Consider the following 56,271-nt stretch of genomic DNA (forward strand, 5'->3'; position numbering starts at 1 on the left):
TCAGGCAGCCAGCGCGGCGGCGCACGGCGCACGGCCGCCGCCGTCCGATCGCAGCCGCTACCGTCGCGGATTGGAGAGGCGGAGGCCGCCGCTCACCGTTCGTTCGTCGAGAAGATGAAAACGACGGCGCTCTGGCTGCGCTTCTGGGATGAAACGCCAGCCTCGTAGTCAGAAAGCCCGAGATTGATCTCAGGCTCAGATCGCATTCGGGTTTAGGCGTTGGCCCGGCCGGTTCCCTGGCTTCGCTGCTGCTGGCGGCGTCTATAAAGGTCACCGAAATCGATCGGATCGAGAAGCAGCGGCGGGAATCCGCCTTCGCGCGTTACGTCGGCGACCAGACGGCGGAGGAATGGGAAGATCATCGCGGGGGCGGAGATCAGAAGAAACGGCTCCAGCGCGCCCTCCGGCATGCTTTCGATCTTCAACAGGCCCGCGTAGACCGTCTCAATCACATAGATCGTACCGATGTTGTTCGTGGCGGTGGCTTTGAACTCGATCGACGTTTCGAAGAGGTCATCTTCCATTTTCTGAGCGCCGACGTTGACCTCAACCTTGAGGGTCGGCTGGTCGCCCGCAGACACAATCAGTTTGGCGACGTTCGGATTTTCGAACGACAGATCCTTGATGTATTGGTTGACGATCTTGGCCTGGATGGCCACTTGGCCTTCGGGCTTTTGCGTGCTGGCAGCGCCGTTGCCATTGTTTCCCTGTTCGGCCATCGTCCCCTCTTCAATCTATCTATGGATCGAGAAATTCGGAGCGCGGTCGCTAGCACGCCGCGCCGGGTCGTGCAACGGAGAGCGCATCCGTCGCCTCACACGTCTTCGCGAACGTCTCAGTTTCGCGAACGCCGGGGCTGAACGGCTTTGCCCTGATGCAGCGGGCGTTCGCTCACGCGCTCGTATTCGCCCTCGATGACGACACCCTCATCTCCGGCCGGATTTTCTCCGGTGCCGGCGCGGAAGGTTTCACGGCTGACTTCGGCCTGATAGTGGAACAGCGTGACAAGCTTCAAAAGTCCGGTCCGGATGACGAGGTGGCGGACTTGAGGGATGAGCAGGCACAGGCCGAGCAGATCCGAGATCACGCCGGGAAAGATTAGGAGCAGGCCGGCGAGGACCTGCAAGAATCCATCGAAGAGCGGCGGGAAGCCTTCCCGTTCCGTGCCCAGTCGCGATAACGCCCGCTCGAATACGGAGAGGCCGACCCGGCGAATGACGTACGTTCCGAGGATGGCGGTGCCGAGGACGATTACAGCAAGCCACCAGATGCCGATTGTCTGCCCAAGGCGGATCAGCAACCCGATTTCCAGCAGCGGCAGGGCTGCGAACGCCAGGATCAGGGCAATTTTGAACGGTTGAGACATAAGCGCTCGCAAAACTATTGCGGCACCTTAGCGCGGATGGGCGTCAGCGGCCATCGACCATCAGGAAGCAGGCCCCATGTTCAACGATATTCACATTATCGGGCAAGTCTTTGATCTCCGCATTCCGGTCGGGAAGGCCAGCGGCGACAGGCGGCAGACGCCGAATGCTTAAGGTGTTATAGAAGTTCTATCTTCAAATCGTCCGTCCGGGCCCTTAGATAGGGGTACTAGGGTGGCGGGCCATCCAACAGAAGCCTTTTTGGCACCACGTCACCCGGAGGCGCTGACCTTTAGTATGAACGGTCAATTCGATCTTATTACAATCATTGCTCTCATCATCGCGGTTGCAGCGATCATCAAGCTTCGGAACGTGCTTGGCCACCGTACGGACGATGACGAGAAGCGCGTCGAGCGGCTGAAAACGCGTGAGCGGGAAGCGGGCCAGCGCCCTGCGACGGAAGGGGCTTCGGCAGACGTCATCACGATGCCGCGGCGTGACCGCGAGCCATTGGCTCCCGTATCTGCGGCTGAAGGCGCCGCAACAAATGCGGAAGCGCGCATCAGGGCGTATCCTGTTTCGGATCCGGCTGTAACCACCGGATTCCTCGATATTGCGAAGGTTGATCCGACGTTCGATCCCGACGCCTTTTTGGCCGGTGCTGGCCGGGCATATGAGATGATCGTGTCTGCGTTCGCGGAAGGAAACCGCAAGGCGCTGAAGGACCTTTTGAGCAAAGAAGTCTACGACGGTTTCACTGCCGCCATCGCAGAGCGGGAAGCTCGCGGCGAGACCGTCGAGCAGCAGTTCGTCGGCATCCGGAAGGCCGATGTCGTCGAGGCGGAACTCAAGAATGGCGTGGCCTCCGTGACGGTGCGCTTCGTCAGCGAGCTAATCTCGGCAACGCACGACAAGGCCGGTGAGGTCATCGCGGGCGACGCCCAGAAGATCACGGACGTGACCGATGTCTGGACGTTCAGCCGCGATGTCTCGAACGCCAAGGCTCGGAGCAACCTGAATTGGCGGTTGGTTGCAACTCAGGCTCCAAATTAAGATTGGGCCCCAAATTAAGAAAACGTTAACTGGCGCGATGTGACCGTGTGGGCGGGGTATGCCGCTTCACACGGAAAAGCGTCATGCGTTCGTCTGGCACCTCATGGGCGTTCAGCCCGCAATTTTTCAACCCCGTTCGTCTCGTCGCGCTGTTATTCTCTCTCGTAGCGATGCACGTTGCGCACGTTCCCGCGTTCGCAAAATCATCGTCCGAAAAATCATCGCCCGATAAGCCTCAGAACAAAGCTCAGCCTCGAATGGCTTCGAACCCAATCTCCTTCGAGCCCATTTCGTTCGACGATCTTCCCGCCTGGAAAGAGGACGATCATCTCGCCGCCTGGAAGGCGTTCCTGGCGTCATGCGGACCGTTGCTGAAAGCGGGCCCGCGCGAGCCGACGCCCGGAAGCGCAGGTTTGCCGCAAGAGCTTCTCGACGTTTGCTCGCGGGCGGTTGCGTTGTCGAAGTCGAAGACCCCGCAAACGCGGCAGGGCGCGCGGCAATTCTTCGAGGCTCATTTCCAGCCCAATCGGGTCGTGGGGAACGATCACGACGGATTGCTCACCGGGTACTTCGAGCCGGACATCAAAGGTTCGCGGACGCCGGACAAGACTTTCAAGGTGCCGGTCTACCGACGGCCGCACGACCTCGTGAATATGGTTCCGGAAAGCGAGCGCGGCGCCAAGTCGGGGGCGCTCACGCATCAGCGCAAGACTGACCGCGGCCTGGAGCCGTATCTGACGCGCACCGAGATCGAGGAGGGCGGACTCGCCGGTTTGGGTCTCGAGCTCTTTTACCTCAAGGATGCGGTCGACGTTTTCTTCATGCAGGTCCAGGGGTCCGGCCGTATCGAATTGCCGAACGGCGACAAAGTTCGGATTACCTATGACGGCAAGAACGGTTATCCCTATAACTCGATCGGACGGTTGCTGATTGATGAAGGTCATCTGACGGCGGACGAGATGTCGTTGAAGTCTTTGAAGAAATGGCTGAAGGCCGATAAAGACCGGGCGAAACCCGTGATGCGGAAAAATCATTCCTACGTTTTCTTCAAAGAGCTGTCGGGCGAGGAAGCGAAGGCGCCGATGGGCGTCCACTGCATTCCACTGCAGCCTTTGCGAAGTCTCGCTGTCGATACGACGTACTACCCGATCGGGATTCCGATCTATGTCGACGCTCCGCAAATCACGCATGCAACGCCATCGCGCGAATTTCACAGGCTGATGATCGCCCATGACGTCGGCTCGGCAATCAAGGGATCGGAGCGCGGCGATATTTTCTTCGGTTCGGGCGATGCGGCGGGCAGGCTTGCAGGCGTAACGAAGCAACCGGGCCACCTCTACGCGCTGCTTCCCCTCGACCGATCGCACGCACATAAGACTGCGAGCGATGGCCCGTGAAAAAGCAAAGTGGCGGTGGCGGTGGCAAAGGGCGGGGTTCGGCCGACGACAACGATGATCACGAAATCTGGCGCCACACCGCTGCAACGATCGAGCCTTTGAAGCGCGCCAAGGCTCGCTTTCATCCGGCGAGCGATGCCGTTAAAGCGGCCGGCGTATCGAGGCCGAAGATTTCCGCCGAGCCCGAGAGGCCGCCGGTCAAGCCGCGCTCGGCGCACGCTCATCCCGAAATTGCGCGTCCGAAGCCGTCTCCGGCGAAAGCTCCCGATCTTGCGCTCTTCGATCGCAACAGCGTGCGAAAATTGCGTGGTGGCCGGACAGAGATCGAAGCGCGCGTCGACCTTCACGGCATGCGCCAGGACGAAGCCCACATGGCGCTCCGAAGCTTTCTCTTCAGCTGCCAACGGCGCGGCTTGCGGTTCGTTCTCGTGATCACCGGCAAGGGCAAGACGAACGGCAAAGCTCTTTCGGAAGAGGGATACGGGGAGCGAGAGCGTGGCGTTCTCAAACGCAACGTTCCGCGCTGGCTCGATGAGCCAGAGTTAAGGGCAATCGTCGTCAGTTTTACGGTTGCCGCCATCCAGCACGGCGGCGAAGGCGCGATGTACGTTCATCTGCGTTCGAAGAACCGGGTGTAATTTAGAAGCAGGTTTCCTGAAGCTTCTGTAGCGCCTGTCCGATGCCGTTCAGGGAGTAGGTGTCGGTCACGCTCGCGCCGCGATCGGAAGAGATCGCGACCGTCATCGTGTTGCCCTTCCGCATGGCCTCGACGAGCTTCAGTTCCTGAGTGGAATCGGTGACGTAGGCACGATCGCTCGCGCCGAAAAGCCTGAAGCCTGCAGGGCTGACGGTCGCCGTGCCCTGCGCGCTCTTCTTGATCCGGAATCCCATGAGGAAGCTGACTTCGGCGCGAATGCCATCCTTGGGCCAGGCTGAAATATAGGCCCGGGGCGCTTCGCGGGGCGTGTCGTGCGGATCACTCGTTTTCGGTTCGCTCGTTACGAAGCAGAAGAGGTGCGGGTCATTGGCGTCGGCCATCACGTCCCAGTCGCCGAAGGTCGTAACGCGGGTCATCTGCTGTGCGCCAAGTGCCGGTTCCGGCGCTGGGCTCAACGCGACGAGACCAAGAAAAAGAATAAACAAAATGTTCCGCACATTCTGCTTCTCCATCAAGGTCCCCCCTCACCGATCGGGCGATCGGCGAACCGCGCCAAGCTCCTTATGCGATCGTACATCACAATCGCGCCGGCCATCGCGACATTGACGCAAAAGGACGTCGGGATCTTGACGACATAGTCGCAGCGCTCGATCAGCGGCTCGGAGAGAGAACCTAGCTCCGGTCCGAGCACATATGCCGCTCTGAGGGGATGGCGGAAACTCGGCAGGTCGATTGCATCGTCGAGGAGCTCGATGCCGACGAGCTTGCAGCCGCCTGGGAGCGCCATTTCGTCGAGGGTCGCCCAATTGTAGTGAGGCAGGTGCAGTTGGCTTTTCGACGTGTCCGCGTGGGCTTCCTGGGCCTTATAGGTCGCGCCGACCGTGAAAGTGAAGCTCGCGCCGAAGGCGTGCGCCGAGCGCATCAGATTGCCGAGGTTCAGCGACTTCGACATCCGCTCGGCTCCGATTGCGAAATAGCCCTTCGGGTGCGGCGGCCATGTGGTCGCTTTTCTTGACATTGTGTTCTGCTCGTGTGTGTCAGAGGGATATGCAGCGAGTGGGACGTCACACATGAAGGCAGCTCTTTGCAAGAGCCTTGACGGGGCAAAAAGCCTCGCCGTCGAAACACTGCCGGAACCGGTTGCCGGCCCGGGACAGGCCATCGTTCGGGTGGCGGCCGCAGGTCTCAACTTTGCCGATACGCTGATCACGCGCGGCAAATACCAGTTCAAGCCGGAGTTGCCGTTTTCGCCGGGGGCGGAGATTGCGGGCACCGTCGAGAGCATCGGCGCGAACGACGTCGGCGTTTCGGTTGGCCAAGCGGTCATGGCGTACGTCAATTGGGGCGGGGCGTCCGAGAAGATCGCCGTCGACGCCGATAAGCTCATCCCTATTCCCGACGGCGTGGCGATGACGGTCGCTGCGGGGCTTTCGGTGACCTATGGCACGGCAATGCACGGGCTTGCCGATCGCGGCCGCTTGCAGCCTGGAGAGACGGTCATCGTGACGGGCGCTGCCGGAGGCGCCGGCCAGGCTGCCGTCGAGATCGCCAAGCTCATGGGTGCTCGCGTGATTGCCGTCGTCTCGTCGGAAGAGAAGGGTGCGATTGCTAAAGCCGCAGGCGCGGATGACGTGATCCTGTTTCCGGAATCTGATCTCAAGACGAAAGTTCGTGCGCTGACGAACGGCGACGGCGCCGACGTCGTCTATGACTGCATCGGCGGAGATGCTTCGGAACCGCTGGTCCGGGCGCTCAACTGGCAAGGCCGGTTTCTGGTCGTCGGCTTTGCGGCAGGGGACATTCCGAAGATTCCACTCAATCTGCTGTTGCTCAGGGGCGCGGAGATGTCCGGCGTTTTTTGGGGCGAGTCCGTGAAGCGCGATCCCGCCGGACACCGCCGCAACATGGAGCAGATCTTGAGCTGGGTGCGCGACGGTCGCCTGCAGCCGCGCATCCACGGTATTTACCCGCTCGAGCAGATCCGCGAAGCGCTCGAGATTCTGGAGCGGCGCGAGGCGACCGGCAAGGTCGTATTGACGATGCAGTGACAGGCGACGCGCGCTACCAGCTTGCTTCGCTGTCGTCGGCGAGAAAGCCTAAGCCGCGCATGGGAAAGCGATCCTCTATCCCATAGGGACCCCCACCGACGCCGGGCCGCGACGACATCAACACGGTTCGGCCGACGAAGAAGGGTTCGGAACGATAGCCGCCGTGGCGCGATAGAAAGCGGGCGACGGCATCGGCGTTCGAGTGCTTCAATCTTGCGAGCGTGACATGGGGTTTGAACGCGCGCGTATCAGGCGGCAAGCCCGCGTTGCGGGCGGCCTTCTCGTGCGCCCGCGCCAATTCCTCAAGTTCGGGGCGGGTTTCAACCGCGGCGAAGATTGATCGAGGATCATCGCCTCCGAATGCGCCGAGACCCGAGAGGCGGATTTCGAATCCGTCGGGTTCGATCATGGCGAGGTTTGCGGTGAACTCGCGTGCTTGCTCGTTGTCGATATCGCCGCCGAATCTCAGCGTGATGTGATAGCTCTCGGGTAATAGCCAACGCGCGCCGGGCAGCGGCACACGCAAACTATGCAGCTCTTCGCGGATATCATCCGGCAACTCGATGGCGGTGAACAAGCGGGGCATCGGAATGTCCTTGCTCGCAACAGGGGCGAAGGCGCCGTTATTTTTTCTGCGCTTCCTTTTGCTCGACGCTTGCGACGAGCGCTTCGACGTCGGGCATGATGCGCTTGACGATCTCGGAGACCCCGGCTGCAGTCGGGTGCAAGCCATCAGGCTGCGTGAACGATCGATCCAAGGCTACGCCATCGAGGAAAAACGGGTAGAGCGGAACACCGTATTTCGAAGAGAGGTCCGGATAGATCGCGTCGAACGACTTTGCGTACTCGTCGCCCCAATTGTTCGGCGCCTTCATGCCGGCGAGGAGCACGGGGACACCCTTGTCCTTCAACGCGGTGAGCATCTTGTCGAGATTGGCGCGCGGCACTTTCGGGTCGATGCCTCTGAGTGCATCGTTGGCGCCAAGCTCAAGGATCACAGCATCGGGTTTGGGGTCGAGCGCCCAGTCGAGCCGCGCCACGCCGTCGGACGTCGTGTCGCCAGAAACGCCGGCATTGACGACGGTGACCTTGTGCCCCTTCGCTTCAAGCGCCATCTGAAGCTGCGCGGGGAACGAATCACTGGTTTTGACGCCATAGCCAGCGGTAAGACTATCCCCGAAGGCAACAATCGTCGCCGGTCGCCCTTGAGCGGCCGCCGGGGACATCATGATGGGAGCGGCCGTGCAGGCAAAGATCGTCATGAGGCAGAGTGCCGCTTTCGCAATCCATGGCCTTGGCCGGGCCTGCAGATACATGCGGGGACCAAGGGAAAATCCATCGTTCATTTTTCGGCCCCACACATTACGCAATTCATGAGCTGACGTAGAGGCTCGATACGCACCGTGCAAGGCCGCCTCGACAACGGCCATGACAATACAGGGCATCTTAGCTTGAGCGAACCCATCATCAAACTCGACAATGTGCATCTCTCTCTGACGAGCCGCGCAGGCCCAGTCCATATTCTGCGCGGTGTGTCGCTTGCGATTCCTCACGGGCAGTCCGCGGCGATCGTCGGGCCATCTGGCTCCGGCAAGACGTCGCTGCTCATGACGATGGCGGGGCTCGAGCGGGCGACAAGTGGTGAGATCAACGTATCAGGGCGGAGCATCGGGCCTTTGTCCGAGGATGAGCTTGCCATGCTGCGCGGTGCGCATATGGGCATCGTGTTTCAATCATTTCACCTTGTCCCGACGATGACGGCGCTCGAGAACGTCGCTTTGCCGATGGAACTCGCAGGCGACAGCAAGGCTTTTGAGACGGCTCGCGGACTTTTGGACGAGGTTGGGCTCGGGGCGCGCGTCGAGCATTTTCCAGCGGAACTCTCGGGCGGCGAGCAACAGCGCGTCGCCATCGCACGGGCGCTCAGCCGTTCGCCCGAGATCATTTTCGCCGATGAGCCGACGGGCAATCTCGACGGTCGGACCGGGCGGCAGATCATCGATTTGCTTTTCGGTCTTCGCGAGCGCCGAAACGCGACACTCGTGATGGTCACTCACGACAACAAACTCGCCGCGATGGCTGATCGCATCATCCGCATGGCGGACGGCGCGATCGTATCGGATGAGCGTACGGACGTCTCCGATGCGGGTCCCGGTTCCGCGATGCATGCGGTGTCGTCGTGACGGTGTCGGCGTTGGAAAGCGCCCTACCGCAGCAGCGCGCCGGATTGCGCACCATCCTGCGTCTCGGTTTGCGCGAGCTTCGCAATGGGTTTGACGGCTTCCGGATCTTCATCGCGTGCCTCGCGCTGGGCGTGATGGTGATCGCCGCGGTCGGTGCGCTTGCGGATGCGTTGCGCGCGGGGCTCGCGACACAAGGCGAGGTTATTCTCGGCGGCGACGTGATGTTTGCGCGCGCACACACGCGGTCGGCTCCTGCCGAGCGGGACGTATTCAAAAGTCTCGGACAGGTCAGCGAAACCGCCACCATGCGGACGATGGCGCGCCGTCTCGACGGATCGGATCAGGCGCTGGCGGAACTCAAGGGTGTCGACGGTCTCTATCCGCTCGCGGGCGAGGTCACGCTCAAGAGCCCCGGTTCGTTCGCGCATGCGATCACAGGCGATGGCGTCGTTGCCGACGCAATGCTTCTCGATCGCCTGGGGCTCAAGGTCGGCGACAAGATGCGTCTCGGCGAAGCCGAGGTCGTGGTCGGTGGCATTCTCGATAACGAGCCCGATGCCGTGGCGGACCGGATGACCTACGGGCCACGGATTTTCGTCTCGCTTGAAACGCTCGAAAAGACCGGCCTCGTCAAGCCGGGTACGCTGATACGCTGGCGTTATGCGATCAAGCTTCCAGCGAACGCCGTAAGCGACCGGCAGGCGCTCAGCGAGTTGCGGAAAGACATCGCGCAAAAGCTTCCGAATGGCGGGTTCACGAGCGGCGACCGTTTCGATCCTTCGCCACAGATCACCAGAGTGCTCGAGCGGCTGCGGCAGTTCCTCATCCTCATCGGACTTGCGTCGCTGCTCGTCGGCGGCGTCGGCATTGCCAATGCGGTTTCGACGTTCATCGACAAGCGGATGAAAGTGATCGCGACGCTCAGAAGCGTCGGCGCATCAGGCGCGCAGATCATGGGAATTTTTCTCGTTCAGCTCGGGCTGATGACTGCGATCGGTATCGCGATCGGCTTGGCGTTGGGCGTTGCCGTTCCGCAGGTCATCGATGCGTTCTACGGGGATCTCCTGCCGGTCCGCATCGATGTTCAAGTCTCGCCGCAGAGTTTGGCGATCGCCGCGCTTTACGGTGCGATCATTGCGTTGCTGTTTGCACTCTGGCCGCTTGGACGGGCTGAAAATGTGCGTGCAAGCGTGCTCTTTCGCGATTCCGTCAACTCGCCCGGCGGCAGACCCCGCCCAGCGCTCATCGCGATCATGGGTGTGCTGGCCGCTCTTCTCGTCGGCGTTGCTGTCCTGACATCGGAGCCGCGCTCGATTGCCCTCTACGTCGTTGCGGGCCTCGTCGTCATGCTGGCGGTGTTCGGATGGCTAGGCGGCTATCTCTCGCGTCTCGCCGGCCGGCTGCCGCGACCGAGGCGGCCTGAACTTGCTCTTGCCCTGCGCAACATCGCGTCGCCCGATGGACTGACGCGGTCCGTCCTCTTGTCGCTCGGCACGGGGCTTTCATTGTTGGTCGCGGTGGGTCTCGCCAATGCTGCTCTCGTCGCCGATCTCCAGGAGCGGCTGCCGGCCGAGGCGCCGGATTACTTCCTTCTCGACATTCCACCTGCCGACTTCGAGGGGCTCACGACCCGCGTTTCGCAACATGTGCCCGGTGCGAAGCTCGTCGAAGCGCCGATGCTGCGGGGCCGGATCGTCGCGATAAAGGGAAAGCCTGTCGAAGAGCTGACGTTCCCGGCAGACACGCAATGGGTTTTGAATAGTGACCGCGGGCTCAGCTACGCCGACACTGTTCCGGAGGGGTCGACGGTTTCGAGCGGCGCCTGGTGGGATAAGGGGTACGACGGGCCGCCGCTTGTCTCGTTCGAGGGCGAGATCGCCAAAAAGCTCGGCCTCGGCTTGGGCGACACCGTGACGGTCAACGTGCTCGGGCGCAATATCGACGCCAAAGTCGCAAGCCTGCGTGACGTCAAATGGGAAAGCATTGCCCTGAACTTCATCATGGTTTTCTCGCCCAATACGCTACGGGCGGCGCCGCACAATCTGCTGGCCACCGTTCGTTTGCCGCCTGGCGGCAAGCCAGGACCCGAGTCCGACATGGTGCGTGACCTTGGGAAGGCCTATCCAAGCGTCAGCGCGATCCGGGTTCGCGACGCGATCGACCAGTTCAGCAAGATTTTTGCGAAGGTGATGGTCGCCGTGCAGGTGGCGGGAAGCGTCACGTTGACCGCAGGCGCGCTCGTTCTCGCGGGCGCTTTGGTAATTGCCCAGCGCCGCCGCATTCTGGAAGCCGTCATCCTGAAAACGATTGGCGCCCGGCGGCGGCAGATCCTCGAGGTTCACGCCTGGGAATATGCGGTTCTTGCCGCCATTGCCGCGCTCGTCGCCATTGCGCTCGGAAGCGCCGTCGCTTGGGTCGCGGTCACGCGTGTCATGGAACTGGACTACGTCTTCTCTCTCAGCTCCATCGGGATCAGCCTTGGGCTGGCGGGGGCGATGATTGCCCTTTTCGGGGGGTTCGGCACTTGGGCTATCCTGCGGGCGCCCCCGGCGCCGTACCTGCGCTCGGAATAAAAGACTAACCCCTTTTGTTTACGGGGCTTGAAAGCAATCAAATGAAATAACATATGATTGCGCGGGACCCGGCGACTGGCCGGCAATTACGAGGATACAGACCATGGCTGAAGTTTTTACGCGACCAAATAGCCCGTACGGCGGCGCACGGACATCGGGCGCGATTGACCAGGGGCTGCGCTCGTTCATGCTCGGCACCTACAACTATATGGCGCTCGGCGTCGCCGGCACTGCCGTCGTCGTCATGCTCCTGATGGCTAATCCGCAAGTTATGGCGGCCATTGCCCTCGGCCCGATGAAGTGGGTCGTGTTTGCGGCCGTTCTCGGCCTCGGCTTTTTCGCGCCGCGTCTTTTCTTCGGCGGCAGTGACGTTCTCGCGCACGGCGCCTACTGGCTCTACTGCGCTCTCTGGGGCGCTTTGATCGCTCCGATGGTGTCGCTGTACGTCGGCATGGGCTTGGCTGGCATTGTCGGTCAGGCGTTCTTCATCGCTGCTGCCATGTTCGCCGTGACGAGTCTCATCGGCTACACGACGAAGAAGGACATGACCGGCTGGAGCGGCTTCCTGTCGATGGCGTCGATCGGCCTGATCATCGTCATGGTGGGCAGCTATTTCTTCATCAACGATGCCGGCACCAGCAAGATGGTGAGCATGGGTATCTCGGCTGTTGTCGTGTTGCTCTTCTCGGTCATTACGGCTTTCGAAACGCAGGCGATCAAGTCGATGTACATCGAGCAGGCGGCTTACGGTAACGAAGCCCAGCTGAAGCGTTCGTCGATCTTCGGCGCCTTCATGCTCTACGGCTCGTTCGTGACGCTGTTCATCCACATCCTGAACCTGTTGGGCTTGGCAAGCCGCGAATAACGGTCGAAACGTCGATTGAATTGAGAAAGGCCCCGGTTTCCGGGGCCTTTTTTCATTGGGTGCTTTTGTTGATTGGCACTTCCGACACCTGTACCGGGAGCCGGCCGGAAGTGCCAATGATCAGCGGAACTCACGCGCCGACAATGCCCGGGCGGTCTTCCAGGACGCTCAGTACGCGTTTCAGGTCCTGACCGCGCTTCATGATCAGTCCGCCAGCGGCGATGACGCTATACGCCCCCTGCTTGCGCGCTAGGCGCAAGTCTTTCTCGATGCGGTAGAGCGGATATTCGCTGGCTTTGCGGTAGACGGAGAACACTGCCTTATCGCGGAGGAGGTCGATGGCGTAATCGCGCCAAGCTCCGGATGCTACCTTTCGGCCGTAAAGATCCAGAATGGCGGTCAGCTCGTACCGATCAAAAGTGGTACGGCGACCGGGTTCCGAGGCGGTATCGGGGGCCCCAAGCTTGCCCGCAGGCCGCGGGCGAAAAGCTATCGGTTCGGTTGTCTCGCTCAAACGGTCTTGTCCATCGTTAGCCTCTTAAAGATCGCGCCAACGCTCGAGGAATGCAAGAGAGCAAGGTTGATAATCTTATGATCGAGAATTGCATGGTTGGTGCACGGAAAGACCCTCAGGCGGACAAATTCGCGACTCCGCGGAGGCCACAAACAGCCGTAATAAAACGCAATAAAGATAACCGTTGCCTTTGGATCAAGCTTCAAAGGACCGGCTCTGGACTCATAGCCCCCCAGCCCCCCGGGGCCACAGTTTCGAGGTTGGGTTCACAGGCAACGCTTCCCCTCCTGCGTTTTGGCCCCCCGTCCAAGACGAACTTCTTCCCCTGAACGTCCTGACTTCCGGAGAATCGGCCCAAAAGGTCGATCCTCCGGCTTTATTCATTCCCATTCATTGCCACTGTTTCATTAGTCGTCCGGCGGTTTTGTGCGTATATAAAGTTACATAGCGGGGAAGAATAGAGATTGATCTCAGGATGATAGCAAAGCGCAAGGCGGCTCCGAAGCCGCGTTCCAAGCCCAGTATCAATCCACTTTTGGCGAAGTGGAACGGCCCGTTTGCGATGCCGCCGTTCGCTAAAATCGAAGCGCGCCATTTCAAACCGGCCCTCGATGCCGCCTTCCGCGAGCACAAGGCCGAGATAGAGAAGATCGCGAAAAACCCGGCTAAGCCGACTTTCGCCAATACCATCGTGGCTTTCGAGAAGAGCGGCTGGCAGCTGTCACGGGTCGCGTCGGTTTTCTGGAATCTCGAGGGTTCCGATTCGACGCCTGAGTTTCAGGAAATTGCGCGCGAAATGGCGCCGCGATTTGCGGCCCATGAAACGCAGATCCTTCTCGACAAGCGCCTCTTCAAACGCATCGACGATCTTTATGAGCGGCGTGACGCGTTGAAGCTCGGCGAGGAAGATATGCGCGTTCTCGAACGCCATCATCTCGAATTCGTCCGTTCGGGCGCGCGGCTTTCGGCGGCGGACAAATCCCGCGTCAAAGAAATCAATGCGCGGCTCGCGACGCTCGTTACGCAATTCATGCAGAACGTGCTCAAGGATGAGCAGTCGTGGCGGCTCGTTCTCGACGGAGAGAACGACCTCGCGGGTTTGCCAGATACTCTGAAAGAAAGTGCCGAACGCGCTGCTACTGACGCGGGCTTTCAGGGCAAGGCGATGATTACGCTCGCGCGCTCAAGCGTCGAAGGATTTCTCACGTATTCAAGCCGGCGCGATTTGCGTGAGCAGGCTTTCAACGCGTGGACGCGCCGAGGTGCGCACGCCGGCGAGACCGATAATCGTCAGATTGTTGCGGAAGCGGTGGCGCTGCGCGGAGAATATGCGCGGCTGATGGGCTTTCCTTCGTTTGCCGAATTCAGCTTGCAAGACACCATGGCGAAAACGCCCGGCAGGGTCGACGAGCTTCTTCGCGCAGTATGGGAGAAAGCTGTCGTTCGCGCGGGCGAGGAGCGCGATGCGCTTACAGCCGAAGCCATCAGCAGCGGCGATAATTCAGAGATCATGCCGTGGGACTGGCGGTATTATTCCGAGCGCGTGCGCAAGGCGAAATACGATTTCGATGAATCGAAATTACAGCCCTATCTCGAACTTGATCAGATGATCCGCGCGGCGTTCGACACGGCGTCGCGCTTGTTCGGTCTGAAGTTCCAGGAGCGCAAGGATCTGCAGCGCTATCACCCGGAAGTCAGGGTGTGGGAGGTGCTCGACAAAAAGGGCGCGCACGTCGGCATTTTCATGGGCGACTATTTCGCACGTCCGACGAAGCGCTCCGGCGCCTGGATGTCGGCATTCCGCTCGCAGCACAAGCTCGGGAAAGGCCAGAGCCCGATCATCGTCAACGTGCTGAACTTCGCGAAGGGCGGCGAGGGCGAGCCGGCGCTGCTGTCGTTCGACGACGCGCGCACGCTGTTTCACGAATTCGGGCATGGGCTGCACGGATTGCTTTCCAACGTGACCTATCCCTCGATTTCCGGAACGTCGGTGTCGCGGGATTTCGTCGAGCTGCCGTCGCAGCTTTACGAGCATTGGCTTTCGACGGCGGAAGTTCTCGAAAAGCATGCGCTGCACTACAAGACGGGAAAACCGATGCCGAAGGTCTTGCGGCAACGGCTCGCAGCGGCGCGTAATTTCAATCAAGGCTTTGCGACGGTCGAATATACGTCGTCGGCGCTCGTCGACATGGCGCTCTATTCGGCGGACACCGCATCCATCGCCGATGTCGAAGGCTTCGAGCGGGTGACGCTTTCACAGATCGATATGCCGAAAGAGATCGTGATGCGGCACCGCCTTCCGCATTTCATGCACATCATGTCGGGTTATGCGGCCGGATATTACAGCTATCTGTGGTCGGAAGTGATGGACGCCGACGCCTTTGCCGCGTTCGAGGAAACCGGAAACGTCTTTCATCCGGCCACGGCGAAGAAGCTTCATGAGTTCATCTACTCGGCTGGGAACCGGCGCGATCCGCACGCGGCTTACGTGGCGTTTCGCGGACGGCCGCCGAAGATCGATGGCCTGTTGAAGAAGCGCGGGCTCGCCGCTTAGCAACGGGGTGGGGCAGCTCTGGAATTACCAAAGCCCCGCCATCGTCGCTCCGATGATCGGGCCGCTTCGCCCTTCCTGCACGAGAACGACGAGCTTTTGCACGTCGGCCTGCATCATGGCGGCTCGGGGGAGCTGCACTTTCATCGGCATCCCCTTCCAGATGCCGATGGGCGTCAACTCGCGAACGATGTTGGTGTAGGTGAGCGTCTTGCCGGCGTTCTCGCCCTCCTTGATCTGCACGGCTCCCGTCATTTGGACGACGCCAAGCCAGATCGTCGCTTCGCGCGGGCTGTGTCCCGGCGTCTCGCCGCCCAACGCGAAGTTCAGAGTATTGCGTTCCTGCCAAAACCGGACGGGCACCTGCATCGGTCCACCCATTTTCATAGTGTCGTCGATCGCCTGCTGGATTGCCGCTTTGGACCCGCCGTTGACGTGCGCCACGCCATTGACGATGGCTTGCGGCGTGAAGATCTCGCCGTCGCCGCGGTTGCGGGCGTAATTTCGTTGACGCTCGCTGTTGCGCGGTGAACCGAACGTGTCCTTCCAGCCGAGATAATTCCAGTAATCGACCGGCAGCGAGAGCGCGATGATGGAGGGATCGTCCGACAGCGTTTTGAGGAGCGCGTCGGCCGGGGGACAGGACGAGCATCCCTGGCTCGTGAAGAGTTCTATGACGCCTTTGATGGGTTTCGCGGTCTGGACATCGAGGGAAACTTCCTGTGCCCGCAACGGCGAAGTCAAAGCCCACGCTGCGGCGAGGGCCGTCAGAACCAACGGGGTGAGGACGCGGAAACGCATCGGGGGGTAAGCCTTCGAGCCTCAAGTGGCAGGTGCCACGACAATTCTTTTAGCTCGTAGCCCGCGAATGAAAAAGTGAAAGGCTCGAAAGCCTTGTCACGAACGGGTGAGCATCAAGACGTTCGTTCCGGCGAGAAGGATCGTTACCGGGAAAAATTCTTAATTCGTCCCGGCCTTGGCTTTGGCCTCGGCCGGGACGCTGGCGTGCTCTAGGCCGCCAGGTTTCTCAGCACGTAGTGCAGGATGCCGCCGTTCCGGAAGTACTCGAGCTCGTCGAGGGTATCGATCCGGCAGAGGACGGGAACGGGGATCGACGTGCCGTCGGTGCGCGTGACGGTGAGCGTCACGACTTCACGGGGCTTGATGGTGGCAAGACCCGGGATGGTGACGCGCTCGTCGCCCTTGAGGCCGAGGGACTGCCAGGAAGCGCCTTCGGTAAAGACAAACGGAGCAATGCCCATGCCGACGAGGTTCGAGCGATGAATGCGCTCGAACGATTGGGCGATGACGGCGCGGACACCGAGAAGGTTCGTGCCTTTCGCCGCCCAGTCGCGGGATGAGCCGTTGCCGTACTCGATGCCGGCGAACACCACGAGCGGCACGCCCTCCGCTTCGTATTGCATCGCGGCGTCGTAGATCGCCATTTCCTTGCCCGACGGATAATGGATCGTCAGGCCGCCTTCCTTCACGTTGCCGTTCGCATCCTTCACCATATGGTTTTTGATGCGGATGTTGGCGAACGTGCCGCGCATCATCACCTCGTGATTGCCGCGCCGCGTGCCGTACTGGTTGAAGTCAGCCGGCGCAACGTCATGGTCGAGGAGGTACTTTCCTGCGGGGCTCGCGGTTTTGATCGATCCCGCAGGCGAGATGTGGTCGGTCGTGATCTTATCGCCGAAGAGGCCGAGAATGCGCGCATTGACGATATCGTTGATCGGCTTCGCGTCGCGAGAGATCGACTGGAAATAGGGTGGGTTCTGAACGTACGTCGAGGAACCGTTCCAGCCGTAGGTCAGGCCGCCGCTCGTCGCGATGCCTTGCCAGTTGCCGTCGCCCTTGAAGACGTCGGCGTAGCGAGACTTGAAGAGTTCGCGCGTGACGTTTTCGATGATGAACTGCTGGATTTCCTGCGACGTCGGCCAGATGTCCTTGAGGAAGACCGGCTTGCCGTCGCTGCCTTCGCCCAACGGTTCCTTGGTCAAGTCTTTCTGCACGGAACCGGCGAGCGCGTAGGCGACGACTAGCGGGGGCGATGCGAGATAATTCGCCTGCACGTCCGGGCTGACGCGTCCTTCGAAGTTGCGGTTGCCGGAGAGCACGGCGGCGGCGACGATGCCGTTGCTGTTGATCGCCTTTGAAATTTCCGGCGCGAGCGGGCCGGAGTTTCCGATGCAGGTGGTGCAGCCGAAGCCGACGAGGTTGAATCCGATCTGATCGAGGTACGGCTGGAGGCCGGACTTCGCGAGATAGGCGGCAACGACCTGCGATCCGGGCGCCAGCGAGGTCTTGACCCAAGGTTTGCTCTTCAGGCCGCGCTTCGCCGCGTTGCGGGCGAGGAGGCCTGCAGCAATCAGAACGCTCGGATTGGATGTGTTCGTGCAACTCGTGATCGCCGCGATGACGACGTCGCCGTGGCCGATGTCGAACTTTTCGCCTGCGACCGGCGCGCGTTTAGCAAGCTCGCCCGGCTTTTTGTATTCGTCGGCAAGGGCCGCCGCGAAGCCGCTCTTGATGTCGGTCAGTGCGATGCGGCCTTCGGGACGCTTCGGTCCGGCCATCGACGGCACGACGTCACCCAGCTCGAGGGACAGGGTATCGGTGAAGACCGGATCGGCGGATCCCGTATCGCGATAGAGGCCCTGGACCTTGCAGTAGGCCTCGACGAGCGCGATGCGATGACTGTCGCGTCCCGACATCGTCAGATAATTGACGGTTTCCTTGTCGACGGGGAAGAAGCCGCACGTTGCGCCGTATTCGGGCGCCATGTTGGCGATCGTGGCGCGATCGGCGAGCGACATCGAGTCGAGGCCGGGTCCGAAGAATTCGACGAACTTGTTGACCACGCCCTTCTTACGCAACATCTGCGTAACGGTCAGCACGAGGTCGGTCGCGGTCACGCCCTCGGGGAGCTTGCCCGTCAAGCGGAAGCCGATGACTTCCGGAATGAGCATCGATTGCGGTTGGCCGAGCATTGCGGCTTCGGCTTCGATGCCGCCGACGCCCCAACCGAGCACCGCGAGACCGTTGACCATCGTCGTGTGGCTATCGGTGCCGACAAGCGTATCGGGATAGGCGACGGTTTTGCCGTCCGCCATTTCGTTGGTCCACACCGTCTGCGAAAGATATTCGAGATTGACCTGGTGGCAGATGCCGGTGCCGGGCGGCACGACGCGGAAATTCTGGAAGGCGCCCTGGCCCCATTTCAGGAAGTTATAGCGCTCGCCGTTGCGTGCATATTCGAGCGCGACGTTATCAGCCAAGGCTTTCGGCGTGCCGAACTCATCGACGATGACGGAATGGTCGATGACGAGATCGACGGGCACGAGCGGGTTGATCTTCGTCGGGTCGCCACCGAGCTTCGTCATGCCGTCACGCATGGCGGCGAGATCGACGACGGCGGGGACGCCGGTGAAATCCTGCATCAGGACGCGTGCCGGGCGAAAGCCGATTTCCTGCTCGGTCTTGCCCTTATTGTCGAGCCAAGCGGCCATGGCGACGATGTCGGCCTTTTGGACCGAGCGGCCGTCTTCGTGGCGCAAAAGGTTCTCGAGAAGCACCTTCATCGAGTAGGGAAGGCGGGAGATGCCGGTCAGGCCATTCGCTTCCGCATCGGGCAGCGAATAGTAAACGTATTCCTTGCCCTCGACGGTGAGGGTCTTGCGGCATTTGAAGCTGTCGTCGGAAACGGGTGTATGGGCGCTCAAGATCAGGCCTCCGAAAGATTAAGACGAAGGGCTGCGCCGCCGGAGTGCCGGCGGATCGAGGTTGTCCCGCGGCACGAGCTCGTCGGTCCGCGCGACCCCCTCGCTTTTGCGCTAGCGAAGGATACAACGTGCCTTCTATATAATCGTTATAAAAAGAAAACACCAATCGCGAGATGGGCAAAATAGCGCGCAAATGCCGCCGTCTTGCTCATTCTCACGTCACGGAATCTCATCGCTGTGCAGCTGATTGCCGAAGACTTGGTCATAGATCGGGGTTCGCGCCGTATCATCGACGGGCTGTCATTTGCCGTCAAAGCCGGAGAGGCGCTGGTTTTGACAGGTGCGAACGGCATCGGGAAAACGACTTTGCTGCGTACGCTGGCGGGTTTCATCCGGCCGTTCCGCGGTGTCATCCGGCTCGATGGCGGCGACGATGAATTGACGCTCGGGGAGCAGTCGCACGTCGTCGGGCATACCAACGCGGTCAAGTCGAGCTTGTCGGTCGCGGAGAATGCTGGCTTTTGGAATACGTACCTCGACTCCGGTGAGGATTCTCCATCGCGGATCGCGGCATCACTCCGCCATTTCGGGCTTGAAGACTTGAGCGATTTTCCCGCGGCTTACCTGTCGGCCGGTCAGAAGCGGCGGCTCGGACTTGCCCGGCTGCTTGTCGCACGCCGTCCGGTCTGGCTGCTTGATGAACCAACCGCATCGCTTGACACGGCGTCATCGGAGCGGCTGGTGGCTGCGGTCAACGATCATACGAGTTCCGGCGGCCTTGCCGTCATCGCCACGCATCTGCCGCTCGGGCTCGAGCGCGCGCGGACGCTGGATCTCGCAGCGCAGAGGATGGCGGCTTGAAGAGCTTTTGGGCTCTCCTTTCCCGGGATGTGAGACTTGCGGTCCGCGAAGGCGGCGCGATCGGGACGGCGCTCGGCTTCTTTCTGGTCGTCGTATCGCTCATGCCACTCGGCCTTGGACCGGATCTCAATTTGCTGTCGCGCATCGCGGCGGGGGTGCTGTGGATCGCGCTGCTGCTGGCGGCACTTCTGTCGCTTAACCGGATTTTCGAGGCCGACCACGAGGATGGGACGCTCGATGTGCTCGCGACGGGCCCATTGCCGCTGGAATTGGTTACCGCCGCCAAGTCGCTGGCGCACTGGATTACGACGGGCATTCCGCTCGCGATCATGGCGCCAGTGCTCGGTATTCTGCTGAACCTCGATCTTGCGGCGTATCCGATCCTGGTGGCGACCACGCTCGCCGGCACTCCGGCGGTTAGTTTTCTCGGCGCTATCGGCGCGGCGTTGACGATGAAGACACGTCGCGGCGGCCTGCTGCTGGCGCTCATCGTGCTGCCGCTTTACGTTCCTACCCTGATTTTCGGGATTTCGGCTGTGAGCGCCGGGGCCGGGCCCACGGGGCTGGCGGCGTCGTTTCTCATCCTGGCGGCGATTTCTCTTGTTGCAATCGTGCTGGGTCCCCTCGCCGCAGCAGCCGCACTCAAGGTCCAGCTGCAATAATTGTAATCTCGGCCTTCATTGCGCCTTTCCGTCGAAAGTCTTAGATCCGGCACATGCAGACACTGACGCAACGCCTCGCCAACCCGGCCCGCTTCATGGAGCTTTCCGCACGGCTGCTGCCGTGGATTTCGGGGGCGGCCGGCATTCTGTTGGTCTCTGGGCTTTATCTCGCGTTCTTCGCGTCACCGGCCGACTATCAGCAGGGCGAGACGGTGCGGATCATGTACATCCACGTGCCGTGCGCGTGGCTGTCGATGATGGTCTATGGGCTCATCGCGCTGTCGAGCTTCGGGCTTCTGGTTTTCCGCCATCCGTTGGCGGATGTCTCGGCGAAGGCCGCCGCACCGCTCGGTGCCGCCTTCACGTTCCTGGCGCTGCTGACGGGCTCGCTCTGGGGTAAACCGATGTGGGGCACCTATTGGGTCTGGGATGCCCGACTGACGTCGGTCCTGATCCTGTTTTTTCTCTATCTCGGATTGATGGCGCTCCGGTCGGCGCTCGAGGACGAGAGCGCCGCCGCGAAGCTTACGGCGATCCTGGCGCTCGTCGGCGTGACGATCCTCCCGATCATCAAATTCTCTGTCGACTGGTGGAATACGCTGCATCAGCCGTCGACCGATTTCACATCGACGGTCGATCCAAGCATGCGGTTGCCGCTTCTCGTCATGGCGGTTGCCTTCACGCTCTTGTTCTTCGCCATGCATCTCAAAGCCATGCGAAATGAAATTCTGCGCCGGCGGGTGAAAGCTCTCAGAACGCAGGCCGTCGCCGGGCGCGACCGGCTCGCGGCCCAGGCTGCAAATCACGGCGCGGCGGAGTAATCGATCATGGATCTTGGACCGCACGCCGCCTTCATCTGGATTTCTTACGCCGCCGTGACGGTGACCATCACCGGGCTCATTCTTTGGCTGATCGCGGATGGCCGGAAGCAGGCAGCCGATCTCGAAGCTCTCGAGCGGCAGGGTGTGAAGCGCCGTTCGGCGGCGCCGGGAGTACGATAAAGTGACTGGCGGCAAGTCGAACTTAGTGCGCGTTTTACCGGTCGTGATTTTTGCAGTCGTCGCGGGGTTTTTCGCGATGGCGTTGCGGTCCGGCGATCCATCGCGGTTACCGTCTACGCTCGTCGGAAAGATGGTGCCTCAGACGGACTTTCCGCCGCTCGAAGGGCTTGAGGTCAACGGCAGCCCGGTGCCGGGTTTCAGCTCTGCCGATCTTGCGAAGGGCAAAGCCTCGGTCGTCAATTATTGGGCGTCCTGGTGCCAGCCCTGCGTTGAAGAGCATCCATTTCTGGAACAGCTGAAAGAAGAAGCGGGCGTCGATATCTACGGCGTCAACTACAAGGACCAGGCAGACGCGGCGCGCCGTTTCGTCGGCCGTTTCGGCAATCCTTACTCAGCTGTCGGAACGGACAAAAGCGGGCGCGCGGCCATCGACTGGGGCGTCTACGGCACGCCCGAGACCTTCGTCGTCAATGGCCGGGGCGAAGTCGTCTACAAGCACGTCGGGCCGATCTCGGCCGACTCGTTGAAGACGAAGCTTTTGCCAGCCATCGAGAAGGCAAAAGCTGCGCCGGCGTCTTGAACGGCGTTCGCCTTAGAGCGGATAGAACATTCCGCGCGAGTGGTTCAGCACTGTCAGCGTTCCCGTTCGGATGTCGAAGTGCGCTCCATGTAGCGCCAGGCGGCCGCGTTCTTCCTGATCGCGAACGAACGGGAAGGTCCGCAGGTTTTTGATCGCCTGCTTGATGCCTTCCTTTTCGAGAGCTTCCTGCTTGATGGCCTGGGGACTGTTTTGATGCGCGGAGAGCACCGAAAGGCGCGCATCGTCTAACATCGACATCCAGCGCGAGATGAATTGCGCTTCCGTCTGGATCGCGGCGCTCTGATCAAGGGCAGCCTTGACGCCACCGCATCCAGAGTGGCCCATGATGATGAGATTTTTAATGCGCAAGTTCATGACCGCGAATTCGACGGCTGTACTGACGCCGTGATATTTGCCGCCCGTTTCGTAAGGCGGCACGAGGTTCGCCACGTTGCGGACGATGAAGAGTTCGCCGGGCATTGCGCTGAAAATCGTTTCCGGATCGACGCGACTATCCGAGCAGGAAATAACCATCGTCTCCGGGTTCTGCCCGTAGGTGGCTAGCTCTTCATAATGGTCGGCGTTGAGAACGAAGTGGCGGTGCCTGAAGCGCCGATAGCGGTCTGTGAGGGATTCGGGGAAACTGCTCATTTATTCTTATTGCTCCTGACGTCTCGTTCCGACCCGCTTCTAATAAGTACAATGTAACCGACGACCGCGGACAATAGAGAACCTGCGAGAACGCCCAGACGGACTTCCGCGCTCGCATCAGGTTCGGGAAATGCCAGCATGCCGATGAATAGGCTCATGGTAAAACCGATGCCGCCCAAAATAGCTGTGCCCAAAAGCTGCATCTGGGTGGCTCCGCGGGGCATTTCTCCTAAACCGGCGGCAAGTGCAGTTCTGACGGCGCCGTATATTCCGAGTGGCTTGCCGAGGAAAAGTCCCAACGCGATGCCAATGGGGATTTGCGACAGCATGTCATTGGCCGACATGCCGTAGAGGCATAATCCGGCGTTGGCAAAAGCGAAAATCGGCACGATGAGGAAGCTGACCCAGGGGCTCAGCGCGTGCTCCAATGCCTCGAGCGGTCCCTCGGTACCCTTTTTGTTTCCCGTCAGAGGAATTGCGAGCGCGGTTGCGACGCCGGCCAGTGTCGCGTGGACGCCGGACTTCAACACGCAGAGCCAGACGAAGGCGCCGACGAGCAAATAGGGCCAAGTGCGCATCACGCCCGAGCGATTGAGAAGGACTAGTCCGGCAACGCCGGCGGCCGCGAGCGCCAGGGCCTGCATCGAGAGATCAGCCGTGTAGAAGAAGGCGATGATCAGGATTGCGCCGAGATCGTCGATGATGGCGAGAGCGAGCAAGAATACCTTCAACCCCGGTGGAACGCGGCTGCCGAGTGCCGCCATTACGCCGACCGCGAACGCGATGTCGGTCGCCGCAGGAATTGCCCAGCCGCGAAGCGCGACGGCGTTATCCCAGTTGATGACGGCATAGATCAGGGCGGGAACGATCATGCCGCCCAACGCGCCGACGACCGGCAGGAGGGCTGCCCGGCGGTTGGAGAGGGCGCCGCGTATCGCTTCGCGTTTGATCTCCAGCCCGACGACAAAGAAGAAGACGGACATCAGTCCGTCGTTGATCCAATGGATCACTTCCTTGGTCAAAGCGAACGGCGCAATCCCCAGTTGAATGTGTGTCGCAAGCGTTTGGTCGTAGATGCCTTTGAGCGGGGAATTGGCAACAATCAGCGCCAATACGGCGGCGCTCAGCAGAATCAGTCCTGCGAGGGCTTCGCGACTGATGCCTTGGGCGCTCGTTTCCGGTTTCATTTCGGCATTGCTCCGACAACGCATGCGTTCGCAACAGGTATGCAAGCCGAAGCGGCGATCAGCAAGGGTTACGGCTGGTTGCGTGCGGATTTGCGCAGCGGGAATGCATGGATTTCGTCCGGCGCGAAGCCGTTTTCCCAGTCCACGAGATGGGGCAGCAGATGATCGCTGGCGCGGGAGACTTCGAGTGTTCTTCGCACGCCCGCGATGGCGTATCCAAGCGCTTGTTTGGGCGATTGCCCAAGCATCAGCTTGGCCGTCAAGCAGCCTGCGAAAATATCGCCGGTGCCATGGGGGACGTCGTTCCATTTCTCGACGCTGCCGATGAATGCCTCGCCACCGGCGACGAGCACGGTTGCCAGTTGCGACGGCCCATCCGGTATCGACGTGCCCGCGACGATGGGGCGTCTAGGTTTTTTGTCTGTCGCGTTTTCTTCACGCGGACCGGTATCCACTTCGCTTGAAAACGCTCTAAGCCGGCAAATCGCTTCGAGGGCATCCGCTCGCGACCTGACGTCGACGCCGGAGAGCCAGGAAAGCTCGAACCGGTTCGGCGTCAGGACGTCGGCGAGGGGAAGCAAGAGGTCACGGGTTGCGCCTGCGGCCTGTTCGTCGATGTAATGGCCTTTCGGATCGTCGCCGAAGATCGGGTCGCAGATGTAAGTCAGCGCTGGATTGAATGCGCGCATGCGCTTGACGGCAGCGGCGACGATTTCGACGTGCCCGGCGGACGGGAGATAACCCGAGAACACGGCATCGAAATTTCCGAGCCAGCCGTTTTTCTCGAGCGCCCCGATCATATTTTCGAAAAGGGCCGGATCTACCGTCATGCCAGCGATGTGGGGCCGTATCGGGTGGTTGGAGAGGACGACCGTCGGCAATGCTACGACCTCGATGCCGGCTCGCTGCAGGGGCGGCATCGTGGCGGTCAGCCCTACGGGATCGCGGGCGACGTACGAGGAAATCATCAGGATTCTGGACATTTGGCCGACAAGGTCGTTGGAGGGGTCAGTGTCCTATACCAGCACGCCGGGGGCGTACCCAGCGAGAGCACTATGATTCATGTGAAACGCTGTGAAACCATGGTCATGCTCAAGGTTGCAAATCGGGATGGTTGCGTTGCACAATCGGGCAATTCATCTCGGAGTCGATGCAATGGTCATGAGACCGAGACGCAGTGTTCTCTATCTTCCGGGCGACAACGAGCGGGCGCTCGAGAAAGCGAGAACGCTGCCGGCGGATGCGATCATCATAGATCTCGAAGACTCGGTCGCTCCAGGGAACAAGGAACGGGCGCGCAATCAGGCGATCGCGGCCATTCATGAGGGCGGCTTCGGGTCCCGAGAGGTGATCCTGCGCGTCAATCCGATCGAAACGCCGTGGGGGATGGTGGACCTTCACGCGGCGATCGCGGTGGTTCCAGACGCGATCCTCATCCCGAAGGTTTCGAACGCGGGCGATATCTTGGGCACTGCGAAGGTCGTCAAGGCGGCGGAGGCCGATCCGCGCATCAGGCTCTGGGCGATGATCGAAACGCCTATGGGCATCATCAACGCCAAGGAAATCGCGGCGTGCGGCCCTGATCCCGACAACCGGCTCGTCTGTTTGGTTCTCGGCACGAACGACCTCTTGAAGGAAAGCAGGGCGCTGGCCAGCAGCAACCGTTTCGCGGTGGTTCCCTGGCTCGCGATGACGCTCGTCGCGGCGCGCGCGTACGGGCTCGACGTGATCGATGGCGTGTACAACGATTTCAAGGATGATTTGGGTTTCCGGGCGGAGTGCGAGCATGGCCGGACGCTCGGGATGGACGGGAAAACGTTAATCCATCCCTCGCAGGTGGTGCCGTGCAACGAGGTTTTTTCGCCGACCGAGGAGGAAATTGCGTGGGCGCGCAAGATCATCAGGGCCTTCGAAGAGCCCGAGAATGCGCGCAAGGGCGTCATCACAGTCGAGGGGCGCATGGTCGAACGGCTGCATCTCGTCATGGCGAAGCGGGTCGCGGCGATTGCCGAGGCGATCAGCGCTCGCTCCAAGGTGGAAGAGCCCTGGTTCTGATCAGCGGCGGCCGCTTCTCCCGTCTCTCGGGTCTTCTGCGGCCCTAGAGCGCGTCCTCGAAGCGCGAAAAAAGTTGCGGTTGCGGGTGGACCCCCCGAAAAAGGCTGGCCGAAAAAGACGTAAATAGCCGAAGCCCAGTTTCTGGGGCTTTCCGAAATACAAGGCAGGGACGATGGCCGGAACAAAGACTAACGCAGGCAATTTCTTCGAAGATTTCAAATACGGCCAAGTCATTCATCACGCGACGCCTAGAACCGTCACCGACGGCGACGTCGCGCTTTATACCGCCCTTTACGGTTCGCGGTTCGCCGTCCAATCGGCCGATACCTTCGCGAAGGCGCTCGGGTATCCCAGGGCGCCGCTCGACGACATGCTGACGTTTCATGTCGTCTTCGGGAAGACGACGCCCGATATATCTCTCAACGCCATCGCCAACCTCGGTTATGCCGATTGCCGGTTTCTGAAGGCGGTCTATCCGGGAGATACGCTGTCCTCGACGTCGGAGGTGATCGGTCTCAAGGAAAATTCTAATGGCGAGACGGGTACCGTCTACGTGCGTTCGACGGGGCGCAATCAGCACGATGAAATCGTCCTCGAATATTGCCGTTGGGTGATGGTGCGGAAGCGCAGCAAGGGCTCGCCGGCGCCCGAAGCGGTCGTACCGAAGCTCCCCGAGCGCGTGGATCCGCAGGACCTGGGCCGCGCCGTGCCGCCGCTCGATGTCAGCAAATACGATTTCGCCCTGTCGGGCTCGCCGCATCGCTGGGAAGATTACGAGGCGGGCGAGAAGATCGACCACATCGACGGTATGACGCTCGAAGAAGCCGAGCACCAGACGGCGACGCGGCTTTATCAGAACACCGCCAAGGTGCACTTCAATCAGCATACGGAATCCAAGGGACGCTTCGGCAAGCGCATCGTCTACGGCGGTGTCGTGATCTCGCTCGTTCGGGCGCTGTCCTACAACGGGCTTGGCAACGCCTTCCATCTCGCCGCGATCAATGGCGGACGCCATGTGGCGCCAACATTCGCAGGCGATACGATCTACGCCTGGTCAGAGGTGCTTGAAAAAGCAGAGATTCCAGACCGCAAGGATATTGGTGCGCTGCGCGTCCGGCTCGTCGGCGTCAAAAACCAGGATTGTGCGTCGCTGCCGCTCAAAACACCGACGGGCGAGTATGCAGAGGGGGTTGTCCTCGATCTCGATACGTGGCTTGTGCTGCCTCGGCGGGTGTAAGCGGTACTCGGCACTGGGCTAGCGTGAGGCCGTCCGCGGCGCGTGATGCAAGGGGAGCAGTCGCATGAAGATCGGAACGACGGCAGCCACAGCGGCGGCGATCCTTCTCCTTGCTGCAATCCCGAAGGCGGAAGCCATAGGAGAGACTGCGGTCGCCGAGATCAAGTTTGCAAACGGCAGCAGCGCCGGCACCATCACGCTGACCGAAATTGCTGCGGGCGTTCTCCTGAAGATCGATCTCAAAGGATTGACGCCCGGCGCGCACGGACTGCACCTCCACGAAGGCGGCAAGTGCGAAGGCGATTTTTCGTCGGCAGGCGCCATTTATAATCCGCTCGGGGCGAAGCACGGCTTCCTCAACGAGGAAGGTCCGATGGCGGGGGATTTGCCGAACGTCGTCGCCGGGCCTGACGGCATAGCTTTGGCCGAGATCCTGAGCCCCTACCTGCATCTCACCAAAGATACCGAAGACACGCTTTTCGATGCCGACGGGTCGTCGCTCGTATTGTTCGAAAAAGCGGACGACTATCAGACCGATCCGGAAGGCGGGGCAGAGCCCCGAATTGCCTGCGGCGTTCTCAAAGCGCAGTAGATAACGCCGTCGCCGCCCATTCTTCGCGACCTGTGCGTCGGGATTTGCACCTTCATCACTCGTCTGCCCGGCGCGCTTCGAAGCGAGACTTCAGTGCCAAAGAAATTTGCCATTGTCGGCGCTGGGATGGCCGGTCTCGAAGCCCGGCCGTTACCCGGCGAAAATCTCGTCATTCGTACTTCGCCCATCTGGAGTTTGCGGCAGAGGGTGCCGATCGCGGCGATGCTGCTGCAAGGCTTTTAAGCGAGGCACCCGGCACCTGCGGGACCGCGGTGATGACTTCGCCGGGGCGATCGTCAATTCGCTGGCTTAGTCCCACTCTCTGTGGCATTTGGCGAATTGCCGCGCTCGCTTCGAGCCGCTACACGTTTGCTTCACGCGCATCAGAAGGACGTCCGATGGAGGCTACATCAGGCCGCGGCGTGCGACCCGAGCGGCCGCTCTCGCCACACCTTCAAATCTATTCGCCGCTCATCAACATGGTGATGTCGATCCTGCATCGCATCACCGGCGCGGCGCTTTACGCCGGGTCGCTGCTGCTCGCCTGGTGGCTGATCGCGGCAGCGTCCGGTCCCGACTATTACAACTATGTCTTGAGCTGGTTCGCCACTTGGCCGGGTAAGATCATTCTTCTCGGATATACGTGGGTACTGATGAACCACATGCTGGGGGGACTGCGTCACTTCCTTTGGGACACCGGCCACGGCTACGATCTCAAGACGATCGACATTCTGTCGTGGGGCTCGCTCGCAGCATCTTTCACGCTGACGGCCATCATCTGGGCATTCGCCGCTCTCGGGGGCATCTGATGAAATCGATGCGCACACCCTTGAAGAAAGTTCGCTACCTCGGGTCGGCGAAAGAAGGCGCGGATCACTTTTGGAAGCAGCGGGTGACGGGCGTCGCCAACCTGTTCCTCGGCGTCTTCTTGGTTTGGCTGATCGTGTCGTTGCTCGGCGCCGATTATGTGACCGCGCGCCAGAAGCTCGGAAATCCACTGATCGCGCTGGCGTTGCTTGGGCTCATCCTGTCCGGCACCGTTCACATGCGCCTCGGCATGCAAACGATCATTGAAGACTATGTGCATGAGGAGGGGCTGAAGCTTGCAGCCCTCATGCTGAACACGTTCTTTGCGATTTTCATCGCGCTCGTGAGTGTGTTCGCCATTTTGAAACTGAGCTTTGGAGCCTAAGACGGATGTCGGCAGCGAATGGCAAAGCCAACGGTGCGATTGCCGCGCCTTCCCAGGTCGGCAAGGCCTATCCCGTGCAGGATCACGTCTATGATGTCGTCGTTGTCGGCGCCGGCGGTGCGGGACTTCGCGCCACGCTCGGCTGTGCCGAGGCCGGCCTCAAGACAGCGTGCGTGACCAAGGTATTTCCGACACGTTCGCACACGGTCGCAGCGCAGGGCGGCGTTGCCGCGGCGCTCGGCAACATGGGTCGCGACGACTGGCGCTGGCACATGTACGACACCGTCAAGGGCTCCGATTGGCTCGGCGACCAGGACGCGATCGAATATCTTTGCCGGAACGCTCCCGCCGCCGTTTACGAGCTCGAGCATTACGGCGTTCCGTTCTCGCGCACCGAAGACGGCAAGATCTATCAGCGGCCTTTCGGCGGCATGACGACCGATTACGGCGAGGGTCCGCCCGCGCAGCGCACGTGCGCCGCCGCCGATCGTACCGGTCACGCGATGCTGCATACGCTTTACGGCCAATCGCTGCGGCAGTCGGCCGAGTTCTTCATCGAGTATTTCGCGCTCGATCTGATCATGGATCGCGACGGCGTTTGCCGGGGCATCATGGCGCTCAATCTCGATGACGGCACCGTGCATCGCTTCCGCGCGAAGAAAACCATTCTCGCCACGGGTGGATATGGGCGCACGTATTTTTCGTGTACATCGGCGCATACCTGCACGGGCGACGGCAACGCGATGGTTCTGCGCGCCGGCCTGCCGCTTCAGGACATGGAATTCGTGCAATTCCATCCGACCGGAATTTACGGCGCGGGCGTGCTGATTACGGAAGGTGCGCGCGGCGAAGGCGGATATCTCACCAACTCGAAGGGCGAGCGCTTCATGGAGCGCTACGCACCGCACGCGAAGGATCTCGCGTCGCGCGATGTCGTCTCGCGCTCGATGACGATCGAAATTCGTGAGGGCCGCGGCGTGGGTCCCGAAGCAGATCACATCTATCTGCATCTCGATCATCTCGATCCGAAAATTCTCGCGGAACGTTTGCCGGGCATTACCGAGAACGCGAAGGTCTTTGCTGGCGTCGATCTTCGTCGTCAGCCGATCCCCGTGCTGCCGACGGTTCATTACAACATGGGCGGCATACCAACGAATTATCACGGTGAGGTCCTGACCAAGAAGGACGGCGATCCCGATCACGTGGTGCCGGGTCTGATGGCGATCGGCGAAGCGGCGTGCGTATCGGTGCATGGCGCCAACCGCCTGGGTTCGAACTCGCTGATTGATCTCGTCGTCTTCGGTCGCGCGGCTGGGCTTCGCTGCGCGGAGACGATCGAATCGGGCGCGTCGCAACCGGATATGGCGAAAGATGCCAACGAGCCGGCGCTCGCGCGGCTCGACCGCTTCCGTTATGCCAAGGGCTCAATGCCGACGGCGGCGCTCAGGCTTCGCATGCAGAAGACGATGCAAGCGAACTGCGCGGTGTTCCGCGATGGACCGGTGCTTAAAGAGGGCGTCGAAAAGATCAATGCGGTGTGGCGCGACGCTGCCGACATTTCAGTCACGGATCGTTCGCTCGTCTGGAATTCGGACCTCGTCGAAACGCTCGAGTTCGACAATCTGATCTCGCAGGCTGCGGTGACGGTCGTCGGGGCGGAGAACCGCAAGGAGAGCCGGGGCGCACATGCGCGCGAGGACTATCCGAAGCGCGATGACGTCAACTGGATGAAGCACACGCTCACCTGGGCCGATTATGCGACGAAGACCGTCAAGATTGACGACAGGCCGGTACACACCAAGACGATGACCAACGAGGTCAAGTACATCGAGCCGAAGGCGCGGGTTTATTAAGCGGTTCTGGCCTTTTTATTTGGTCGCGCTTCTTATCGGAAAACCGGTGCCCACTTTTCCGGAAGCGCTCCGGGCGAGTACAAATAGCGCCGTCACAGGAAGTCGCCTATGGTGCGGCCGCTAATGGGGAGGCGCATCAGGCTTGAGCAAAGTTCCGAGGGAAGACGCCGACGAAACCGACACGCGGATGTCGCCCGATCCCTTCGCGGCGGTGCTGCCCGCATTGGCGGCGCTCGGGGCCGTCGCGTCGATCGCGGCCATCAATTGGTCGGGCGAGGGGAAGCTCGCGACGCGCACGCGGACGAAGCGCAAAACCGGCGCGGCGCTGCGTGACCTCGAAACCTGCTCTATCGGCCTGGCCGAGATTTTCCGCCGCTTTCAGCGTCACCCCCGCGTATTTGCCGGCGAAGGCGGGCAGGCGTCCGCTCCCCTCAAATTCGGCGTGCATGGGCAGCGCATCCGGGCCGACGCACAACGCCTTTATCTGCAACTGATGAACGACATCGCGTCGATGCTCGTTCTGGCCGCCCAGAACGCGTTCGACGTGATGACCGCCATCGAGGACGGCGATATCGACGCACCTGAAGAGATCTTTTTCGGCTTCGGCGAGCAACAGGAGCGGCTCAACGAAATCATCCAATCGCGGGCGCCGCTGCGTGTTGCCGTCGATACGGGGGCCGAGATCGCCGATCAGCTGATCGAACTCGTCCGGGAGCTCAAGAAGCACCAGAAAGCCGGGTAAGCGAAAGAACCGCGCGCGGCGGTCCCGCATGTTGACACTGGTGGCTTGTTCAAGCTTCTGTCATTAGACAGTTCGATATTTTCCGCAGACGGGACCCCGAAGTCTCATGGTTGAGCTCACGCTTCCAAAAAATTCGAAGATTTCCGAGGGCAAGACCTGGAATAAGCCGGATCATGACGGCGACTGGAAGGAGTTCCGCATCTATCGCTGGAACCCGGACGATAGCCGCAATCCGCGGATCGACACGTATCATATCGATCGGAAGCAGTGCGGGCCGATGGTGCTCGACGCGCTCATCAAGATCAAGAACGAGATTGACCCGACGCTGACCTTCCGCCGCTCCTGCCGCGAAGGTATCTGCGGCTCGTGCTCCATGAATATCGACGGCACAAATACGCTCGCCTGCCTCAAGGGCATCGACGAGGTCAAGGGCGCCGTGAAGATCTATCCTTTGCCGCATATGAAGGTGGTGAAGGATCTGATCCCTGATCTGACGAACTTCTACGCGCAGCACGCCTCGATCGAGCCGTGGCTCAAGACGGACAGTCCGACGCCGCCGAAAGAGTGGCGGCAGTCGCGTGATGATCGCGAGAAGCTCGACGGTCTTTACGAATGCATTCTTTGCGCGTGCTGCTCGGCATCGTGCCCGAGCTATTGGTGGAATTCCGACCGGTATCTCGGACCCGCTATTCTGTTGCAGGCTTATCGCTGGGTCATCGACAGCCGCGACGAGGCGACGGGTGAACGGCTCGACAATCTCGAAGATCCGTTCCGCCTTTACCGCTGCCACACGATCATGAACTGCGCGAAGGCGTGCCCGAAAGGTTTGTCGCCTGCCAAAGCCATTGCTGAACTGAAAAAGCTGATGGTGGAACGGCGCGTCTAGAAATTCGCGCCGCTCGATCAGACAGCAAGTCGATAGGAGCAGCCGTGTTAGACATTCTTGATCACATCGGTTTCCCGATTACCGACTACAAGCGGTCGCTGGATTTCTACACCAAGGCGTTGGCGCCGCTGGGCATCGTTCTCCTCAAGGAAATGAAATTCTCGGAAGAGGATGACGACGGCTACGCCGGCTTCGGGCGCGAGCGTCCGCAATTTTGGATCGGTACCGGAACGGCGCTGAAGGGCCGGTTGCACGTCGCTTTTTCCGCGCAAAACCGGGCGGAAGTGCAAGCCTTCTACGACGCGGCTATTGCCGCCGGCGGCAAGGACAACGGACCGCCAGGGCTTCGGCCGCATTATCATGCCAACTATTACGGCGGCTTCGTCATCGATCCCGACGGGCACAACATAGAGGCCGTGACGCATCTGCCGGAATGATCTATCCGCTCGGTCGCGTCAGAGGTTGAGCTGATAGGTGTGGGCGAGCCAACGGTAGCTGCCCGGCGCGATCGTCTCCACATACCCTATCGACGGGAACGGCATGTGATAGCCGATGACCGGAAGCCGATCCGTTGTGGCCATATCGAAGATGCGCCGCCGCGTCGCGACACCCTGCTCCTTGTCGGCGTCGAAAACGCAGTGCCATTCGGGATGCGCGAGCGATGCCACCTGATGGTGGGCGCAGTCGCCCCAGAATAAAATCGATTTGCCGCCGCTCTCGATCATGTAGGCGAGGTGTCCGGGGGTGTGGCCATAGGCTTCGACGGCGCGAATGCCGGTCACGATGTCGTCGCCGGGTTTTATGAATGTGTACTTGCCGACGATCGGTTTCGTGTTGGCTCGATAGACGCTGGCGAACTTTTCCATGTCGCCCGAGAATTTGCCTTCCGGGGCCCAGAATTCGTGCTCGATGCCGCCAATGACATACCGCGCGTTCGGGAAAAGCGGCTCGCCGTTCTCAATGACGCCGCCGATGTGATCGGGGTGGCCGTGGCTCAGCAGAACAATGTCGATATCTTCGCGCTTGAATCCGGCCGGTGCGAGTTGGGCTGCAAGCCAGCCACCATTCGGGCGCGGGACAAAGCCGTTGGAGCCGTTTCCCGTATCGATCAGGATGATTTCCTTCCCCGTGTTGACGAGCGTCGGAGAAAAGCCGGGCTGATATTTTTGTTCGGGCAGGAGATTGTCGCGCATCAACTTTCGAACGTCGGCCTCGTTGGCGTTTGCGCCAATGAGCGGGAAGGGTCCGTCGATGAAGGTTTCCGAGTCCGAAATCGTCGTGATTTCGAAATCGCCGAGTTTGAACCGGTAGAATTTCGGCTGCCAACCGCCGAGCAATGCGGCCGAGGCTTCGGCGCGTGATGCCGTCGACAGGCTAAGGGCGGGCATCGCGGCGAGACCGAGGCCTGCTGTCAGAAGCTTGCGGCGGTCGAAGTTCAGCGCGGCGGGCTCTTTGCCCGAGATTTCATTTGCGGTTGTCTTCGACATTTCGGCGTCCTACGGAGGTGTTAAAGCCAGTCGGGCCAAGCTAGACCGGGAGAGAGGACGAGCGCTTGTACGAACCTGCTACGGGCGTGGACCAGGGCCTCAAGCCGTTGTGGCATGTCGGGGATGGGCGGATGCTTTTCGCCGGTTGTTTGCGGCGAAATGCATTGCATAGTCACAGCGCTTCAGTGCTTCTCGCGGGACTCTACGATAACTTTCGGTTGAAGCTCGGCGACGGCGGCTGGTTTTCCTGCCGGGCCGCGATCATCCGCGCCGGAGACGCGTATGAGTTCGATGCGGGCGGCCATCCGTTGGCTGTTCTTTATGTCGAGCCCACTGAAACCACTGCCGAGGGGCTTGCTGCACTCATCCAGCAAACGCGCGAAGAACATGGCGCGCTGATCGGACAGCAGTCGGATCTCAGCCTGCTCCGGTTGATCTACGAGGATGCGGGAAGTCCTCGATGGGTGCATGAAGCCGTGGCTGACCTTATCGAATTTTCGAAGGGCGGAGCTTGCCGCACAATCGACGTTCGCGTGGCGCGGGCCGTCGAAGCGATGGCGGTGCAGGAGAGCCACAAAAGCGAAATGGACGCCGAGGGCACACGTCCGCCCAGCGTCGCCGATGCCGCTCGAAGCTCCGGCCTTTCAATGTCGCGGTTTCAGCATCTCTTCAAACAGGAGACCGGCGTTTCCTATCGCCGCTACGCCGCTTGGGCGAGGATGCGGGCCGCCGTTTCGGAAGTCGTCGCAGGCAGCAACTTCACGACCGCCGCACATGCAGCAGGTTTTTACGATCAGCCGCACTTTGCGCACGAATTTCGCCGGATATTCGGTGCGCCCGCATCGCGCAGCCTCGCGAATGTCAGGTCGTGAGCGTTGCCGCGCTTCCCGCTTCGCGCTTCCATCTGGCGCGCGAGCGTGCGATAGCGGCTTAGACGCAGCTTGTACTGTCCGCTGATGAGCCATCCGCTTTCCTCTCTCACATCCGGCGCGATTTCGTCGCCCTTCACGCAGCTTCGGAAGCTTCTGGCCGGAATTCCGTCCGGCCATGCGAAGCCCATCGAGCTGACGATCGGCGAACCGCGCGAGGCGATGCCGGATTTCATCGCCGCGAAGCTCGACGAGGCGACGGCGCTTTACGGGAAATATCCGCCGATCCGCGGCGCCGCGGATGCACGGCTCGCGATTTCCGAGTGGCTTCAGAAGCGCTACGCATTGCCATCGTCGGTCGATCCTGAGCGGGAAGTGCTGATGCTCAGCGGCTCGCGGGAAGGGCTGTTCTTCGCGTGTCTTCCGGCCGTCGGGCGCAAGGAGATCAAGGGATGTCCCGCGATCCTGATGTGCAATCCCTATTATTCGGCCTACGTCGCGGGCGCTTTGGCGGTCGGCGCGGAGCCCGTGTATCTCAACGCGACGAAGGCGACGGGCTTCCTTCCGGATCTCGATGAGATTGCGCGCGACAAGAGCCTGCTCGCCCGAACGGCAGCGCTTTTCATCAACTCGCCTGCCAATCCGCAGGGCGCGGTTGCAGATCGCAGCTACATCCTGAAGGCGCTCGAACTCGCACGCGCGCACGACTTCATGCTGTTTCTCGATGAATGCTATTCGGAGATCTATACTGAGGCCCCGCCGACGGGCGGTCTCGAAGTCGCGATCCAGACGCCTGAGCGCTTTCGCAATCTCGTGGTTTTCAATTCGCTGTCCAAGCGTTCGAACCTGCCGGGGCTTCGATCCGGCTTTTGTGCTGGAGATGAGACTTTCCTCGAGGCCTACGGCGAGGTTCGGAATATGTGCGCTCCGACCGTGCCGCTGCCGGTACAACATGCCTCCGCCGCCATTTGGCGCGACGAGGCTCATGTTGAGGCCTCTCGAGCGGCTTACAGAGACAAATTTCTTATTGCAGACAACGTGTTAGGTGACCGTTACGGCTATAGGCGCCCCGCGGGCGGCTTCTGTCTCTGGCTTGATTTGAGCCAATTCGGTGGCGGCGCTCAGGCGGCGGTAACCTTATGGCAACGTGCAGGCGTCAAGGTTATTCCCGGCAGCTTTCTGGCTCAGACGGGAAGGGACGGCACCAACCCCGGCGCGGACTATGTTCGCGTCGCCATGGTCCAAGACTCCACGACGATCCGGGAAGCGCTCGAACGCACGATTTCCGTGCTGCGTTAAAGAGTACGTTCGCCGTCATGTCGCTTGATACGCGTGGATTGGATCCTCAGCGTCTGCTTCCGCAGTCTCTGGAGGACCGGCTGTTAGGCTGGATAGGCCGCTTTGGCGGGGCAATTTTGCTCGGCTCGACGGCGCTCATCTGGGTCAGTCTTGTGTCGTGGTCCGTGCTCGATCCGAGCCTGACCCACACGACGACCGTTGCCGCTCGCAACTTCGCGGGGCCGGTCGGCGCAATCATCTCTGATCTTCTCTTCCAGATGTTGGGTTTCGGAGCGGTCATCGCGCTCGTTGCTCCCGTCGTTTGGGGAATTGAGATGCTCCGATCCGAGCGCGTCGATCAAGGCCGCGTGAAGCTCGGCTTTTATCCGCTTTCGATTTTGGCGCTTGCAGGGGCGATCTCTGCTCTGCCGATGATGAGCGGGTGGCCGCTCCGTCATGGCTACGGCGGGCTTCTGGGCGACGGCGTCTATCATTTGGCACTCAAAATCTTTTCGATGCTGAACGAGGAGCGGGCTCCGCTCGCGGCAGGCTGCGTGCTCATGGCCGCGGCGATCCAGACATCCGGCAAAGCGATCGGGTTCGAGCCCGAGGTTGTCTTCAAGTCGTTGCTGCGCTCTTTGAGTTCCGGTCTCCGTTACGCGACAAGTAAGCGGCGCTGGGAAGAGGCGGCGGCGATCGCTCCGACTGTCATGGCCGGTGCTGCCCGCGTTCGAAAGGGCTGGTTCGGGCGATCCTCGGAGCCCGCGGGACCGGCTGACACCTATTCTTCGCTCGATGCGTATGCCGATGCGCCGACGCGGACGCTCGATCTCAATCCGGAACGCACGGCGGGTCCGCGGCGGGATACCGATGCCGACGCCCATTCCGATGTGTCGCTCAACGTTTCACCTCGCGACGAGATGCATGGTGCCGGGCAAGACTTTGACCGGGCTGGCATCAATTCGGGAGCCAGTGAGGCGGACGTTCCGCGCGATCATTCCACGGACGACATCCTCAACCGCGAGTTCGATTTCGACGACAGCATCGACAATTCCAGCCGCGAGATCGCAGCGCGCTTTGCGCCCGCTTCCGCAGGCCGGGATTACGACAGGTCTCCGGATCGGTCGTCCGACCGGGCGCCTCCGGTCATGCCGCCGCCTATTCCGGCAGCGACGGCGGCGCCTCAGCCGCAAAAGCCCACGCCCCCGGTGAAGCCAGCTGCAACCCAGAGCAATGGGCTTCTTGCGGGTATGGCGCGGGCACGCGTGCAACCTCAATGGAAACGTCCGTCTCTTAATATGCTGAAGCGGCCCGGCGCTCAGAAGCCGCGTCCGGAGCTGTCGCAGACCGTCATGCGCGGAAACGCGCGTCTGCTCGAAGACGTGCTCGCGGATTTCGGCATCAAAGGCGAAATCAAGGATATCCGTCCCGGTCCGGTCGTGACGCTTTACGAGCTCGAGCCGTCGCGCGGTACGAAGTCATCGCGCGTCATCGGTCTTGCGGAAGATATCGCGCGCTCGATGAGTGTCGCGAGCGTTCGCGCCGCCGTCGTGCCCGGCCGCAATGCCATTGGTCTCGAATTGCCGAACACGCGCCGCGAAACCGTGCTTTTGCGCGAGATTCTCGAAGCCGACGCGTTCAAGGCGGAAAGCGCGGGCTTGCCGCTCGGGCTCGGTAAATCGATCAGCGGGGATCCGGTCGTCGCCGACCTCGCGCGCATGCCCCACCTGTTGGTCGCGGGCACGACGGGGTCCGGCAAGTCGGTCGGCATCAATTCGATGGTACTATCGCTTCTCTATCGTCATTCGCCCGACGATTGCCGCATGCTGATGATCGATCCGAAGATGCTCGAGCTTTCGGTTTACAACGGCATTCCGCACCTTTTGACGCCGGTCATCACCGATCCGCACAAGGCCGTCGCCGCGCTCAATTGGGCGGTGCGCGAAATGGAAGAGCGCTACAAGCGCATGGCCGGGCTTTCGGTCCGCAATATCGATGTCTTCAACAATCGCGTGCGCAACGCGAAGAAGCGCGGCGAGATGCTGTCGCGCACGGTTCAAACGGGATTCGACAAGTCAGGCCAGGCGCGGTTCGAGACGCAGAAAATGGATCTCGAGCCGCTGCCGCGCATCGTCATCATCGTCGATGAGTTCGCGGACCTGATGATCGTTGCGGGTCGCGAAGTCGAAGCCTCGGTGCAACGTCTTGCACAGATGGCACGCGCCGCCGGCATCCATCTCATCATGGCAACGCAGCGGCCCTCGGTCGACATCATCACGGGCACGATCAAAGCGAACTTCCCGACGCGCATTTCGTTCAAGGTCACTTCGAAGATCGACAGCCGCACCATTCTCAACGAGCAGGGCGCAGAGCAGCTGCTCGGCCAGGGCGACATGCTCTACTCGACCGGGGCAGGGCAGCTCGTGCGCGTGCACGGCGCATTCGTCACCGACGAAGAAGTCGTGGCGTTTGCGGAAGCGCTGAGACAAGAGGGATCACCGAAATACGTCGAGGGCATCACGGATGCGCCGCCGCCGTCGGACGTTGCGGGCGGGGTTCGGGAAGCGAGTGACGACGACCTCTACGATCGCGCCGTCGCCATCGTGCTTCGGGACGGCAAGGCGTCGACGAGCTATGTGCAACGCCGGCTTTCGATCGGTTACAACCGGGCGGCGGATTTGATCGAGCGCATGGAACGCGAAGGGCTTATTTCTGCGGCGAATTCCGTAGGGAAGCGCGAAATTCTCGTTCCGCGCGGCGGCGGTACCGACGCTGCGGCGTGACATCGACAACACGCGGCGCCGCAACTGAGGATAATCGCCGCGTCAATCCTCTCGCGGCTTGCCTGTGACACGTCATTCGCCGTAGGCAACGAATGCATTAGCGTTTCCGCCTAGTTCTGGACGCAATCTTTGCCGAAACCGTAATCTGCGTACAGAGCCCCGCTATGGGGCTTCGGGGCTTTGGGGGGCCACGATGGGACGATTCATGAGCGAAATTCTGCGCGTAGGCGCCTTGTCGGTGGGCTTTGCCCTCGCCTCGATCGGAGCAGCCACGGCGCAGGATCCGGACGGACCGACGAATACGATCGTCAATCCGCCGGCCAACGCAACCAAGCCCGCGGATCCGGCCACGACGGCCGTCAAGGGTTGGACGGGAGCGGTTTCGCCGGCGAATAGCCCCGACGGCATCACGCTCGATGCGAATCAGACGAAGCTCGTCGAGCAGGTCAGCGGATATTTCCAGTCGATCCAGAGTTTGAAGGGCCAGTTCGTTCAGACGGACGCCGAGAACAAGCGGATGAAGGGGAAGTTCTTCGTCAAGCGACCGGGGCGCTTCCGTTTCGATTACGCTCTTCCGTCGAAACAAGTCATCGTTTCGGACGGCGAGAACCTTGCCATTCAAGATCTCGATTTGAACAACGAAGATCGGGTGTCTCTCGATCAAACGCCTTTCCGGTTGTTGCTGCGTAAAGACGTCGATCTCATTCGCGATGCGCGCATCATCGAAGTGCAGCAGGCCGACGACCTCATTGTCCTCTCGCTTGAGGACAAAGACCCCAATTCTCCGGGCAAGATAAAACTGTTTCTCGCGACCAAGCCGGCGTTGGAATTGAAGGAATGGGTGACAACCGATCCGCAAGGCCAAGCCACCCGAATCGAGTTATCGCAGCTGGTCAAAAGCGATGAACTCGATGGGAATTTATTTAAAATTCAACCGCTTGGGCCCAAAAAGTCGACCCCTTTCTGAGTTTTCCGAGGCAAATCAGGTTGTTGCGCTTTTGACGCGACGCAATACCCAACCTGTGGATAAACTCAACTTCGTGATCACATTTTCGTGATGTGCCCGCGCAGGCACTATTGAATTCTTTCTGCTTGCGCTTAAGTCCAGTCATGCAGGTGGCGTCACCCTGTATTCGGTAGTGCCCCCCGTCTAGCCGAAGACGCTGCCTCTGGTACCGGCTTCCCTCCCGGTGCCGAGCGCGACAAGCGCATAGCGCCCAGTTCCTCCCCCCGGGACTGGGCGCACTCTTTTTCAGCCCCCAGTTTCCGGCCCTTTTTCTTGCCAAGATTTGGACAAGATCGTCCGCGCTCAAACGCTGCGATTAGCGTGAGGTGCTGTCAGGCGTCAGCCTGGGTGCGCTTCGACGGGGAGATTAGGACGAACCTGAGGTAGCTGTGGGGCGATTGTTGCACGCTCCATGATCGTATCAACAGCTTTCATGTCATTCGCCAATAGCTTCAGTCGCGTGGTGATGCACGAGGAGAAATGCCGCGCGAGCTCGGTGTCCTCCTCCATCAGTTCGTGCATTTTCTGCCGCGTGAGGCGCAATGCTTTCACTTGGCCCTGCGCGATTACCGTCGTCGTGTGCACGAGTTCGATGAACATCGCCAGTTCCGCGATCATCACGCCTTCGGGGAGCGTTTCGCCGCGCGAGTTTTGCGGAACGTCGCGATGATCGTTGATGCGCACGCTGGTGCCCGAGACGATGACGATTGCCGCGTCGCTCGGTTCATCCTCGGTGATGATGGCATCGCCAGGCCGATAGATGATGCGTTCCGCGCGCCGAACGATCTCGGTCAATTGCAACGGCGTTAGACCTTGGAAGAGCGGTAACGCCAAAAGCGGTTTGACGAGGGCGTCGATAGCCATCGTTCTTGAACTCCATGCCGACAGGACAGATTGAACGCGCCAGCGACGTGGCTTGGCCGCATGCGAGGGAAATTTAAAACACGACTCGTCGGTCCCTGAAACAATCGCCGGTCGAAACGGCGAAGGGGCCTGTGGATGCATCCGATTAGCAACGGATACGCGGTCGATGTGCTTCCCGAAAGGCTAATGCAACTCGCCTAAGGAGCGAGCTTGTAGCCACCACTCTCGGTAATCAGCAGCTCGGCGTTGGAAGGATCTTTCTCGATTTTCTGACGCAACCGATAGATGTGCGTTTCGAGAGTGTGCGTGGTGACGCCGGCGTTGTAGCCCCACACTTCGTGCAGCAGGACGTCCCGCGAGACGACCTTGTCGCCGGAGCGATATAGATACTTCAGGATCGATGTCTCTTTCTCCGTGAGGCGGATCTTGCTGCCGGTCTGATCGATCAGAAGTTTCGATGCGGGCTTGAACGTGTAGCTGCCGATCGCGAAGACAGCATCCTCGCTCTGCTCATGCTGGCGGAGCTGAGCGCGAATGCGCGCAAGCAGGACAGCGAACTTGAAGGGCTTCAGAACGTAATCATTCGCCCCGGCATCGAGCCCCAAGATCTGATCGGCGTCAGACGTATTGCCGGTCAACATCACGATCGGCGTTTTGAACCCCGATTTGCGAAGCAGCTTCACGGCCTCGCGGCCGTCCATGTCCGGCAGTCCGACATCGAAAACAACGAGATCGAAACGGCCTGTCTTTGCGGCTTCTATTCCTTTGCTCGCGGTCGCGGCTTCCGACACCTCGAATTCATCGTGTAGGACGAGTTGATCTTTCAACGACGTACGCAGATCTTCATCGTCGTCGACGAGGAGGACCTTTCGGGCCGTGCTCATGGACGGGGCTCCAGTTTCTTGGCTTGCTTTTAGCGTGGAACACTAGCATCGCGCGCGGGGGCAACATAGGGTCTCGAAGCAAACAGGCAAGGGGAATGGCTGGTTCCTTGAATGGCGGCTTCGAAGACCCGTCGACGGCGCGCCCGAAGCGTCTCTCAGAGCGGCCCCAAACCGGCGGCAAGGCTCTTCGTCAGGGCGTTGTCTCGGGCCTCGCGGCAAGGCCGCTTGCAGTTCGGCCAGTTCAGCGCGCCCTGCGCATTGGGGTTCGGCGGCATCAAGGTTTTGAAGCGGGAAGGGGATGGCGCAACGCCGACGGGGCGGTTTGCGGTGCGCTATGCGCTCTATCGGCCGGACGTGCGGCGACCGCGCACGGCGCTCGATGTTTATGCAATTCATCCGAATGACGGGTGGTGCGACAGCCCCTTCGACCGCAACTACAATCGTCCGGTCAAGCTGCCCTATCCCGCAAGTGCCGAGCGTCTGTGGCGCTCCGACCGGCTCTACGATGTCGTGGTGGTGCTCGGCTATAACGATGCACCGCGCGTGCGCAATCGCGGCAGCGCCATTTTCATGCACATCGCGCGGGATGGTTTCAAGCCGACGGAGGGTTGCATCGCGCTGCGGCCGAAGGATCTGAGGCGGCTGATTTCGATGCTGCCGCGCGGATCCGAAGTCATCGTTTCAATTTGAAGACATAAAAAAGGGCCCGATGCTCGAAGCGCCGGGCCCAAGGTTGAGCACGTCTAGGTGGAGACGCGTGCTCGGGAGGAGAGATCCCGCGGCCCTTTTCAGAGCCACGGGAAATGCGTGAATCAGTAGTGGTAGGCGCTCTCGCCATGATCGACGAGATCGAGACCTTCGCGCTCTTTCTCTTCCGACGGGCGAAGACCGATAACGATATCAACCAGCTTGAAGAGGATGGCGGAGCCGATGCCGCTCCAGAGGAGCGTCAAGCCGACCATCTTCGCTTGGGTGATCACCTGAGCGGCCATGTCGTAGGTGCCAGAAGTCATCTCGCCGGGTTTCGAGATGTAGTCAGCGATGCCGGCTCCACCCCAATCCGGATTGACGAGAAGGCCCGTGCCGATTGCGCCGACGATGCCGCCGATGCAGTGGACGCCGAAGACGTCCAAGCTGTCGTCGTAACCGAGCGCTCCCTTAACTGCCGAGCAGAAGAAGAAGCAGATCGGGCTGACGACGAGGCCGAGGATGATCGAGCCCATGACGCCGGAGAAGCCGCAAGCCGGCGTGATCGCCACGAGACCAGCGACGACGCCCGACGCCATGCCGAGTGCCGACGGCTTGCCTTTCGCGATCCACTCAATGAGCGTCCACGAGAGGCCTGCTGCGCAGGTCGCGATGAACGTGTTGATGAACGGAACGCCTGCAAACTGGTTGATCTCGAGGTTCGAACCAACGTTGAAGCCGAACCAACCGACCCACAGGAGAGCGGCGCCGATCATCGTCATCACCAGCGAGTGCGGAGGCATGGGTTCTTTACCGTAGCCGATGCGCTTGCCGAGGATCAGACAGCCGACGAGTGCGGCGATGCCTGAGTTGATGTGAACGACGGTGCCGCCAGCGAAGTCGAGCGCGCCCCACTGGAAGCCGATGCCTGCGTCCTTCAGCACGGCGTCGAGAGCCGCTTGCGCCTGGACCTTTGCGTCGCCCGTTGCGGTCGCAACGGCCTTGGCTGCATTACCGAACGCATCCGGACCGCCCCAGTACCAGACCATATGCGCGATCGGGAAATAGATGAACGTTACCCAGAGCGCCATGAACACGAGCATCGCCGAAAATTTCAGACGCTCGGCAACGGCGCCCAGGATAAGGCACGGCGTGATACACGCGAACGTCATCTGGAAGATGATGTAGGTGTATTCAGGAATGTAGACACCGTTCGAGAAGGTGGCGGCGAGCGAGTTCGAATCGACGCCCTTCAAGAAGGCTTTGGAGAAACCGCCAACGAAGTCGTTGAGGTTGCCGCCATTGGTAAAGGCCATGGAGTACCCGTAGAGCACCCAAAGAATCGCGACGAGGCAGAGCGTTGCGAACACCTGCATCATCATCGAGAGCATGTTCTTCGAGCGGACCAATCCGCCGTAAAACAATGCAAGGCCCGGCACCGTCATCAGAAGAACGAGGACTGATGCGACGTACATAAAGGCGGAGTCGCCCTTATTCGGCACCGGTGGCGCCGCTGCGGCCGCGGCGGGAGCCGCAGGAGCAGCAGTCGTCGCTGCGTCCTGGGCCAACGCCGGGTCGATAATAAGCGCAATGGCGCCGAGGGCCCCCAAGACCCCTGCGTACCGCGCTATAGTTCGAAACTCCATGTGTGTGCTCCCTGATTGACGTCTAAAAAGCGAAATCCTGGGCTTCAGAGCGCGTCGTCGTCGGATTCACCGGTCCGTATCCGGACGGTGTGCTCGATCGGCGAAACGAAGATTTTGCCGTCGCCGATCTGACCGGTTTTTGCGGCGCGCTGGATCGCAGCGAGCGCTTTGTCCACCTGTGCGCCCGGCACGACGACTTCGATCTTGATCTTGGGAAGAAAGCTCACCGCGTACTCGGCACCGCGGTAGATTTCCGTGTGGCCCTTCTGGCGGCCGTAGCCTTTGACTTCAGTAACGGTCATGCCCTGCAGACCGAGATCGGTCAGCGCCGAGCGGACCTCCTCGAGCTTGAACGGCTTGATTACCGCGGTAATGAGCTTCATAGGGCCCCCTTTTCTCTTTGAACCGGCCGTGACCGGGTGATCGACAAAACAGTCTCATCCCCACGCCGGGAAGCAGACTTCGCGACGTAGGGAGTCAAGACGCGTGCCAGTTCCGCAGCGCTCACTCAAGATGTTGATTAGACAACGAAAAATTTATCAGCCCGCAGATCCGGCGCGCGTTCAGCACACAAAGTAAGCACAGAAATTGTGCATTTTGGGCCGATTGAACGCTATTTGGGCAGGAATGCGGTTTCTCTGGGGCGCATCAGTCCTTCCTGGACTGCAGACGCAACCAGTTGCCCCTGACGATTGAATATCGCGCCCCGGCAATAGGCGCGTGCGCCAGAGGCGCTGGGGCTGTCCTGGACGTAGAGAAGCCAGTCGTCGGCGCGGAACGGCCGGTGAAACCACATCGCGTGGTCGAGGCTCGCCAATTGGATGTCGCTGTCGAACAGCAGCTTGCCGTGGGCGACCAGAGCCGTGTCGAGCAGGGTGAAGTCCGACGCGTAGGCCAGAACCGCCGGGTGGATGTAGCCATTGCCGTTCAGCGGCCCGTTGGTTTTGAGCCAGATCGATTGCGTCGCGGGCCTCGGCTCACGGCTGGCATAGCGAGAGGCATCTACAATGCGAACGTCGATCGGCCGGTCGCGGCTGAGGTAGGAACGCATGCTTTCAGGCAGATCGCCATTGCCGGCGCGCAGGAGTTCCTGGCTGCTCGGCAAGGCCTCGGGCGGGGGGACGTCGGGCATTTTCGACTGATGCTCGAAACCCGCCTCCGGCTTGTGAAACGACGCGCTCATCGAGAAAATGGCGCGTCCGTGCTGGATGGCGCGGACCCGGCGGGTCGTGAAACTGCCGCCATCGCGGATACGTTCAACGTCGTAGACGATTTCGCGTTCGGGATCGCCGGCGAGCAGGAAGTAGCCATGCAACGAGTGGATCGGGCGGCTCTCGTCGACCGTCGATGCTGCTGCAACTACGGCCTGGCCAAGAACCAAGCCGCCGTAAACGCGTTGCCAGCCTTCGGTCGCCTTCGGGCCACGGAACAGGTTGTCTTCAAGCCGTTCCAGGGTCAGCGTCTCAAGGAGCTTGTCCAGGGCCGAATGCGACGAAGGCGATGCTGTCATGTTGGACTTTCGCAAGGAAGTTGTAGTGAGATGAAAACGTTGACGGTCTGGCAGACGCGTTGAAGGTGGGCGCGAAGATATCTAGGCTGTCACGGCGTGCGCGAAAAGCAAGTTGCTGTCGCGGCACATAGCAGCCGGTGGTGCAGTCGTGGTGCGTGTTTTGAAATTCGATGTGGCGATTGCGGGCGGCAGCTTCGCGGGTTTGGCAGTTGCGCGAGGTCTCGCTCAGGCCCTCGGGCCGGATATTAAAATTGCCGTCATCGAACGCACCGATCCCGCGACGGCGTCCGCCCGTCCCGACAGCCGGGCGTTTGCGATCTGGGCCGGGACAAAGAAAATCCTCGAAGGTCTCGGCGTCTGGGACGCGGTGAGCAGTGATGCTCAGGTCGTCACATCGATCGAGATTTCGGATTCAAATATCGACGATGCCTTCAGGCCGTCGCGCGTCACTTACGACGCGCACACGAAGGACGGATCGCCTGCCGCCTACATCGTGCCGGCAACGTCGCTTCAGGCAGCGCTTTACAAGTCGGTCGCCAACGATCCATCCGTCAGCTGGATGGCTCCGGCGGACGTCGATGGGATGTTGCTCGGAGAATATTCGAGCGAACTTTCGCTTCGCGACGGGCGGGTGATCAGCGCTCAGCTCACCATCGCCGCCGACGGAAGAAATTCAAAGCTTAGGGATGATGCCGGCATAAAGACGATCGGCTGGGCCTATCCGCAAACCGGCATCGTGGCGCGCGTGAAATTCGATGAGCCGCATGGTGGCGTCGCGATCCAGCACTTCTTGCCGGGCGGTCCGTTCGCGATCCTGCCGCTACCGAACAATCGCGCCTGCATCACCTGGAGTGCGGACAAAGACGAAGCGGCGCGAGTGACGGCTCTCGGTGACGATGATTTTCTCGCGGAACTCGATCGCCGCATCGGAGGCCGTTTCGGCGCGATTACGCTCGACGGGCCTCGCCAGTCCTGGCCGCTCGATGTTCGCATTGCGCGGCGGCTCATCGCGCCCCGGTTCGCGCTCGTCGGGGATGCGGCGCATGGCGTGCATCCAATCGCGGGACAAGGCGTCAATCTCGCTCTCAGAGACGCGGCTGCGATGATTGAAGTTTTGGCGGATGCCGGGCGTCTCGGGATCGATTTCGGCAATGGCACGCATCTCGAGCGCTACCAGCGCTGGCGCCGTTTCGATTCCACGATGTCCGCTACACTTTACGATAGTCTCAATCGCACCTTTGCCGTCGACAATATGGTGCTCAGAGCAGGCCGAGGTGCAGCATTGGGCGTGCTCGACAAGCTTCCGACGCTCAAGGATTACATCATCGCCGAAGCTGCCGGGGTTACCGGCGACTTGCCGAAGCTCGCGAGGGGTTGCCCCGTCTAGGAGCGATCGACTTCGTCTTTGCCCGATACATCCGATTCTTCCGGGCCTTCGGATCGATCCTCAGCGTCCTCATCGTCGCCTCCCGTCAATTCGGGGCGATTGATGACTATGGTGCCGGCTGCAAGATCGACTGCCGGCACCCATCTGTCCTCGAACGGAATGAACTCCGTCTCGGTGCCGTCGCTGGGTTTCAGCTCGAGTAAATCTCCCGCGCCGAAATTTTGTACGGAAACGATCTTTCCGAGTGAGCTGCCGTCGCTTGCCACTGCGCGAAGGCCGATGAGATCGGCGTAATAGTATTCCGCGCTTTCCGGTTCCGGCAATCTATCGCGGTTTATGTACAGCTTGGTCCCTCGCAATGGCTCGGCCGCATTGCGATCCTCAATTCCACCAATTCGGGCTACGATGCCCTTGCTCGTCACGCGCACGACGCGGAGCGTAAAACTTCGCTGTCCCGCCGCGTCGGTCAGCGGTCCGTAGGACGCGATGGCTTCGGGGGCTTCGGTATACGCGCGGACAAGGACGTCGCCGCGGATGCCGTGAGCGCCGGAGATTTCGCCGACGAGGATTCGGTTCGTGCTCTTGTTGTTCGGCAATGGAGGTTCCAGCCAAGTCTCGCGTTGAAAGTGGCGTTATATTTTCAATCGCGCGACGCCGCAGTTTTTATTTTCGAGGATTTATTGCTGCGGGTGCGCTAGTGGCTCGGCAAGGGGCCGAGATAGGTAATCTGGATATCGATCTGTTTGCCGCCAACGAGGACTGTCGCGTTCTGAGATAATGCGTACGGATCGATCTCGCCGGTTATCGGGACAGCATAGCTTGGCTTGGGATGCGCTGGGTGACGCGCCGATCGATAGCGCAGCGGAATTTTGTAAGTGCCGCGCAGGAAAATCCTCGATGCTGCGTGCTTCGGGTGTGAATCCAGCTCGCCTGTGTAGACCCTGCCCTGAGGATCCGCGCCGAACAGCCGGCCTTTGCGACGTATCAAAATGAATCGCTCAAATGCATGTGCGTGTTTGCGCTCGCGCGCACTCGTGATCTCATAGAGGCCATCTGTGGCCTTCCGCTCTATCATTGCGTCCACTCCCACTCACCCAGAGGTGGTGCTCCAAAACTCGTGCCAGTGAGAGCTGCAACGAAAAAACCTCCCGAGTTGCACTCGAGAGGTTTTTTGAAACACGAAATGCCTTGCGGCTCAGCTCGCGGTTCAGGCGGTCTCGCCCTGTGCGGCTTCGGCAGCCTTCGCGGCTTTCTCTGCAGCTGCAGCGGCGCGCTCCTGAGCCTTCTTCTTCGGCTTTGCCTTCTCGGGATTGACCGAGGCGGTACGCTTGGCAAGGCCGGTAACGTCGAGCAGGCGGAGGACGCGATCGGTCGGCTGCGCGCCAACGCTCAGCCAATGCTTTACGCGCTCTTCAACGAGCTTGATGCGGTTCGGATCGTCCTTCTTGAGCATCGGATCGAAGGTGCCGATCTGCTCGATGTAACGGCCGTCGCGCGGGCTCGTGTGGTGGGCAACGACCACGTAGTAGTAGGGACGCTTCTTGGCGCCACCGCGCGACAAGCGAATTTTCACCGACATAGTACTGTTCTCCTGTTCAAATCGAATGTGTTCTTGAAGTGGTTGTTTGAGACGTCATCTTTTCTTTCCGGGAAGCCCGGGGAATTTCGGCATTCCGCCGCCGAGGCCTGGAAGGCCTTTCGGTAGTCCGCCACCAAGGCCCGGAAGGCCACGGCTGAGACCGGGCGGAAGGCTCGGCATGGACCCGCCGCCACCAGCGAGGCCCTTGGCGACCTGCTCCTTGAGTTCGGGGGGAAGCTGTTCGAGCGCCTTCGGGTCGAGCTTTGCGAGATCGGCCTGCATCGCCTGCATCTCGGCTTCCGAAGGCCCACCACCGGTGCGCCCGAGGAATTTGTTCAGCATGCCGCCGTTGCGGCCCATGGTTTTCATCATGTCCGCCATCTGGCGGTGCATCTTGAGAAGCTTGTTGAGTTCTTCGACTTTGGTGCCCGAGCCCGCCGCGATGCGGCGCTTGCGCTTGGCGTCGAGAATTTTCGGATTGCGCCGTTCCTTCGGCGTCATCGACGAAATGATCGCCCGCTGATGAATGAGGCTCTTGTCGAGACCGGCTTCGTTGATCTGGCCTTTGATCTTGGCGACGCCCGGCAACATGCCAAGCACGCCGCCCATGCCGCCGAGCTTCTGCATCTGCTGCAATTGATCGGAAAGGTCTTCGAGGTCGAACGACCCCTTCTTCATCTTCTCGGCGATCTTCGTCGCTTTTTCGACGTCGATCGTTTGAGCCGCCTTTTCGACGAGCGAGACGACGTCGCCCATGCCGAGAATGCGCGAGGCGATGCGGCCCGGATGGAAATCTTCGAGCGCGTCCCACTTCTCGCCGACGCCGATCAGCTTGATGGGCTTACCGGTTACTGCGCGCATCGATAGCGCGGCGCCGCCGCGGCCATCGCCGTCGGCACGGGTCAGGACGATGCCTGTCACGCCGATATGGCCGTCGAAGGCTTTGGCGGTATTGACGGCGTCCTGGCCGGTCAGCGAGTCAGCGACGAGAAGAACTTCGTGCGGATGGATCGCGGCTTTGACGTCGCGAACCTCATCCATGAGCTCTTCGTCGACGGTGACGCGGCCGGCGGTGTCGTAAATGATGACATCGAAGCCGCCGAGCTTGGCTGCGTCTTCCGCGCGGCGGGCGATCTGAAGCGGATTTTGGCCGGCGATGATCGGGAGCGTCGCGACGCCTGTCTGCTCGCCGAGGACGCGCAGCTGTTCCTGTGCTGCCGGTCGCCGCGTGTCGAGCGACGCCATCAGCACTTTCTTGCGATCGCGGTTCGTCAGGCGGTAGGCGATTTTCGCGGTGGTCGTCGTCTTGCCCGAGCCCTGCAAGCCGACCATCAGGATGCCGACGGGCGGGGCCGCATGGAGGTCAATCGGCTGCGCATCCGAGCCGAGCATCGCCACGAGCTCGTCGTTGACGATCTTGACGGCCATCTGACCGGGCGTGACGGAGCGGAGGACTTCGGCGCCGACGGCCTTGGCTTTGACCTTCTCGGTGAAATCCTTGACGACATCGAGCGCGACGTCGGCTTCGAGAAGGGCGCGGCGAACTTCGCGCATGGCCTCGACGACGTCGCTTTCGGTCAGCGCGCCGCGTCGTGTCAGCTTATCAAGGACGCCTGAGAGGCGTTCTGTCAGCGATTGAAACATTCAGCCTTCGAAACCCGTGCTTCCAACTCGTTTCGGTCGTCATCCCCGCGGAGGCGGGGATCCGCCCAAGCCTGACACCTGGATGGATCCCGGCCTTCGCCGGGATGACGTTAGATGTGGGAACGTCCGTTCCATGCGCAAAGCCGTAGCGTGCGCAAAGCACAAACGCACCCGGGAGCGCCACGCGCCGCCGGATGTTTACCCCCCTGCCTCCCGGACGCTTTTCGCGAAAAAAGGCCATGTGCAGGGCGGCGGCTCTGAAGTCAGGGCCGTCGGAATGGCGTGGGTATGGGGGAAGTAGGAGAGGAAGTCAATGAGTCGCAAAAGCCGCTCTTGCCAGATTTGAAATCCGGCAAGCGCGGCAAGCACTAGCTTCAGCGCTTCTTCATCAGGACATGCAAGTCGCCGTCCTTAACCTTGCCGATAGCGGTATATCCTTTTTCGGAGAGATTAGTGACCAGGAGAAGATCCCGGTCATTCGCAAATGACGAATTTGCGTCGATGGCGGACGCCAGCTGTTGCGAGTTTTTCGAACTTTCAATCAAAAAGAACGAGGTCGGTTCGGCCCAATAAGTCGAACTTGTTTCCTTTTTGATTGCCTCGTTCACAGAGTTCCAGCGCGTCTGATAGCTGGAATCTTCGTGTATGCGGAAAGTTATTGCGTGAATAGACATTAGTTCTTCGTCTCCTAAGAAGAAGACGGGCTCTTGACAAGCTCAAAGGAGACGAGAGACTACCACCTGCGTTCACCAGAACGATTTGCTTGTTTCCGCGCCCGCTTCAGGGTTTCGGAAAACGCAATCGAGGTCGTTGGGACTGGCAGGTCTTGGCGGCCTCGCTACTATTAGAACGCATGCCGAACATATGGACGAAAAATGACTCAAAATCAAGCATTTGAGTCAAATGCTATGCGCGGTCGCCTAACCGCAAATTTGAAATCTGTTCAATTAATTTAAAAGCGGTAGCCGTAGCGGAGGCCGATGCGGTCCATGCCTTCGTTATATTTCTGGGTGTAGGCGTTCGACATGTGCTCGAAATAAACCGAGACGTCGGAATGTTCGTCCAGATGGTAACCAACTTCCATCGGGATGTGGAACAGGACGCGCGAACCCAGCCACTTCTTGTCGGGATCGGAGCCCGGTCCGCCGATTTCGCCGTCGTGGATGGCGGCGCCAAGGCCCAGCCCAAAGAACAGCCCGGACGGGCAGTCGCCCTGCCAGCGGGCGTCGATGTAGCCGTCGCTGGTGTCGCCGCGGGTGTTGATCGAGCCGCCGATGACCGGCCGGACGGCGCCCCAGGGTAGCGCCCAGGCCGCTGCAAACTGGGCTTCGATATTGATATCAACGGCGTTGTGCTCAACCTGGAAGCCGCTCCAGAGGTCCGGCACGTCGTGGGCGAGAACGCCGATTTTGAGAGCGTAGAGAAGGCTTTCGGCCGACGCGCCGTTCATCGCTCCGACCGCCATGATGGCGGCAAGACCGGCTGTCGCCGCGATGCGCGCGTAAACCCTCAATCCCAATGCCCCGTCCCCGATGACTGAAGGAGTACTTGTGCGGGATTTCGGTATTTGCGCAAGGCGCGAACCGCAGAAACTCGAGCCGGCTTGCACCCCTGTCACACCGTCCAGTCGGCCTAATTGCTAACTTTGCAGGGCCGCGTGCGTCCGCTTGCTTTGCCTGCCCCAAGCGCGCGCCAATCTGAAAACGCGGCGTTCGTAGGCTCGCTCGTCGGGGGTGAGGCAAATACAACCGTAGCAATAGCAAGGGCGAGCGCGGGCCAGGGCGATTCTGAAAAGGAGCGGGTTCGACGATGGTTGCGCCATTTATGTTCTCATGGGATTTGAGCGACGCTCACAGTTCGTTCAACTAAAACAAGCATTTGCGGCACTCTAACGGGCAAGCCAGGACGATTGTTCCGCCCGGAGGACAAGGTAATTGCCGTGATGTCGATCATAGCGCGACCGCTTCGCTCCGTGACCCTGTTCCGATTGTCATTTTTTGCGCTTCTCGCCATATAGGCTCACATGAATACCGCAACGACACTTCCTTTCCTCAAAATGAACGGACTCGGCAACGAGATCGTCGTTGTCGATTTGCGCAATAGCTCGCGGACGTTCACGCCGGAAGAAGTCGCGGCGGTGGCCGCGGATCGCATTTCGCGGTTCGACCAGATGATGGTTCTGCACGCGCCCAAAACGGCGGGCACCCTATCGTTTGTGCGCATTTACAACGCCGACGGATCGGAAGCCGGTGCATGCGGCAATGGCATGCGCTGCGTCGGCTGGTTTCTTGCCCAAGGCGGCGCGGGCGAGCACTTTCTGGTCGAAACGCGCGCAGGCGTTCTCGACACGGTCGTCAAAAATCAGGCGTCGATAACCGTCGATATGGGTGAGCCCAAATTCTCGTGGCAGGACATTCCGCTGGCAGAAGAATTCCGCGACACGCGAGCCATCGAGCTGCAAGTGGGGCCGATCGACAATCCGGTCTTGCATTCCCCGTCCGTCGTCAATGTCGGCAATCCGCATGCGATCTTCTGGGTCGAGGACCTAGATCTCTACGATCTCGGGCGATTTGGGCCGTTGCTCGAGAACCATCCTATTTTTCCGGAGCGCGCGAATATCTCGCTGGCGCAGGTGACGTCTTCGGAATCCATTCTCGTCAGAACGTGGGAACGCGGAGCGGGCTTAACGTTGGCATGCGGCTCGGCGGCGTGCGCCGTGGCGGTTTCGGCTGCGCGGAAGCGGCTCACCGGCCGCCGCGTTAAAGTAACCCTGCCTGGCGGCGATCTCATGATCGAGTGGGCGGCCAATAACCACATCCTCATGACAGGCCCCGTGGAGTTCGAGTACGAGGGCGCGATCGATTTCTCCAAATTGGCAAAGGTGTCGGTTTAATCCGATGCCCGGCTCCGCTTTCGCGAGCGCCTCTCAAAAGGACGACGACGAAGCTTATGTCCGAACCCGAAGTGATAACGCTCGGCTGCCGGCTGAATGTTTATGAATCAGAGGTTATGCGGCGTCACGCGCGTGAGGCGGGGCTTGATAACGCCGTCATCGTCAATACGTGTGCAGTGACAGGCGAAGCCGTTCGCCAGGCCGCGCAGACCGTGCGCAGGCTGCGACGCGAGAGACCGGACGCGCGCATTATCGTTACCGGCTGCGCGGCGCAGATCGAGCCTCGCCGCTTTGCCGATATGGCCGAAGTCGATCACGTCATCGGCAATGGCGAGAAGATGAAGGCGGAGACATTCGCCGGCTTGTCGACATCGACGAGCGAGCGGGTTCTCGTGAACGACATCATGAGCGTGCGCGAGTCGGCGCTCCATATGATCGACGGCTTTCATTCCCACACGCGCGCGTATTTGCAGATTCAGAATGGGTGCGATCATCGTTGCACGTTTTGTATTATTCCGTACGGCCGCGGTCCGTCGCGCTCGGTGCCTGCCGGCGAAGTCGTCACGCAGGTGCGTGGGCTCGTCGAGCGTGGATACCTGGAAGTCGTGCTGACGGGCGTCGACATCACGTCTTATGGCCGCGATCTTCCGGGGGCCCAGACACTCGGGCAGCTCGTGCGGCACGTGTTGAAGCATGTGCCGGAACTCGTGCGCCTGCGCCTGTCGTCGATCGATCAAGTCGAAGCCGATGCCGATCTGATGATTGCGCTCGGCGAAGAGGAGCGGTTGATGCCGCATCTGCATTTGTCGCTGCAAGCTGGCGACGATCTTACGTTGAAGCGAATGAAGCGGCGGCATCTGCGCGCCGACGCGATTGCGTTTTGCGAGAAAGCGCGGTCGTTACGGCCCGACATCGTGTTCGGCGCCGATCTCATCGCGGGGTTTCCAACCGAAACGGATGACATGTTCGAAAATTCTCACAGCATCGTCGATGAATGCGGACTCACGTATCTTCACGTGTTTCCATTTTCTGCTCGCCAAGGGACGCCTGCAGCGCGTATGCCGCAAGTTTCGGGGAACGTCGTGAAGGAGCGCGCAGCGAAGCTTCGCGCCAAGGGCAGCGAAGCGCTTGCTTCATATCTCGAAAGTCAGCGGGGACAGGTGGTTGAAGTGTTGGTCGAACGCGACGGCAACGGACGTACGCCGCAATTTGCAGAGGTTCTCATGCAGGGCGAGCGTGTTCACAGTGCTGGCGCGATCGTGAGCGCCCACATCAAGCGCGTGGATGCGCAACGGCTCGTCGGCGAGGTTTGCGCGTGAGCGAACCCAAGGAAAAAGGCAAAGGGATCTTCGGCCGCTTTTTCAAAGGTGCGTCGGAGCCTGCCCCCGAACAAGACGCGAAGCGCAGCGAAGACGTTGTTCCGTCAGTTGCGGCGGATGACGTTCCGCCGCCGCCCGCCGCCGCCAAAGACATCGCACCCCCAGCCGAGCCGCCGGTGAAGCAGAGCTGGTTTCAACGGCTGAAGTCAGGTCTTGGCAAAACGTCGTCAAAATTGACGTCCGGCATCACGGATCTTTTTTCGAAGCGAAAGCTCGACGCCAATACGCTCGATGATCTCGAAGATCTCTTGATCCAGTCGGATCTCGGTCTTGAGACGACGAGCCGGATCACGAACGCGATCGGCAAGGGGCGCTTCGAGAAGGGCATTTCCGCCGATGAGGTGCGAAACGTTCTCGCGACCGAAGTCGAGCGGGTGCTGACGCCCGTCGCCAAGCCGCTTGTCATGGAACCGTCGCATAAACCGCATGTGATCATGATGGTCGGCGTCAACGGCACGGGCAAGACAACGACGATCGGCAAGCTCGCCAACAAATTCAAATCGGAAGGAAAATCGGTTGTGCTCGCCGCGGGTGATACGTTCCGTGCGGCGGCCATAGACCAGTTGAAGGTATGGGGCGAGCGTGCAGGCGTTCCCGTCGTCGCGCGTGAGGTTGGCGGCGATTCCTCAGGATTGGCGTTTGACGCCTTGAAACAGGCGCAAGCAACTGGCGCGGATGTGCTTTTACTCGATACGGCGGGGCGGCTGCAGAATAAGCAGGTGCTGATGGAAGAACTCGAAAAAGTCACACGGGTTCTAAAGAAGCTTGATCCGAGCGCACCGCACGACGTTGTGCTTGTGCTTGATGCGACGACAGGTCAGAACGCCCTGAACCAAGTCGAGGTTTTCCGAGAACGCGCCGGTGTGACAGGCTTGATCATGACGAAACTCGATGGGACGGCTCGCGGCGGCATTCTTGTTGCGATCGCTGCCAAGTTCGGTTTACCGGTGCACGCCATCGGCGTGGGAGAAGGGGCGGACGATCTGCAGGCCTTTTCGGCAGCGGATTTTGCGCGGGCCATCGCAGGCATCTGAGTTCGCGGGGAAACGGAACACATATGACCCAAGACTTAAATATCGGGAATCCTCCACTGATGAAGGCACGCAAGCGCTTCTTTCCATTCAACGCCGAGCAGACGATCAACATTCTCAGTGAGTTCGGCCCGTTGGTGACGATGTTCGTCGTCAACGCATTCTTCGGCATCAACGCGGGGACCTGGGCGCTGATCGGCACGACGTTTTTGTCCATCGGCGTGATGCTTTACATGTTCCATCGGCCGCCGATTTTCCCGCTTATCGCGTCGAGCGTCACGATCGTCTTTGCGGCTCTGACGCTCATCACGCATGACCCGATGTGGGTTCAGATCAAAGTTACGATCTTCAATGCTCTGTTCGGTGTGTTCCTGATTTCCGGGCTTTGGCTGAACCAGAACTTTTTCAAATATGTTTTCGAGAAAACGTTCCATTACACCGATGAAGGCTGGCACAAGTTCACGTGGAGCTTCGCGCTCTTCTTCTTTTTGACGGCTGCAGCGAACGAATACGTTCGGCAGACCTTTCAAGAAAACCGGATGTACGAGATTTTGGGCCATGAAATGGACGGTGTGAACGTCTGGATCCTGTTCAAGGTCGCGATCGTCCTGCCGGTGTCCGGACTTTACGCGTGGATCCTCACCAGGTTCATGCAGAAATATCGCCTCCCAGATCCGGCGCACGTTGAAGGCTAGAGAACATGTCGGATCAGCAAAAGATGCCAGGTACGAGCGATGAGCCGCAGTTCGATCGCAAGCAGCTGATCAAGCTGCTCATCGAGCTTGGCCCGCTCGTCGTTTTTTTCATCGGCAACAGCCGCTTCGGCATCTTCGCTGGGACCGGGGCCTTCATGGTCGCGACGGTCATTTCGCTTGTGGCTTCGCACTTCCTGCTTGGGCGGATCGCCACGATGC

General features: G+C 60.5%; 59 protein-coding genes (2 of these 59 only partly in view). 35 read left to right on the forward strand and 24 right to left on the reverse strand.

Annotation, left to right across the window (positions count from 1 at the left end; translation table 11 throughout):
* Window positions 1-168: the end of a DNA polymerase III subunit epsilon gene (dnaQ, locus tag K2Q04_RS12490; RefSeq protein ID WP_291164104.1), read on the forward strand. It extends 549 nt beyond the left edge of the window; the window shows 168 of its 717 coding nt (coding positions 550-717); its start codon lies off the left edge, out of view; the stop codon is at window positions 166-168.
* A 44-nt stretch (window positions 169-212) separates the two neighbouring features.
* Here dnaQ and secB read toward each other — a convergent pair whose 3' ends face one another.
* Window positions 213-719, reverse strand: coding sequence for a protein-export chaperone SecB (secB, locus tag K2Q04_RS12495; RefSeq protein ID WP_291164107.1), 507 nt, complete (start codon window positions 717-719; stop codon window positions 213-215).
* Between the two features lie 116 nt (window positions 720-835).
* On the reverse strand, window positions 836-1,366 hold the full coding sequence (locus tag K2Q04_RS12500) for an FxsA family protein (RefSeq protein ID WP_291164110.1): 531 nt from the start codon (window positions 1,364-1,366) through the stop codon (window positions 836-838).
* 295 nt (window positions 1,367-1,661) lie between these two features.
* On the opposite strand from K2Q04_RS12500, the gene K2Q04_RS12505 reads away from it, so the two are divergent.
* The 3 genes from K2Q04_RS12505 (at window position 1,662) to K2Q04_RS12515 (ending at window position 4,452) form a co-directional block, all read left to right on the forward strand.
* Window positions 1,662-2,417: a Tim44/TimA family putative adaptor protein gene (locus K2Q04_RS12505; protein WP_291164113.1), complete on the forward strand. Its 756-nt coding sequence runs from the start codon at window positions 1,662-1,664 to the stop codon at window positions 2,415-2,417.
* Between the two features lie 83 nt (window positions 2,418-2,500).
* The gene (locus K2Q04_RS12510) at window positions 2,501-3,814 is read left to right on the forward strand and encodes an MltA domain-containing protein (protein WP_291164115.1); all 1,314 of its coding nucleotides are present in this window, start codon (window positions 2,501-2,503) and stop codon (window positions 3,812-3,814) included.
* Complete coding sequence (locus K2Q04_RS12515) at window positions 3,811-4,452, forward strand: Smr/MutS family protein (protein WP_291164117.1); 642 nt, start codon at window positions 3,811-3,813, stop codon at window positions 4,450-4,452. The genes K2Q04_RS12510 and K2Q04_RS12515 overlap by 4 nt, the downstream gene beginning before the upstream one ends.
* 1 nt (window position 4,453) lies before the next feature.
* Here the strand turns inward: K2Q04_RS12515 and K2Q04_RS12520 are convergent, their stop codons facing one another.
* Both K2Q04_RS12520 and K2Q04_RS12525 read right to left on the reverse strand, forming a co-directional pair.
* Window positions 4,454-4,984: an invasion associated locus B family protein gene (locus K2Q04_RS12520; protein WP_291164120.1), complete on the reverse strand. Its 531-nt coding sequence runs from the start codon at window positions 4,982-4,984 to the stop codon at window positions 4,454-4,456.
* The gene (locus K2Q04_RS12525; protein ID WP_291164122.1) at window positions 4,984-5,490 is read right to left on the reverse strand and encodes an RNA methyltransferase; all 507 of its coding nucleotides are present in this window, start codon (window positions 5,488-5,490) and stop codon (window positions 4,984-4,986) included. Before K2Q04_RS12525 ends, K2Q04_RS12520 begins: the two co-directional genes overlap by 1 nt.
* Window positions 5,491-5,542: 52 nt before the next feature.
* Between K2Q04_RS12525 and K2Q04_RS12530 the strand changes: the two genes are divergently transcribed.
* Entirely contained in the window at window positions 5,543-6,520 is a 978-nt protein-coding gene (locus tag K2Q04_RS12530; RefSeq protein WP_291164125.1) for an NADPH:quinone oxidoreductase family protein, read from the forward strand.
* Window positions 6,521-6,533: 13 nt separating this feature from the next.
* On the opposite strand, the gene thpR is transcribed toward K2Q04_RS12530, so the two are convergent.
* Both thpR and K2Q04_RS12540 read right to left on the reverse strand, forming a co-directional pair.
* Window positions 6,534-7,106, reverse strand: coding sequence for an RNA 2',3'-cyclic phosphodiesterase (thpR, locus tag K2Q04_RS12535; RefSeq protein ID WP_291164128.1), 573 nt, complete (start codon window positions 7,104-7,106; stop codon window positions 6,534-6,536).
* A gap of 37 nt (window positions 7,107-7,143) precedes the next feature.
* Entirely contained in the window at window positions 7,144-7,749 is a 606-nt protein-coding gene (locus K2Q04_RS12540; RefSeq protein WP_291164521.1) for an arylesterase, read from the reverse strand.
* Window positions 7,750-7,971: 222 nt separating this feature from the next.
* Between K2Q04_RS12540 and K2Q04_RS12545 the strand changes: the two genes are divergently transcribed.
* The 3 genes from K2Q04_RS12545 (at window position 7,972) to K2Q04_RS12555 (ending at window position 12,141) form a co-directional block, all read left to right on the forward strand.
* Window positions 7,972-8,703 (forward strand): ABC transporter ATP-binding protein, encoded by a 732-nt coding sequence (locus tag K2Q04_RS12545; protein ID WP_291164130.1) that lies wholly within the window; start codon window positions 7,972-7,974, stop codon window positions 8,701-8,703.
* On the forward strand, window positions 8,700-11,276 hold the full coding sequence (locus K2Q04_RS12550) for an FtsX-like permease family protein (protein ID WP_291164133.1): 2,577 nt from the start codon (window positions 8,700-8,702) through the stop codon (window positions 11,274-11,276). Before K2Q04_RS12545 ends, K2Q04_RS12550 begins: the two co-directional genes overlap by 4 nt.
* A 103-nt stretch (window positions 11,277-11,379) precedes the next feature.
* Entirely contained in the window at window positions 11,380-12,141 is a 762-nt protein-coding gene (locus K2Q04_RS12555) for a Bax inhibitor-1/YccA family protein (protein WP_291164135.1), read from the forward strand.
* A gap of 130 nt (window positions 12,142-12,271) precedes the next feature.
* Here K2Q04_RS12555 and K2Q04_RS12560 read toward each other — a convergent pair whose 3' ends face one another.
* Entirely contained in the window at window positions 12,272-12,655 is a 384-nt protein-coding gene (locus K2Q04_RS12560) for a DUF2794 domain-containing protein (protein ID WP_291164138.1), read from the reverse strand.
* 475 nt (window positions 12,656-13,130) lie between these two features.
* Between K2Q04_RS12560 and K2Q04_RS12565 the strand changes: the two genes are divergently transcribed.
* Window positions 13,131-15,209, forward strand: coding sequence for a M3 family metallopeptidase (locus K2Q04_RS12565; protein ID WP_291164140.1), 2,079 nt, complete (start codon window positions 13,131-13,133; stop codon window positions 15,207-15,209).
* 24 nt (window positions 15,210-15,233) lie between these two features.
* Here K2Q04_RS12565 and K2Q04_RS12570 read toward each other — a convergent pair whose 3' ends face one another.
* Together K2Q04_RS12570 and acnA are read right to left on the reverse strand one after the other, a co-directional pair.
* Window positions 15,234-16,007: a DUF1223 domain-containing protein gene (locus tag K2Q04_RS12570; RefSeq protein WP_291164142.1), complete on the reverse strand. Its 774-nt coding sequence runs from the start codon at window positions 16,005-16,007 to the stop codon at window positions 15,234-15,236.
* A 209-nt stretch (window positions 16,008-16,216) separates the two neighbouring features.
* A complete protein-coding gene (acnA, locus tag K2Q04_RS12575) occupies window positions 16,217-18,931 on the reverse strand; it encodes an aconitate hydratase AcnA (protein ID WP_291164144.1) in 2,715 nt (904 codons plus the stop codon).
* Between the two features lie 237 nt (window positions 18,932-19,168).
* Here acnA and ccmA point away from each other — a divergent pair, with 237 nt between their 5' ends.
* The 5 genes from ccmA to K2Q04_RS12600 are packed head-to-tail and all read left to right on the forward strand — an operon-like array spanning window position 19,169 to window position 22,035.
* On the forward strand, window positions 19,169-19,792 hold the full coding sequence (gene ccmA, locus K2Q04_RS12580) for a heme ABC exporter ATP-binding protein CcmA (RefSeq protein WP_291164524.1): 624 nt from the start codon (window positions 19,169-19,171) through the stop codon (window positions 19,790-19,792).
* Window positions 19,789-20,454 carry a heme exporter protein CcmB gene (ccmB, locus tag K2Q04_RS12585; protein ID WP_291164146.1) on the forward strand — a complete coding sequence of 222 codons (666 nt, stop codon included), beginning with the start codon at window positions 19,789-19,791 and terminating at the stop codon, window positions 20,452-20,454. The genes ccmA and ccmB overlap by 4 nt, the downstream gene beginning before the upstream one ends.
* 53 nt (window positions 20,455-20,507) lie before the next feature.
* Entirely contained in the window at window positions 20,508-21,275 is a 768-nt protein-coding gene (locus K2Q04_RS12590) for a heme ABC transporter permease (protein ID WP_291164148.1), read from the forward strand.
* Between the two features lie 6 nt (window positions 21,276-21,281).
* Window positions 21,282-21,455, forward strand: coding sequence for a heme exporter protein CcmD (gene ccmD / locus K2Q04_RS12595; RefSeq protein ID WP_092868770.1), 174 nt, complete (start codon window positions 21,282-21,284; stop codon window positions 21,453-21,455).
* A 1-nt stretch (window position 21,456) separates the two neighbouring features.
* A complete protein-coding gene (locus K2Q04_RS12600; protein WP_291164152.1) occupies window positions 21,457-22,035 on the forward strand; it encodes a DsbE family thiol:disulfide interchange protein in 579 nt (192 codons plus the stop codon).
* A 12-nt stretch (window positions 22,036-22,047) separates the two neighbouring features.
* Here K2Q04_RS12600 and K2Q04_RS12605 read toward each other — a convergent pair whose 3' ends face one another.
* From K2Q04_RS12605 to pdxY, 3 genes are all read right to left on the reverse strand, one after another.
* Entirely contained in the window at window positions 22,048-22,686 is a 639-nt protein-coding gene (locus tag K2Q04_RS12605) for a carbonic anhydrase (RefSeq protein ID WP_291164155.1), read from the reverse strand.
* Complete coding sequence (gene nhaA, locus K2Q04_RS12610; RefSeq protein ID WP_291164158.1) at window positions 22,683-23,873, reverse strand: Na+/H+ antiporter NhaA; 1,191 nt, start codon at window positions 23,871-23,873, stop codon at window positions 22,683-22,685. Before nhaA ends, K2Q04_RS12605 begins: the two co-directional genes overlap by 4 nt.
* 68 nt (window positions 23,874-23,941) lie before the next feature.
* A complete protein-coding gene (gene pdxY, locus K2Q04_RS12615) occupies window positions 23,942-24,856 on the reverse strand; it encodes a pyridoxal kinase (protein ID WP_291164161.1) in 915 nt (304 codons plus the stop codon).
* Between the two features lie 172 nt (window positions 24,857-25,028).
* Here pdxY and K2Q04_RS12620 point away from each other — a divergent pair, with 172 nt between their 5' ends.
* The 10 genes from K2Q04_RS12620 to K2Q04_RS12665 all read left to right on the forward strand — a co-directional run bounded on the left by K2Q04_RS12620 (window position 25,029) and on the right by K2Q04_RS12665 (window position 32,867).
* Window positions 25,029-25,928 (forward strand): CoA ester lyase, encoded by a 900-nt coding sequence (locus K2Q04_RS12620; RefSeq protein WP_291164164.1) that lies wholly within the window; start codon window positions 25,029-25,031, stop codon window positions 25,926-25,928.
* A gap of 172 nt (window positions 25,929-26,100) precedes the next feature.
* Window positions 26,101-27,165 (forward strand): MaoC family dehydratase, encoded by a 1,065-nt coding sequence (locus tag K2Q04_RS12625; protein ID WP_291164167.1) that lies wholly within the window; start codon window positions 26,101-26,103, stop codon window positions 27,163-27,165.
* Between the two features lie 64 nt (window positions 27,166-27,229).
* Window positions 27,230-27,757, forward strand: coding sequence for a superoxide dismutase family protein (locus K2Q04_RS12630; protein ID WP_291164170.1), 528 nt, complete (start codon window positions 27,230-27,232; stop codon window positions 27,755-27,757).
* Window positions 27,758-27,850: 93 nt separating this feature from the next.
* Entirely contained in the window at window positions 27,851-28,000 is a 150-nt protein-coding gene (locus tag K2Q04_RS12635; protein ID WP_291164173.1) for a hypothetical protein, read from the forward strand.
* A gap of 155 nt (window positions 28,001-28,155) precedes the next feature.
* A complete protein-coding gene (gene sdhC, locus K2Q04_RS12640) occupies window positions 28,156-28,566 on the forward strand; it encodes a succinate dehydrogenase, cytochrome b556 subunit (protein WP_291164176.1) in 411 nt (136 codons plus the stop codon).
* The gene (sdhD, locus tag K2Q04_RS12645; protein WP_291164179.1) at window positions 28,566-28,949 is read left to right on the forward strand and encodes a succinate dehydrogenase, hydrophobic membrane anchor protein; all 384 of its coding nucleotides are present in this window, start codon (window positions 28,566-28,568) and stop codon (window positions 28,947-28,949) included. The genes sdhC and sdhD overlap by 1 nt, the downstream gene beginning before the upstream one ends.
* 5 nt (window positions 28,950-28,954) lie before the next feature.
* Entirely contained in the window at window positions 28,955-30,802 is a 1,848-nt protein-coding gene (gene sdhA, locus K2Q04_RS12650) for a succinate dehydrogenase flavoprotein subunit (protein WP_291164182.1), read from the forward strand.
* 142 nt (window positions 30,803-30,944) lie between these two features.
* Window positions 30,945-31,544 (forward strand): hypothetical protein, encoded by a 600-nt coding sequence (locus K2Q04_RS12655; RefSeq protein WP_291164185.1) that lies wholly within the window; start codon window positions 30,945-30,947, stop codon window positions 31,542-31,544.
* Window positions 31,545-31,650: 106 nt separating this feature from the next.
* Window positions 31,651-32,430 carry a succinate dehydrogenase iron-sulfur subunit gene (locus tag K2Q04_RS12660; RefSeq protein ID WP_291164188.1) on the forward strand — a complete coding sequence of 260 codons (780 nt, stop codon included), beginning with the start codon at window positions 31,651-31,653 and terminating at the stop codon, window positions 32,428-32,430.
* A gap of 53 nt (window positions 32,431-32,483) precedes the next feature.
* Window positions 32,484-32,867, forward strand: a complete 384-nt coding sequence (locus K2Q04_RS12665; RefSeq protein ID WP_291164527.1) for a VOC family protein — start codon at window positions 32,484-32,486, stop codon at window positions 32,865-32,867.
* A gap of 18 nt (window positions 32,868-32,885) precedes the next feature.
* Here the strand turns inward: K2Q04_RS12665 and K2Q04_RS12670 are convergent, their stop codons facing one another.
* Entirely contained in the window at window positions 32,886-33,917 is a 1,032-nt protein-coding gene (locus K2Q04_RS12670) for an MBL fold metallo-hydrolase (protein ID WP_291164191.1), read from the reverse strand.
* Between the two features lie 164 nt (window positions 33,918-34,081).
* Here K2Q04_RS12670 and K2Q04_RS12675 point away from each other — a divergent pair, with 164 nt between their 5' ends.
* The 4 genes from K2Q04_RS12675 (at window position 34,082) to K2Q04_RS12690 (ending at window position 39,814) form a co-directional block, all read left to right on the forward strand.
* A complete protein-coding gene (locus tag K2Q04_RS12675; protein WP_291164194.1) occupies window positions 34,082-34,789 on the forward strand; it encodes a helix-turn-helix transcriptional regulator in 708 nt (235 codons plus the stop codon).
* Between the two features lie 84 nt (window positions 34,790-34,873).
* Window positions 34,874-36,085, forward strand: a complete 1,212-nt coding sequence (locus K2Q04_RS12680) for an aminotransferase class I/II-fold pyridoxal phosphate-dependent enzyme (protein WP_291164197.1) — start codon at window positions 34,874-34,876, stop codon at window positions 36,083-36,085.
* A 17-nt stretch (window positions 36,086-36,102) separates the two neighbouring features.
* On the forward strand, window positions 36,103-38,847 hold the full coding sequence (locus K2Q04_RS12685) for a DNA translocase FtsK (protein ID WP_291164200.1): 2,745 nt from the start codon (window positions 36,103-36,105) through the stop codon (window positions 38,845-38,847).
* A gap of 205 nt (window positions 38,848-39,052) precedes the next feature.
* Window positions 39,053-39,814, forward strand: coding sequence for an outer membrane lipoprotein carrier protein LolA (locus K2Q04_RS12690; RefSeq protein WP_291164203.1), 762 nt, complete (start codon window positions 39,053-39,055; stop codon window positions 39,812-39,814).
* Window positions 39,815-40,192: 378 nt separating this feature from the next.
* Here the strand turns inward: K2Q04_RS12690 and K2Q04_RS12695 are convergent, their stop codons facing one another.
* Window positions 40,193-40,717 carry a cyclic nucleotide-binding domain-containing protein gene (locus K2Q04_RS12695; RefSeq protein ID WP_291164206.1) on the reverse strand — a complete coding sequence of 175 codons (525 nt, stop codon included), beginning with the start codon at window positions 40,715-40,717 and terminating at the stop codon, window positions 40,193-40,195.
* Window positions 40,718-40,914: 197 nt separating this feature from the next.
* Complete coding sequence (locus tag K2Q04_RS12700; RefSeq protein ID WP_045834737.1) at window positions 40,915-41,601, reverse strand: response regulator transcription factor; 687 nt, start codon at window positions 41,599-41,601, stop codon at window positions 40,915-40,917.
* A gap of 225 nt (window positions 41,602-41,826) precedes the next feature.
* Between K2Q04_RS12700 and K2Q04_RS12705 the strand changes: the two genes are divergently transcribed.
* Window positions 41,827-42,291, forward strand: a complete 465-nt coding sequence (locus K2Q04_RS12705; protein ID WP_291164209.1) for a L,D-transpeptidase family protein — start codon at window positions 41,827-41,829, stop codon at window positions 42,289-42,291.
* 122 nt (window positions 42,292-42,413) lie between these two features.
* Here K2Q04_RS12705 and K2Q04_RS12710 read toward each other — a convergent pair whose 3' ends face one another.
* From K2Q04_RS12710 to tesB, 3 genes are all read right to left on the reverse strand, one after another.
* Window positions 42,414-43,934, reverse strand: coding sequence for an ammonium transporter (locus tag K2Q04_RS12710; RefSeq protein ID WP_291164212.1), 1,521 nt, complete (start codon window positions 43,932-43,934; stop codon window positions 42,414-42,416).
* A 44-nt stretch (window positions 43,935-43,978) separates the two neighbouring features.
* Window positions 43,979-44,317 carry a P-II family nitrogen regulator gene (locus K2Q04_RS12715; RefSeq protein ID WP_013950212.1) on the reverse strand — a complete coding sequence of 113 codons (339 nt, stop codon included), beginning with the start codon at window positions 44,315-44,317 and terminating at the stop codon, window positions 43,979-43,981.
* Between the two features lie 230 nt (window positions 44,318-44,547).
* On the reverse strand, window positions 44,548-45,444 hold the full coding sequence (gene tesB / locus K2Q04_RS12720; RefSeq protein WP_291164215.1) for an acyl-CoA thioesterase II: 897 nt from the start codon (window positions 45,442-45,444) through the stop codon (window positions 44,548-44,550).
* A gap of 112 nt (window positions 45,445-45,556) precedes the next feature.
* Here tesB and K2Q04_RS12725 point away from each other — a divergent pair, with 112 nt between their 5' ends.
* Window positions 45,557-46,831: an FAD-dependent monooxygenase gene (locus tag K2Q04_RS12725; protein ID WP_291164217.1), complete on the forward strand. Its 1,275-nt coding sequence runs from the start codon at window positions 45,557-45,559 to the stop codon at window positions 46,829-46,831.
* On the opposite strand, the gene rimM is transcribed toward K2Q04_RS12725, so the two are convergent.
* From rimM to K2Q04_RS12755, 6 genes are all read right to left on the reverse strand, one after another.
* Window positions 46,828-47,427: a ribosome maturation factor RimM gene (gene rimM / locus K2Q04_RS12730; RefSeq protein WP_291164220.1), complete on the reverse strand. Its 600-nt coding sequence runs from the start codon at window positions 47,425-47,427 to the stop codon at window positions 46,828-46,830. The two genes, K2Q04_RS12725 and rimM, sit on opposite strands and share 4 nt — an antisense overlap.
* Before the next feature lie 98 nt (window positions 47,428-47,525).
* Window positions 47,526-47,906, reverse strand: a complete 381-nt coding sequence (locus K2Q04_RS12735) for a hypothetical protein (protein WP_291164223.1) — start codon at window positions 47,904-47,906, stop codon at window positions 47,526-47,528.
* Between the two features lie 132 nt (window positions 47,907-48,038).
* Window positions 48,039-48,410 carry a 30S ribosomal protein S16 gene (gene rpsP, locus K2Q04_RS12740; protein ID WP_291164226.1) on the reverse strand — a complete coding sequence of 124 codons (372 nt, stop codon included), beginning with the start codon at window positions 48,408-48,410 and terminating at the stop codon, window positions 48,039-48,041.
* A gap of 54 nt (window positions 48,411-48,464) precedes the next feature.
* Complete coding sequence (gene ffh, locus K2Q04_RS12745) at window positions 48,465-50,054, reverse strand: signal recognition particle protein (protein ID WP_291164229.1); 1,590 nt, start codon at window positions 50,052-50,054, stop codon at window positions 48,465-48,467.
* A 374-nt stretch (window positions 50,055-50,428) separates the two neighbouring features.
* On the reverse strand, window positions 50,429-50,728 hold the full coding sequence (locus K2Q04_RS12750; RefSeq protein ID WP_291164232.1) for a hypothetical protein: 300 nt from the start codon (window positions 50,726-50,728) through the stop codon (window positions 50,429-50,431).
* A gap of 278 nt (window positions 50,729-51,006) precedes the next feature.
* Complete coding sequence (locus K2Q04_RS12755) at window positions 51,007-51,573, reverse strand: acyloxyacyl hydrolase (protein WP_291164235.1); 567 nt, start codon at window positions 51,571-51,573, stop codon at window positions 51,007-51,009.
* Window positions 51,574-52,077: 504 nt separating this feature from the next.
* Here K2Q04_RS12755 and dapF point away from each other — a divergent pair.
* The 5 genes in view from dapF to K2Q04_RS12780 are tightly spaced (at most 56 nt apart) and all read left to right on the forward strand, a layout consistent with a single transcriptional unit that may run on beyond the window.
* On the forward strand, window positions 52,078-52,947 hold the full coding sequence (gene dapF, locus K2Q04_RS12760) for a diaminopimelate epimerase (protein ID WP_291164237.1): 870 nt from the start codon (window positions 52,078-52,080) through the stop codon (window positions 52,945-52,947).
* 56 nt (window positions 52,948-53,003) lie between these two features.
* Window positions 53,004-54,266, forward strand: coding sequence for a tRNA (N(6)-L-threonylcarbamoyladenosine(37)-C(2))-methylthiotransferase MtaB (mtaB, locus tag K2Q04_RS12765; RefSeq protein WP_291164240.1), 1,263 nt, complete (start codon window positions 53,004-53,006; stop codon window positions 54,264-54,266).
* Window positions 54,263-55,360, forward strand: coding sequence for a signal recognition particle-docking protein FtsY (ftsY, locus tag K2Q04_RS12770; protein WP_291164243.1), 1,098 nt, complete (start codon window positions 54,263-54,265; stop codon window positions 55,358-55,360). Before mtaB ends, ftsY begins: the two co-directional genes overlap by 4 nt.
* A gap of 23 nt (window positions 55,361-55,383) precedes the next feature.
* Window positions 55,384-56,052 (forward strand): septation protein IspZ, encoded by a 669-nt coding sequence (locus K2Q04_RS12775; protein WP_291164246.1) that lies wholly within the window; start codon window positions 55,384-55,386, stop codon window positions 56,050-56,052.
* A 5-nt stretch (window positions 56,053-56,057) separates the two neighbouring features.
* Window positions 56,058-56,271, forward strand: partial view of a septation protein A gene (locus K2Q04_RS12780; protein ID WP_291164249.1) — the 5' portion only. 398 nt of this gene lie beyond the right edge of the window; 214 of the gene's 612 nt are visible here — the first part of the coding sequence; the start codon lies at window positions 56,058-56,060; the stop codon falls past the right edge of the window.

Source organism: Hyphomicrobium sp. (assembly GCF_019753045.1).
Classification (GTDB): domain Bacteria; phylum Pseudomonadota; class Alphaproteobacteria; order Rhizobiales; family Hyphomicrobiaceae; genus Hyphomicrobium_B.

Coding starts and splice junctions, on each gene's coding strand:
- K2Q04_RS12525 (WP_291164122.1), bottom strand. CDS start 5,490: ATGTCAAGAAAAGCGACCACATGGCCGCCGCACCCGAAGGGCTATTTC.
- K2Q04_RS12685 (WP_291164200.1), top strand. CDS start 36,103: ATGTCGCTTGATACGCGTGGATTGGATCCTCAGCGTCTGCTTCCGCAG.
- K2Q04_RS12540 (WP_291164521.1), bottom strand. CDS start 7,749: ATGATGTCCCCGGCGGCCGCTCAAGGGCGACCGGCGACGATTGTTGCC.
- K2Q04_RS12625 (WP_291164167.1), top strand. CDS start 26,101: ATGGCCGGAACAAAGACTAACGCAGGCAATTTCTTCGAAGATTTCAAA.
- mtaB (WP_291164240.1), top strand. CDS start 53,004: ATGTCCGAACCCGAAGTGATAACGCTCGGCTGCCGGCTGAATGTTTAT.
- K2Q04_RS12750 (WP_291164232.1), bottom strand. CDS start 50,728: ATGTCTATTCACGCAATAACTTTCCGCATACACGAAGATTCCAGCTAT.
- K2Q04_RS12620 (WP_291164164.1), top strand. CDS start 25,029: ATGGTCATGAGACCGAGACGCAGTGTTCTCTATCTTCCGGGCGACAAC.
- K2Q04_RS12555 (WP_291164135.1), top strand. CDS start 11,380: ATGGCTGAAGTTTTTACGCGACCAAATAGCCCGTACGGCGGCGCACGG.
- K2Q04_RS12630 (WP_291164170.1), top strand. CDS start 27,230: ATGAAGATCGGAACGACGGCAGCCACAGCGGCGGCGATCCTTCTCCTT.
- ffh (WP_291164229.1), bottom strand. CDS start 50,054: ATGTTTCAATCGCTGACAGAACGCCTCTCAGGCGTCCTTGATAAGCTG.
- secB (WP_291164107.1), bottom strand. CDS start 719: ATGGCCGAACAGGGAAACAATGGCAACGGCGCTGCCAGCACGCAAAAG.
- sdhC (WP_291164176.1), top strand. CDS start 28,156: ATGGAGGCTACATCAGGCCGCGGCGTGCGACCCGAGCGGCCGCTCTCG.
- K2Q04_RS12695 (WP_291164206.1), bottom strand. CDS start 40,717: ATGGCTATCGACGCCCTCGTCAAACCGCTTTTGGCGTTACCGCTCTTC.
- ccmD (WP_092868770.1), top strand. CDS start 21,282: ATGGATCTTGGACCGCACGCCGCCTTCATCTGGATTTCTTACGCCGCC.
- sdhD (WP_291164179.1), top strand. CDS start 28,566: ATGAAATCGATGCGCACACCCTTGAAGAAAGTTCGCTACCTCGGGTCG.
- K2Q04_RS12735 (WP_291164223.1), bottom strand. CDS start 47,906: ATGATAGAGCGGAAGGCCACAGATGGCCTCTATGAGATCACGAGTGCG.
- K2Q04_RS12715 (WP_013950212.1), bottom strand. CDS start 44,317: ATGAAGCTCATTACCGCGGTAATCAAGCCGTTCAAGCTCGAGGAGGTC.
- pdxY (WP_291164161.1), bottom strand. CDS start 24,856: ATGTCCAGAATCCTGATGATTTCCTCGTACGTCGCCCGCGATCCCGTA.
- K2Q04_RS12710 (WP_291164212.1), bottom strand. CDS start 43,934: ATGGAGTTTCGAACTATAGCGCGGTACGCAGGGGTCTTGGGGGCCCTC.
- K2Q04_RS12660 (WP_291164188.1), top strand. CDS start 31,651: ATGGTTGAGCTCACGCTTCCAAAAAATTCGAAGATTTCCGAGGGCAAG.
- K2Q04_RS12605 (WP_291164155.1), bottom strand. CDS start 22,686: ATGAGCAGTTTCCCCGAATCCCTCACAGACCGCTATCGGCGCTTCAGG.
- K2Q04_RS12530 (WP_291164125.1), top strand. CDS start 5,543: ATGAAGGCAGCTCTTTGCAAGAGCCTTGACGGGGCAAAAAGCCTCGCC.
- K2Q04_RS12775 (WP_291164246.1), top strand. CDS start 55,384: ATGACCCAAGACTTAAATATCGGGAATCCTCCACTGATGAAGGCACGC.
- tesB (WP_291164215.1), bottom strand. CDS start 45,444: ATGACAGCATCGCCTTCGTCGCATTCGGCCCTGGACAAGCTCCTTGAG.
- K2Q04_RS12505 (WP_291164113.1), top strand. CDS start 1,662: ATGAACGGTCAATTCGATCTTATTACAATCATTGCTCTCATCATCGCG.
- K2Q04_RS12510 (WP_291164115.1), top strand. CDS start 2,501: ATGCGTTCGTCTGGCACCTCATGGGCGTTCAGCCCGCAATTTTTCAAC.
- nhaA (WP_291164158.1), bottom strand. CDS start 23,873: ATGAAACCGGAAACGAGCGCCCAAGGCATCAGTCGCGAAGCCCTCGCA.
- sdhA (WP_291164182.1), top strand. CDS start 28,955: ATGTCGGCAGCGAATGGCAAAGCCAACGGTGCGATTGCCGCGCCTTCC.
- rpsP (WP_291164226.1), bottom strand. CDS start 48,410: ATGTCGGTGAAAATTCGCTTGTCGCGCGGTGGCGCCAAGAAGCGTCCC.
- thpR (WP_291164128.1), bottom strand. CDS start 7,106: ATGCCCCGCTTGTTCACCGCCATCGAGTTGCCGGATGATATCCGCGAA.
- K2Q04_RS12680 (WP_291164197.1), top strand. CDS start 34,874: ATGAGCCATCCGCTTTCCTCTCTCACATCCGGCGCGATTTCGTCGCCC.
- K2Q04_RS12520 (WP_291164120.1), bottom strand. CDS start 4,984: ATGGAGAAGCAGAATGTGCGGAACATTTTGTTTATTCTTTTTCTTGGT.
- K2Q04_RS12690 (WP_291164203.1), top strand. CDS start 39,053: ATGAGCGAAATTCTGCGCGTAGGCGCCTTGTCGGTGGGCTTTGCCCTC.
- K2Q04_RS12570 (WP_291164142.1), bottom strand. CDS start 16,007: ATGCGTTTCCGCGTCCTCACCCCGTTGGTTCTGACGGCCCTCGCCGCA.
- K2Q04_RS12700 (WP_045834737.1), bottom strand. CDS start 41,601: ATGAGCACGGCCCGAAAGGTCCTCCTCGTCGACGACGATGAAGATCTG.
- dapF (WP_291164237.1), top strand. CDS start 52,078: ATGAATACCGCAACGACACTTCCTTTCCTCAAAATGAACGGACTCGGC.
- K2Q04_RS12565 (WP_291164140.1), top strand. CDS start 13,131: ATGATAGCAAAGCGCAAGGCGGCTCCGAAGCCGCGTTCCAAGCCCAGT.
- K2Q04_RS12590 (WP_291164148.1), top strand. CDS start 20,508: ATGCAGACACTGACGCAACGCCTCGCCAACCCGGCCCGCTTCATGGAG.
- K2Q04_RS12500 (WP_291164110.1), bottom strand. CDS start 1,366: ATGTCTCAACCGTTCAAAATTGCCCTGATCCTGGCGTTCGCAGCCCTG.
- K2Q04_RS12670 (WP_291164191.1), bottom strand. CDS start 33,917: ATGTCGAAGACAACCGCAAATGAAATCTCGGGCAAAGAGCCCGCCGCG.